Here is a 54,121-nt window from a genome sequence, read left to right as displayed (position 1 = left end):
CTAAGGGCCTGACCGCCGGAGAGCTGCGGCTCGAGGACCAGGACGCCCTGGTCCAGAAGCTGAAGGAGGCGAAGGAGGAGCTGTTCAACCTCCGCTTCCAGGCGGCGACCGGTCAGCTGGAGAGCCACGGGCGGCTGCGTGCCGTCCGCCGCGAGATCGCCCGTATCTACACCGTGATGCGCGAGCGCGAGCTCGGCATTGTCACGGTCGAGAAGGAGACGAGCGATGTCTGAGGCAACCGAGAAGACCACGCGGCACTACCGCAAGACCCGTGAGGGCCTGGTCGTCAGCGACAAGATGGACAAGACCGTCGTCGTCGCCGTCGAGGACCGCGTGAAGCACCCGCTGTACGGCAAGGTCATCCGCCGTACGACCAAGTACAAGGCGCACGACGAGGCCAACACGTGTGGTGTCGGCGACCGCGTTCTCCTCATGGAGACCAGGCCGCTGTCCGCCACCAAGCGCTGGCGTGTCGTCGAGGTGCTCGAGAAGGCCAAGTAAGGTCTTCCGCATAGATGCGCGCCTCGTGGGGGGTGGAGACACCCCCCATGACGGTGTCCAAGGACGCGAGGGCGTGAGCCCTCGCGTCGCCTGCGGTGCGGCCCCTTCGTGGGTTGTGGCCGGGGGAACAAGACAACACACAGTTCCGCCAGGCTCAGCGATGAGAACCGGCGGAGACCAACAGGAGTTGACGTGATCCAGCAGGAGTCGCGACTCAAGGTCGCCGACAACACGGGTGCCAAGGAGATTCTCTGCATCCGCGTTCTCGGTGGCTCGGGTCGGCGCTACGCGGGAATCGGCGACGTCATCGTCGCCACCGTGAAGGACGCACTTCCCGGCAGCACTGGTGTGAAGAAGGGCGACGTGGTCAAGGCCGTCGTCGTCCGTACGGTGAAGGAGCGCCGCCGTCCCGACGGCTCCTACATCCGCTTCGACGAGAACGCCGCCGTCATCATCAAGGACAGCGGTGACCCTCGTGGCACCCGCATCTTCGGCCCGGTGGGCCGTGAGCTGCGTGACAAGAAGTTCATGCGCATCATCTCGCTCGCGCCGGAGGTGCTGTGATGACGAAGCTGCACGTGAAGAAGGGTGACCTGGTTCAGGTCATCGCCGGCAAGGACAAGGGTGCCAAGGGTCGTGTGATCTCGACGAACCCGCGCGAGGACCGCGTGATCGTCGAGGGCGTCAACATGATCAAGAAGCACTCGAAGGAGAACCTCAACGGTCCTCGCGGCGCCAAGCAGGGCGGCGTCGAGACCATGGAGGCTCCCATCCACGTGAGCAACGTCAAGAAGCTCAAGGATGAAGAGAAGCCTGCCAAGAAGGCCGACAAGAAGGCCGACGAGTCGGGTGAGGACAACTGATGACTGCGACGACCACTGAGACCGAGCGTCCGACGCCGCGCCTCAAGACGAAGTACCGCGAGGAGATCATCGCGAAGCTTCGTGAGGAGTTCGGCATCGAGAACATCATGCTGGTGCCCGGCCTGACCAAGATCAAGGTCAACATGGGTGTCGGCGAGGCTGCTCGCGACTCGAAGCTCATCGAGGGCGCTGTCCGTGACCTCACCACGATCACCGGCCAGAAGCCGGCGGTCGTCAGGGCCCGCAAGTCCATCGCGCAGTTCAAGCTGCGTGAGGGCATGCCGATCGGCGCGCACGTCACGCTGCGCGGCGACCGCATGTGGGAGTTCCTCGACCGTCTGCTCTCGCTGGCGCTTCCCCGCATCAGGGACTTCCGCGGCCTGTCGCCCAAGCAGTTCGACGGCAACGGAAACTACACCTTCGGTCTCACCGAGCAGGTCATGTTCCACGAGATCGACCCGGACAAGGTCGACCGGCCGCGAGGCATGGACATCACGGTCGTGACCACGGCGAAGAACGACGATGAGGGCCGGGCGCTGCTGAAGCTTCTCGGTTTCCCGTTCAAGGAGGCCTGAGCATGGCTAAGACGTCTCTGAAGGTGAAGGCGGCGCGCAAGCCGAAGTTCGCGGTTCGCGCCTACACCCGCTGCTCGCGCTGCGGGCGTGCGCACGCTGTCTACAGGAAGTTCGGCCTGTGCCGGATCTGCTTCCGTGAGATGGCGCACCGCGGCGAGCTGCCCGGCATCACCAAGTCGAGCTGGTAGGTACTGTGAGGGGCGGCTCCTCGCGGACCGCCCCTCGGCACTGCCTGCCGTACGAAGAACTATCAACCGGGCGCTGTTGCAAGCGCCCATGACCGCGCCGAAGGTCCACCGGTAGAGCACCGCTTCACCGACTGGAAACCGCGGCGAGGAAGGCCGTTGGCCATGACGATGACCGACCCGATCGCAGACATGTTGACACGTCTGCGCAACGCGAACTCGGCATACCACGAGAGCGTGGCGATGCCGTATTCGAAGATCAAGGCGCACATCGCCGAGATCCTCCAGCAGGAGGGCTACATCCAGTCCTGGGCCGTCGAAGACGCCAAGGTCGGGAAGAGCCTCGTGGTGGAGCTCAAGTTCGGGCCGAGCCGTGAGCGTTCGCTCGCGGGGCTGCGCCGGGTTTCCAAGCCCGGGCTGCGTGTTTACGCGAAGAAGGACAATCTGCCTCGAGTTCTGGGCGGGCTGGGTGTCGCGATCATCTCGACGTCCGCCGGTCTCATGACCGACAAGCAGGCTGGCAAGCGTGGAGTGGGCGGGGAAGTCCTCGCCTACGTCTGGTAGCGGGGGGAGGAACACAGCATGTCGCGAATCGGACGGCTGCCCATCCCTGTACCGAGCGGCGTCGACATCACGATCGACGGCCAGGATGTCCAGGTCAAGGGCCCGAAGGGCACGCTTTCACACACGGTCGCTGAGCCCATCACGGTGGCTCGCGACGACGACGGCACCATCGCCGTCTCCCGGCCCAACGACGAGCAGAAGGTCCGCGCTCTGCACGGCCTCTCTCGGACGCTGATCGCCAACATGGTGGCCGGTGTCACCCAGGGGTACTCCAAGACCCTGGAGATCGTCGGTGTCGGTTACCGCGTCGCGGCCAAGGGCCCGACGCAGCTGGAGTTCGCTCTGGGCTTCAGCCACCCGGTGATCGTGGACGCCCCCGAGGGCGTCTCCTTCCGCGTCGACAAGCCGACCCTGTTCCACGTGGACGGCATCGACAAGCAGAAGGTCGGCGAGGTCGCCGCCAACATCCGCAAGTTGCGCAAGCCCGACCCCTACAAGGGCAAGGGTGTGCGTTACCAGGGCGAAGTTATCCGCCGCAAGGTCGGAAAGGCTGGTAAGTAGGCATGGCTCCCAAGACTGCGTACAGCAAGCACACGGCTGCTCGCACCGTCTCGCGGGCCCGCCGTCACGGCCGCGTCCGCAAGAAGGTTGTCGGTACGGCCGCGCGTCCGCGCCTGGTCGTCAACCGCTCGACCCGTCACCTGTTCGTGCAGATCGTGGACGACACCGTCGGCCACACGCTGGTCAGCGCCTCCACCATGGACGCCAGCCTGCGTACTGCCGAGGGCGACAAGACCGAGAAGGCCAAGAAGGTCGGCGAGCTCCTCGCTCAGCGGGCCAAGGAAGCCGGGATCACCGCTGTCGTCTTCGACCGTGGTGGTAACCGCTACGCGGGTCGCATCGCGGCTCTCGCGGACAGCGCTCGCGAAGGCGGGCTCGAGTTCTAATGGCTACTGAGAAGAGGAACCACTGATGGCTGCAGCTCCGCGTCGCGGTGGCGGCACCGGTGGCGAGCGGCGTGACCGTCGTGACGATCGCCGCGGTGGCGCCGCTGACAAGGGCGTCTCGTACATCGAGCGTGTAGTGAAGATCAACCGAGTGGCCAAGGTCGTGAAGGGTGGTCGTCGCTTCAGCTTCACCGCCCTGGTTGTCGTCGGTGACGGCAACGGCCTGGTCGGCGTCGGCTACGGCAAGGCCAAGGAAGTCCCCGCGGCCATCGCCAAGGGTGTCGAGGAGGCGAAGAAGCACTTCTTCCGCGTCCCCCGCATCCAGGGCACCATCCCGCACACCGTGCAGGGTGAGGAGGCGGCCGGCGTCGTCTTCCTGCGTCCGGCCTCCGCCGGTACCGGTGTCATCGCCGGTGGTCCGGTGCGCGCCGTTCTGGAGTGCGCCGGTATCCACGACGTTCTGTCCAAGTCGCTCGGCTCGGACAACCCGATCAACATCGTGCACGCCACGGTGGCGGCGCTGAAGGGCCTTTCCACGCCCGAGGCGATCGCCGCGCGTCGTGGTCTGGCGATCGAGGACGTCGCTCCCGCGAGGATGCTCAAGGCTCGCGCCGAGGGCCTGGCCGAGGCCGCTGCTGCGGCTAAGGCGGTGAGCTAGTCATGGCACGCCTGAAGATCACTCAGGTTCGCTCGAAGATCGGTGGCAAGCAGAACCAGCGTGACTCGCTGCGTTCGCTTGGCCTGAAGCGAATCGGCGATGTCGTCGTCAAGGAGGACCGTCCCGAGATCCGTGGGATGGTCTCCGTGGTGACGCACCTCGTCGAGGTGGAAGAGGTCGACTAGTCATGACTGACAAGGCTCCGCTGAAGATCCACGACCTGCGTCCCGCCAAGGGCGCCAACAAGGCCAAGGTCCGCAAGGGCCGTGGCGAGGCGTCCAAGGGCAAGACGGCCGGTCGCGGTACCAAGGGCACGACGTCCAGGAACACGGTTCCCCTCGGTTTCGAGGGTGGCCAGGTTCCGCTGCAGCGTCGTCTGCCGAAGCTCAAGGGCTTCTCCAACGCCCTGTTCAAGACGACCTACCAGGTCGTCAACCTGGACAAGATCGGTGAGCTGTTCCCCGAGGGTGGCGATGTCACCGTCGAGACGCTGATCTCCAAGGGCGCTGTTCGCAAGAACCAGCCGGTGAAGGTCCTCGGCACTGGCGAGATCTCCGTCGCGGTGAACGTGCAGGCTCACGCCTTCTCGGGTTCCGCGAAGGAGAAGATCGCTGCTGCCGGTGGGTCCGTTACCGAGCTGTAAGTGGCATTACTCGGCACGGGGGTTCTGACAATGGGCCCCCGTGCCTGTAGTGCGTTAGAGTTCGCGAGACGGCAGGGTTCTGTCCTGCTCGCCTGACCTTGAGACTTCAGATGGCTGATCCCCGCACCATCGCAGACCCATACCGCCATCATGGCGTGCTGGAGGGACCGTGCTGACCGCGTTTACCCGGGCGTTCCGGACGCCGGACCTGCGCAAGAAGTTGCTCTTCACACTGGGCATCATCGCGCTGTTCCGCCTCGGCTCGGTTCTTCCGACTCCGGGTGTTCACACCGAGAACATTCGCGCCTGTCTCACCCAGGCCCAGGCCGGCAGTTCCGGCAACCTCTACGGCATGGTGCAGCTGTTCAGCGGCGGCGCTCTGCTCAAGTTGTCGGTTTTCGCCCTGGGCATCATGCCCTACATCACGGCGAGCATCATTCTCCAACTGCTCGTCGTCGTCATTCCACGCCTCGAGGCCCTGAAGAAGGAGGGGCAGGCAGGCCAGACGAAGATCACGCAGTACACGCGTTATCTGACGATCGGTCTCGCCATCCTCCAGTCGACCGCCTTCATCGCGCTGGCGCGCTCGGGACAGCTGTTCCCTGAGTGCAACCAGCAGGTGCTGCTCGACCCCGACAACATCTTCAGCATCGTGACGATGGTCGTCATCATGACGGCAGGCACCTCGGTCATCATGTGGCTGGGAGAGCTCGTCACCGACCGCGGCGTCGGCAACGGCATGTCGATCCTCATCTTCACGCAGGTCGTCGCGGTCTTCCCGTCGGAGCTGCTGAACATCTACCGCGTGAACCCGTTCACCTTCGCGATCGTCATGGTCGTCGGCATCTTCATGATCGCCGCGGTGGTCTTCGTCGAGCAGGCCCAGCGCCGCATCCCCGTGCAGTACGCCAAGCGGATGGTCGGCAGGCGCATGTACGGCGGCACCTCGACCTACATCCCGCTGAAGGTGAACCAGGCCGGCATCATCCCGGTCATCTTCGCCTCCTCGCTGCTCTATCTCCCACAGCTGCTGGTCTCCCTGTTCGCCAACGCGACCGCGGAGAACATCAACCCGGTGGTCGAGTGGATCTCCCAGAACCTGGTCACGGGCGACACGCCCGTCTACATGATCACGTTCTTCCTGCTCATCGTGTTCTTCACCTACTTCTACGTGTCGATTACCTTCAACCCCGCTGAAGTCGCCGACAACATGAAGAAGTACGGTGGGTTCATCCCGGGCATCCGTCCGGGTCGGCCCACGGCCGAGTACCTGAACTTCGTTCTGACCCGTCTCACCGCTCCCGGCGCGCTCTACCTCGGCCTCATCTCGATGGTGCCGATCATCGCGCTGGCGGTCGCGGGGGCAAGCCAGAACTTCCCGTTCGGAGGGACGAGCATCCTGATCATGGTTGGTGTCGGCCTTGACACGGTGAAGCAGATCGAGAGCCAGCTTCAGCAGCGCAACTACGAAGGTTTCCTGCGGTAGTGCGTCTCGTTCTGGTCGGGCCCCCCGGAGCGGGTAAGGGGACACAGGCCCAGTTCATCGCATCGAACCTGTCCATCCCGAAGATCTCGACAGGTGACATCTTCCGTGCCAACGTCTCGGGCGGCACGGAGCTCGGCAAGCTCGCCAAGACATATATGGACCGCGGCGACCTCGTGCCCGACGAGGTGACCATCGCCATGGTCCGCGACCGCCTGTCGGAGGACGACGCGCAGGACGGTTTCCTGCTCGACGGGTTCCCCCGTAACGTCCCCCAGGCCGAGATCCTTCGCGACATGCTCAAGGAGTGGGATCAGAAGCTCGACCTGGTCCTGGAGCTCGTGGTCGACGACGAGGAGGTCGTCCGGCGCCTGGCAGGGCGGCGCACCTGCAGTCAGTGCGGCCGCATCTGGCACGTCGAGTTCGACGACAAGAAGGACGACGTCTGCGACGCCTGCGGCGGCACGCTCTTCCAGCGTGACGACGACAAGGAAGACACCGTCAGGCACCGCCTGGAGGTCTACCAGCAGCAGACCGCGCCGCTGATCCGCTTCTACGCCGACGAGGGCATCCTGGTCGGGGTCGACGCGACAGGGCCTGTCGAAGAAGTCACCCAGCGTGCGATGAAGGAAATCCGCCCGTACGCCGGTTAGCGCGAAGCGACGACGCCGACCCCGATGATCGGGGTCGGCGTTGTTGCGTGATCAGCCCCTCTATGGGGGAATTGGGCTCCGGTGTTCGCCCGTTGAACCACCCTGGGGGGTGTCGAACTTGTTCAAGAAGAACAGGCATGGAATCCAGATCAAGTCGCCCGAGCAGCTGGAGAAGATGCGCGCGGCCGGTCTGGTGGTCGGGCGCACGCTGGAACTGCTGAGGCGCTCGGTCGAGCCGGGCATGACGCCGCTCGACCTCGACGCGATCGCGGAGAAGGCGATCAGGAGCGAGGGGGCGATCCCCTCCTTCAAGGGCTACCAGGGCTTCCCCGCGACCATCTGCGCCTCGGTCAACCACGAGGTCGTGCACGGCATCCCCTCCAACGAGCGCAAGCTGCGCGAGGGCGACATCATCTCCATCGACTGCGGGGCGATCCTCGAGGGGTGGCACGGGGACTCGGCGGTGACCGTACCTGTGGGTGAGGTCTCGCCGGCGCTCACCGAGCTGATGCGGGTGACGGAGGAGTCGATGTGGCACGGCATCGCCGCGCTGACCGTCGGGCGCCACCTGTCCGACATCGGCTACGAGGTCGAGAAGTACGTCCGCTCGCAGGGGCGCTACGGCATCCCCCAGGAGTACGGCGGGCACGGCATCGGCACCGAGATGCACATGGACCCCTGGGTGGCCAACCACGGCAAGCCCGGCCGCGGCCCCGCGCTGGAGGCGGGCATGTGCCTCGCGATCGAGCCCATGGTCAACCTCGGCACGCCGCGCACCCGCGTGCTGGACGACGACTGGACCGTCGTGACGATCGACGGTAGGGCCTCCGCGCACTTCGAGCACAGCGTCGCCGTGACACATAATGGTCCTTGGGTGCTAACCGCCCTCGATGGGGGCAAAGAGCGCCTGTCGCAGCTGAACTGACGGCGGGAGTGATGGGGATGGCGCAGAGCCCCGAAATGCGTGCATCGGACGTCGACCGCGATCGGGTGGCCGCCATCCTCCGCGAGCACACGGCGCAGGGACGCATCACGGTCGACGAGTTCAACGAACGGCTGGAACAGGTCTACGCGAGCAAGACCTACGGCGAACTGGCCAGGGTGACGGCCGACCTTCCCGAGGTCGACCTGCGCGCCCAGCCCGCTCGCATTCCCGCCCCGAGCCCCGCCCCCGCGGGCCTGCACCCGGGGATGAAGGGCGCATGGGGGGCGTGGGCCTCCGCCGTCGCGGTGACGTCGGTGATCTGGCTGCTGACCGACTTCGGCGGCTACTTCTGGCCGATGTGGGTGGCGGGGCCGTGGGGCGCGCTGTTGCTGGTGAGCACCATCTTCGGGGGCAAGAAATAGGGCTATCTGTGCACTAGTGCACTGTGTGGATTTGTGCGCGGAAGGCCTGGCGCGATCTCCCTAACGTGAGTCGTACATCGCTCACAGGAGGAAGAAAATGCGCAAGTTTCTCGTAGCAGCCGCCCTCGCAGGCTCGGTCGCCACCGGCCTGGCCATCGCCCCCGCCGCCCAGGCCGCCACCGTCGAGGCGAGCGCCTCGACCGGCGGATGGGGCAAGTACTTCTCCAGCGACGGCAAGGCCTACACCTTCGGCAAGACCTTCAAATCGCACGGCAAGGTCTACACGCAGTGGCACGGCGTGGACAAGTTCGGCGGCAAGCGCGGCTACGTCTGGTTCGAGTACTACAAGGGCGGCCACTGGAACAAGTTCAGCCAGGGCTGGGACGGCAAGCACAGCGGCTCGTGGAGCGGCAAGGGGATCAAGAAGATCTACACCTACACCTGCTGGGGCTCCTCGAAGTTCGACAACTGCGGCAAGAAGTTCCGCATCTACTAACCCTGGGGTGTTTCAGGGGGGTTCTGACGTAGAAGGCCCGCCGGTGACCTGGTCACCGGCGGGCCTTCGCTGTTCCTCTGTCCTGGTACGACAGGCAATAGACGCAGTCTTTACCGCTGGTGATAGTTGGCGGTTATCGGGCCGGGTAGGTGATCTTTGACGAGGGAAACCGTCGCATTGGGGGGACGATGGGCCTGGGGCGGTACTCCGGTCTGCTGGCGCGGGTCACGCTTACGGCGGTGGCGACCGGAGCGCTGACAGCCGGCTCCCCTCCGCAGGACCAGGCGGGCAAGGACGAGGAGTACGTCTCCATGACGCCGAACCCGGCCCAGCCCGGCAGTCAGGTGACGATCACCACCAACGCCTGCACGAAGTCGGCCAACGTCACGGCGGTGTCCAGGGCCTTCCCCGGATACAGCGTGCCCCTCTCGCTCAGGAACGGCCGGATGCTCGGCACGACCACGCTGCCGAGCGGCGTGTACCCGAGCCAGTACGCGGTGGCGGTGCGGTGCGCGAACGAGGACGCGACGGGCTACTTCAGGGTGGTCCAGCGCGCCTCCCGGCACCCGACCTCCGGGCCTGACACCGGCGGCGGAGGGCTCGCCACGGGCGCGGAGTCGGCGCAGCAGGCCAGCGCGCACTCGTCTCGCGAGCCGTGGCTGGCGGGCGCGCTCGCCGTCCTCATGGCGGTGGCGGGCACCGCCGCGGCCCTCGTCAGGAGAAGGCGTCGTCCTGGACGAGACGGCGCCCCATGAACACGTGTCCACCCGGCCCCGCGTGTCGGCGGCCGATGGGGCCGGGTGGACACGTCATCGTCGCGCTCACGCTTCTGGCCTCGGCGGGCTGCATGCCCGTCGAGGCGTCGCCGCGCCCTGTGGCGGAGGCGCCGGCGCCGAGCGCGTCCACGGCGCGTGACCCCTGGCCCACGCCGCTGGCGGGGGAGCCGGAGAGGGCAGAGCCGACGCACGTCCTCATCCCGCGGCTCGGGGTCAAGGCTCCGCTCGTGGTGCTGGGCGTGGCCGACGACGGGCGGCTCGCCGTGCCCCCGCTCGACCACGCCAACATCGCCGGCTGGTACGGCGGCGGCCCCACGCCGGGCGAGAGAGGGTCGGCGGTCATCGTGGGCCATCTCGACACCAGGACGGGGCCCGCGGTCTTCGCGAGGCTGTCGGAGCTGCGCAGGGGCGACACGGTCGCCGCGGTCAGGGCGGACGGTACTGTGGCGGTGTTCTCCGTCGAGCGGCTTGAGCGCACTCCCAAGTCGAGCTTCCCCGCCGACGAGGTCTACGGGGCGACACGCGAGCGCAAGCTGGTGCTGGTGACCTGTGGCGGGGCCTTTGACCGGATTCACGGGTCGTACACCGACAATCTCATCGTGCACGCGGTCTACCGGGCGGCGTACGCAGTGTCGGACCTGAGGTAGCCTGGAGCATGGTTGTGTCAGGACACCTGGCATGCGTTTCGCATTTTGTGCCCGGGTGTCGTACACTCCTTAGTCGGCTCACTATGGCCATCCTGTGTTGGCGGTCCTGCAGACCGCCGCTCTCATTCGATGCGGATGGCCGCGGCTGCTTAGTGAACCGAAACCTCAGACGACCGATCAGTGAAACGCGAGGGACATGGCCAAGAAAGACGGCGCCATCGAGATCGAGGGCACTGTGGTTGAGTCGCTCCCGAACGCGATGTTCAGGGTGCAACTCGACAACGGCCATAAGGTCCTGGCCCACATCAGCGGACGGATGCGGATGCACTACATCCGAATCCTGCCGGACGACCGGGTAGTCGTGGAACTGAGCCCTTACGACCTCAGTCGTGGGCGGATCGTCTACCGATACAAGTAAAACGTCTGAGGAATCACGAAGGACTATGAAGGTTAAGCCGAGCGTTAAGAAGATCTGCGACAAGTGCAAGGTGATCCGCCGGCACGGTCGTGTCATGGTGATCTGCGACAACCTGCGCCACAAGCAGCGTCAGGGCTAGGTCGCGAAGGCTTTTCCGAGTCCGCCCCTCGAGGGTGCGGGCTCGACGCATGAGAAGCCTGAATCAGTAATCGCGTTTCACACCCGCCTCCGGGCGGGACACCCTCGGTCGGAGGCCGAGGCCCTCACCCCGGGCATGGGGAGGGGAGTGAGGCGCAAGACCTCCGCCACAGTGAAGGAGAATGCCCGACCATGGCTCGCCTGGTTGGCGTCGACCTCCCCCGCGAAAAGCGGCTGGAGATCGCTCTCACCTACATTTACGGAATCGGCCGCACCCGCGCTCTGGAGATCCTCCAGGCCACCGGCGTCAGCGGTGACCTTCGCGTTCACCAGCTGAGCGACGCTGAGCTCGTCCCGATGCGTGACTACATCGAGGCGAACTACAAGATCGAGGGTGACCTGCGCCGCGAGGTTCAGGCCGACATCCGCCGCAAGATCGAAATCGGTTGCTACCAGGGCATCAGGCACCGGAAGGGTCTTCCCGTCCACGGCCAGCGCACCCAGACCAACGCGCGTACCCGTAAGGGCAAGAAGAAGACCGTCGCCGGCAAGAAGAAGCCCGGTAAGAAGTAGTCCTCGCAGCCGCGGGACCGATGAACTCAGGAGTGAAGGCAAAGAATGCCTCCTAAGAGCCGCCAGGGTGCGCCCAAGAAGGTGCGCCGCAAGGAAAAGAAGAACGTCGCTCACGGGCACGCCCACATCAAGAGCACGTTCAACAACACGATCGTTTCGATCACCGACCCGAACGGGAACGTGATCTCCTGGGCCAGCGCGGGCCACGTGGGTTTCAAGGGCTCCCGTAAGTCCACCCCGTTCGCCGCGCAGATGGCTGCGGAGAACGCCGCCCGCCGCGCCATGGAGCACGGCATGCGCAAGGTCGACGTCTTCGTGAAGGGCCCCGGCTCCGGCCGTGAGACCGCGATCCGTTCGCTGCAGGCGACGGGCCTCGAGGTCGGCTCCATCCAGGACGTGACCCCGGTTCCGCACAACGGCTGCCGTCCGCCGAAGCGCCGCCGCGTCTGACACCCAGGAGATATTGAGAAATGGCTCGTTACACGGGTGCGGACTGCAAGCTCTGCCGTCGCGAGAAGACCAAGCTCTTCCTCAAGGGCAGCAAGTGTGAGTCCGCGAAGTGCCCCATCGAAATCCGTCCTTACCCCCCGGGTGAGCACGGTCGCGGTCGTCCCAAGGAGTCTGAGTACCAGCTCCAGCTTCGTGAGAAGCAGAAGACCCGCCGCATCTACGGCGTCCTCGAGAAGCAGTTCCGCAACTACTACGAGGAAGCCAACAAGAAGGGCGGCAAGACCGGCGAGAACCTTCTCCAGATCCTGGAGAGCCGTCTCGACAACGTGGTCTACCGCGCCGGTTTCGCCCAGTCGCGCGACGCCGCTCGCCAGCAGGTCCGTCACGGACACATCCTGGTGAACGGCAAGAAGGTCGACATCCCGTCGTACCGCGTGCGCGAGCACGACATCGTCGAGGTCCGCGAGAAGGCCGCCAATCTGCTGCCTTACGAGGTCGCCAAGGCGACCGCGGGCGACAAGACGGTCCCGGCCTGGCTGGGCGTCGTGCCGGAGAAGCTCCGCGTCCTGGTTCACCAGCTGCCGGTTCGCCAGCAGATCGACACCCAGGTCCAGGAGCAGCTGATCGTCGAGCTCTACTCCAAGTAAGAGCTCGCTGCGGGCGCCCGGTTCACCGGGCCTCGCGAGACCTGCCCCGGGCCGTTCAGGTCCGGGGAGCTGTCTCGAAGGCCAGGGTTCCCTGGCCCCGAGAGGGCACAAATGGGGTACGGCATGCCGTATCCCATTTAGGCTGTTCATCGGAGTGGCGTCATATAGCGGGCGCCGCACGACAAGGGGAGACCCGAAGAAATGCTGATCGCTCAGCGTCCGACTCTTCTCGAAGAGTCGATCGACGAGACCCGGTCCAAGTTCATCATCGAGCCGCTGGAGCCGGGCTTCGGCTACACCATCGGCAACTCGCTGCGTCGCACGCTGCTGTCGTCCATTCCTGGCGCGGCCGTGACGAGCATCCGCATCGAGGGCGTGCTGCACGAGTTCTCGACCGTTCCGGGTGTGAAGGAAGACGTCACCGACATCATCCTGAACCTCAAGGAGCTGGTCGTCTCCTCCGAGCACGACGAGCCGGTCGTGATGTACCTGCGCAAGCAGGGCCCGGGTGAGGTCACCGCCGCCGACATCGCGCCCCCTGCCGGTGTCGAGGTGCACAACCCCGAGCTGCGCATCGCCACGCTGAACGGCAAGGCGAAGCTGGAGATGGAGCTGACCGTCGAGCGCGGTCGCGGCTACGTCTCCGCCGCGCAGAACAAGCAGCCGGGCCAGGAGATCGGCCGCATCCCGATCGACTCGATCTACTCGCCGGTGCTCAAGGTCACCTACAAGGTCGAGGCGACCCGTGTCGAGCAGCGCACCGACTTCGACAGGCTGATCCTCGACGTCGAGACCAAGGCCGCCATGAAGCCCCGCGACGCGGTGGCCTCGGCGGGCAAGACCCTCGTCGAGCTGTTCGGCCTGGCCCGCGAGCTCAACGTCGAGGCCGAGGGCATCGACATCGGCCCGTCGCCGACGGACGCGGCGCTGGCCGCCGACCTGGCGCTGCCGATCGAGGAGCTCAACCTCACGGTCCGTTCCTACAACTGCCTCAAGCGCGAGGGCATCCACACCGTGGGTGAGCTCGTGGCCCGCAGCGAGCAGGACCTGCTCGATATAAGGAATTTCGGCGCCAAGTCGATCGAAGAGGTCAAGCAGAAGCTGCACGAGATGTCGCTGGCGCTCAAGGACTCCCCGCCCGGGTTCGACCCGAGCGCGGTGGCCGGCGGTGGCTACGACGACGACGACAGCGCGTACGTCGAGACCGAGCAGTACTAGAAGATCATCGCGGGCCTCCTCACGGGGGCCTGGCGGCCCGACTCCGGTACCTGACACGGCCGGGGCGGGTTCACTCTCAAGGAGAACGCAATGCCCAAGCCCACCAAGGGTGCACGTCTTGGCGGCAGCCCGGCTCACGAGCGGCTGATCCTGGCGAACCTCGCCACGGACCTGTTCCGCCACGGCCGCATCACCACCACCGTGACCAAGGCCAAGCGCGTCCGCCCGCTGGCGGAGCGCCTGATCACCAAGGCCAAGAAGGGCGACATCCACAACCGTCGCCAGGTGCTGACCGTCGTCAAGGACAAGGGCGTCGTCCACCACCTCTTCACCGAGATCGCGGTGACCTTCGCCGAGCGTCCCGGTGGCTACACCCGCATCACCAAGATCGGCAACCGCAAGGGCGACAACGCGCCCATGGCGGTCATCGAGCTGGTGACCGAGGCTCTGAACCAGGTCAGCGTCGCGCGCACGGCTCCGGCCGCCGCCGCTCCCGCCGAGGCGAAGGACGAGGTCGTCGAGGAGACGACCGAGGCTCCCGCCGAGGCCGAGACCGAGGAGTCCGCCGAGAAGGCGGAGGCCACCGAGGCCCCCGCCGAGGCGAAGAAGGACGAGGCCTGATCCTTCAGGCCCATGGGCCCGGCACCCCTCGGGGTGCCGGGCCTTCCCCGTTTCCAGGAGGGTGATCGTGGTACGGCTCCGCCTCGACCTCGGCTACGACGGCGCGGACTTCTCAGGATGGGCGCGCCAGCCGGGACGGCGCACGGTGCAGGGCGAGTTGGAAGACGCGCTGGGCACGATCCTGCGGCTCGGCGACGCGGTCTCGCTCACCGTGGCGGGCAGGACGGACGCGGGCGTCCACGCGCGAGGGCAGGTCGCCCACGTCGACCTGCCCGAGGCGTCGTTCGACGAGCTGGTCCGCGACCCGCAGCCCTCGAGCGTCGATGAGCGGCTCCCTGCGCTCCTGCGAAGGCTGGCGGGCGTCCTGCCGCCGGATGTGCGGGTCCATCGCGTCAGCGTGGCTCCTGAGGGCTTCGACGCCCGCTTCTCCGCGCTCTCGAGGCGCTACGTCTACCGCGTGCAGGACGCGCCTGGCGGCGTCGATCCGCTGCGGCGCGGGGAGATCGTGTGGCACCTGCGCCCCCTCGACCTCGACGCGATGATCGCCGGAGCCGCGCACCTGCTCGGCGAGCACGACTTCGCCGCCTTCTGCAAGAAGCGCGAGGGCGCCACCACGATCAGGGAGCTGCAGCGGCTCGACTGGGTGCGGACGGCCGAAGGCGTCCTCGAGGCGACCGTGGTGGCCGACGCGTTCTGCCACTCGATGGTCAGGGCGCTGGTGGGGTGCCTGCTGGCCGTGGGCGACGGCAGGCGGCCACGCGAGTGGCCCGCGCAGGTGCTGGCGGGAGCCGTACGGGACTCGGGGGTGCACGTGGCGCCCGCGCACGGCCTGTGCCTGGAGGAGGTCGGCTACCCGCCGCCCGCGGAGCTGGCCGCCAGGGCGGCCGCGACGCGGCGGGTCCGCACGCTCACTCAGTGATCCTGCGCTCCAGCACCAGTGAGGTGTGGTCGCGGAAGGCGCCGCTGACCGTGTCCAGCCCCTTCTCCTTGGCGGTCGGCGTGTGCCCGTCGGCGTAGGTGGCGTAGCTGAAGACGATGTAGCGCCCCCACAGCAGCCCCGCCGCGTAGCCGCCCGCGATGTGCACACGGTCGGCGCCGCTGGAGGCCGAGCCCGGCAGCGGACGGAACCAGAGGTTCTTGCCGAGGTCCTTCGCCTGGTCGGCCTCCGCCGCCGCCTCCTTGGTGGGCAGGACGGCGATGCCCGTGGTGATCGCGTAGCGCTTCTTGCTGTCGACGTAGGTGGCCCTCAGCACGCGGCTGCACTTCTTGTCCTGCAGCGCGGTGGCGAAGGGCCCGGTGGCCGCCGCCTTGCAGTCGTCGGCCATGTTGACCTTGACGCGCGTGTAGACGCGCCCGCCCACCTCGATCTTCTTGTCGGGGAAGGCCTCGTTGACCGACATCTTCTCCGGGTCGCTGCCCTCGGAGTCGAGCAGGGAGCTGCTCCCCGCGGCGTCACCGGGGGCGGCCGACACGGACGGCTGGGCGGTGGGGCCCACGCCCGCGTCAGCGGGCCTGTCGGCGCTCATCGACCTGTAGGCGAAGAAACCGCCGGTGGCCACCCCCGCCACGATCAGCACGCCGAGGGTGGCGAACAGGGCCTTCTTGCCGTTGCCCGCCTTGGCAGGGGGCTCGGGTTGCGGGAGGAGACCGCCGGGGGGCATCGGCGAGAAGGGGTCGAAGGGCGCCATCGGCGCGCCGTGCGGCGGCGTCGGCAGTTCGGCCACGGGCGTGCCGGGCGAGCCGGCCGACCCTGACGGGCCGCCACCCATGGGCGGCCCTATGGGCGGCCCGGCGGGCGGCCCCTGCTGCGGCCCGGACGGCGGCCCTGTGAGCGCGCCCTGCGCGGGTGATCCTTGCGCGGACGGCTCCTGCCCGGGGCTGATGGGCGCCGGCGGTTGCGCGCCGGACGCGGGGGCGGCCTGCGGGGCAGACGCGCCGTCGGGCGGGGCGGGAGCGGCCTCGCCTGGGGGCAGCGGGATGGCTCCGTGGAAGCGGGCGGGGCCTTCGGCCTCGGGCCGCGGGTCGGGGTCCTTCGCGTCTGAAGGGAAGGCGTTCTCCTCGCCGGTGACGGGCGGAGCCGGAACGTCGTCGAGGACGTCGGCTGGGGTGTCGCTGTCCTTGGGCCGCCCCCATGTCGAACTGTCGAACGGCAGGTCGGGGATGCGGTCGTCGTCTGGCTCCTCTCCCGGGGGCAGCGGAGGCCACACGGGGACGTCGCCAGGCTCGGCGCTGTGCGCGAAGGGGACCGTCATGGACGGGTCGAGCGGTTCGTCGTCGCCGTTGGCGTCGTCGATGGGCTCACCGGTGGCGGCGGGCCATGGCGGGATGGCGGGGACGTCGTCGGAGGGCGAGGGCCAGACCTTCATCCCCGCTGCGGCGGCGGTGAAGCCGGGAGGGGGCTGCCAGGGCGGCGCGCCCGGCACGACCGGTTCGAGGCCCTGCTGCCACGCCGCGGGTGAGGGAGCCCATGGCGAGTCGTCCCGCGGGCCCTCGGCGGGGCCGCCCCACTGCCCGTTCGGCTGATGCGGCGCCTGCTGGGCGGGCTGCGGCGAGGCGGGCTGTGACGCAGGTTGCTGGGATGCGGGCTGCTGCGACGCGGTTTGCTGGGAGACCGGCTGCTGGGACCCGGGCTGCTGGGGGTCGGGCCACGACGGATCGGCGTCGGGCTCGGGATCGGCGAACCAGTCGTACGGCCGGGCGTCGTCCGTGCCGTGCTCCCACGGCTGCGCGGACTTCGACCACGACTCGGCAGGCACCCCTGGGAAGGCCGGCAGCGGCCTGGCGTTCAGCGGCAGCCCCTGCCGCGCGTGCTCGGCCGTGGCGTCGTCTCCGCTCAGGGGGACCCCGCCCCCCTGCGAGGGGAGATCGGCGCCAGGCGGGGGGAAGTCGGGGATGGGCTCCGGTGAGGGAAGGTCGGGCGGCGGCCCCTGGTAGACGGGGATGGGCGGCCTCGCGCCCGCCGCGCCGGGGTCGGCGACCTGGCCGGAGAAGTCGGCGAAAGGGGGCTCGGCCAGCGCGTCGCCGTGCGACGGGTGGTAGGAGCCCCCAGGGTAGGCCGGGGAGACGTTCGGCTCGGTCCGCACCGCCGGCCTGCCGAAACTCGGCGGTGGCGTCGCCGGTGCGGCCGAGCCGTCCGTCTCGCGCTCGTGCTCAGACCCAGATTCCTGGCCACGCATAGGGGGAGCCTAACCATAGTCAGGAGATCGGCATGCCCGTATGGGCGTTCTCGCCCTGATCTGCGGGGTGCTTTGTCGGCCTTAGGTGGTGACTGACCGGTTTCAGCTCGCCCTGCGGCCGCTGAGCGAACGTGAGTCGAGCGCGCGATAGACGGTCGCCTTGGTCACGTCGGCACTGGCCTGCGAGAGCTGCCTGGCGTCCTTCTTGGTGGGCTTGTGGCCGTCCTTGAACTGGACGTACAGCATGACCGCGTAGTGGCCGTGGGTGGCCACGTGGACGCTGGCCTCGCCCGCGCCGATGAACTTGGTGACGGTGTCGGTGCCGGCCAGCGGCTTCACGAAGATCTTGCTCTCGCCCTTGGTCCGCACGGAGGCGGCCACCTTGGCCGCGGCCTTGCTGTCGACGAGGTTGGCGACGCCGACCGTGCCGACGACCTTGCCGGTCTTGTCCTTGAAGGTGGCCCGCACGAGCTGCGTGCACTTACCGGACTTGAGCGCCTTGTCGAGCTTGTCGCCCTCGGCCGCGTCGGCGCACTTCTTGTCCGTCTTGAGGATGGTGATCTCGTACGAGCGCCCCTCGGCCGTGAACTTCTTCTTCGGGAACAGCTCCTTCTGCGTGAGCGACTGCGGGTCGGTCTCGCGGGCGGAGGCGTAGCCGTACTTGTCGGCGGGCACGACGGGCGCCGCCACGGGGGGCGCGCTCGCGCGCTGCGCGGGGTCGGCCGTGGGATCGGGGCCCTTCGTGTTCCACATCATCACGAGACCGGCCACCAGCGCCGCGAGGACGGCGAGGCCACCGAGGGCGAACCACAGCGGCGTCCTTGAGCGGGGGCCCTCGTCATAGGGGCTCCACATCGCCCTGCGCGGCTGGGAGGGGGTTTCTTCGGTCTTCTTGGCGGAACCCATGCGCCGAGATTAGCCGGGCTTGACCGTGGGCGAGGTCACGAGAAGCCGAAGTCCTGTGTCCACCAGGGGCCTCCTGGGCCCGCCACGACACCGACCCCGATCGCGCGGTAGCCGCAGTGCAGGAGGTTGCGGCGGTGCTCGGGGCTGGCCATCCAGCCGCTCACCGCCTCTCTGGCGCTGACGTAGCCGCGGCCGATGTTCTCGGCGGCGCCGTCGCGGTATCCGGCGCGCTCCATGCGGTTCCACGGGGAGGCGCCGTCGGGGGAGTCGTGGGAGAAGACGCCCGACTGGGCCATCTCCAGGGAGTGAGCGCGCGCCGAACTGGTCAGCCGCCTGTCGACCCGCAGGGGACGGCAGCCCTTGCGGGCGCGGGCGGCGTTGGTGAGCTTGACGACCTGCGTGGCCATCGAGGAGGAGACCTCGATCAGCGGTGAACCGAGCACCTGGGTGGGATCGCCCGGAAGCTCTCCTGGAACCTCTGTCAGCTTCGAGGCCGTCGTGGAGGGCCTGGCCGACGGCTTGGCGGTGCGGCGCGCGCGGCTCTCGACGTGGGCGCGGGGCCGCTTGGCCGAGGGGGAGGCGGAGGGCGTGGGAGAGGTGGCCTGCGTGCTCGCGGACGGCGGCGCGGTGTTGTTCAGGTAGACCTGGTCGGACGCGTCGAGGGGGCTGACCGAGAGCCTGCCGATGAGCACGCCCGCGAACAGGACGGCAAGCAGGCAGCCCAGCAGCCCCAGGAGGTTCCGGCGCCGGGAACTCGGCTGGGTGTGCCGGGTGTGAGGGGTCTGCCACATACCGCAGTCAACGATAGGGACGTCAGATATTCCTGGAGAAGGGGATGCCGCGAACCGAAACAGAACCGTGCCGCAGGTAGACTGTGCCGAGGTGACCCCGCTCGTTTTGACCCATGTCATGGAGTGGCGGTAACCTAAGCGTTCGTTGTATGCGAGTCGGTCCGTCAGTGACCGATGCGCGGCGCGTCCGGCGTCATCTCCCATCTGCTGGAGACGGAAGGTCCGGGCTGTCGTGCGCCCGCACCGACCGACCATAGAGCTGTCGCATCCGACAGCGCCGAAGACGCTATTAAAGAAGGCTACGACCGTGCGCACGTACACACCGAAGCCCGCCGACGTCCAGCGTCAGTGGTACGTCATCGACGCTACCGACGTGGTGCTGGGCCGGCTGGCCAGCCACGTCGCGACCCTGCTCCGCGGTAAGCACAAGCCGATCTTCGCAAACCACGTCGACACCGGTGACTTCGTCATCGTCATCAACGCCGACAAGATTGCGCTGAGCGGCAACAAGCTCGAGCAGAAGAAGGCCTACCGCCACTCGGGCTACCCGGGCGGTCTGCGTTCCGTGACCTACGGCGAGCTGATGGAGAAGCGGCCCGACCGCGCCGTCGAGAAGGCCGTCAAGGGCATGCTCCCCAAGAACGCTCTTGGCCGGAAGATGGCCAAGAAGCTGAAGGTCTACGCCGGGTCCGAGCACCCGCACTCGGCCCAGCAGCCCGTGCCGTTCGAGATCACCCAGATCGCCCAGTAGTAGTTCGCGAAAGATTTAGAGGAGAACCGTGGCTGAGCCCACCGGTGTCGAGACGGCCGTGATCGAGGCCGAGCAGGAGGACTTCTCCCCTGAGGAGTTCCCGTCCGAGTACACCACCGAGTCCGCTGCCAGCGCTGACGCTCCCGTGCGCAAGCCCGTCACCACGGGCAACTCGTACGGCACCGGCCGCCGCAAGGAGGCGATCGCCCGCGTGCGCATCGTCCCCGGCACCGGCAAGTGGACGATCAACGGTCGTTCGCTTGACACCTACTTCCCGAACAAGGTCCACCAGCAGATCGTCAACGAGCCCTTCGTGGTGCTCGGTGCCGAGGAGGCCTTCGACATCATCGCCCGCATCGACGGCGGCGGCGTCACCGGCCAGGCCGGTGCCCTGCGCATGGGCCTGTCCCGCGCGCTGGCCGTTCTCGACGTCGAGAACAACCGTCCGCCGCTGAAGAAGGCCGGCTTCCTCACCCGTGACGCTCGCGCCACGGAGCGGAAGAAGTACGGCCTCAAGAAGGCCCGCAAGGCTCCGCAGTACAGCAAGCGCTAAATTGGGGCGCCTTTTCGGCACCGACGGGGTACGTGGGGTCGCTGGTCGCGACCTCACGGCCGAGCTCGCCATGGACCTTTCGGTCGCGGCGGCTCATGTCCTCGGCGATGCAGGCGCTTTCACCGCCACAGGCCACAAGAGGCCTGTGGCGGTCGTAGGCCGGGACCCCCGCGCTTCAGGTGAATTCCTGGAGGCCGCGGTGGTCGCCGGCCTCGCGTCGTCCGGGGTGGATGTGCTGCGCCTCGGCGTGCTGCCCACCCCAGCCGTCGCCCATCTCACGGCCGCGCTCGGCGCCGATCTCGGCGTCATGCTGTCGGCCTCCCACAACCCCGCGCCCGACAACGGCATCAAGTTCCTGGCCCGCGGCGGCTTCAAGCTGTCCGACACGGTCGAGGACGAGATCGAGCGCCGGCTCGGCGAGCGGTGGGACCGTCCCGTGGGTTCGGGGGTCGGCCGGGTGCGCGAGGCGTACGGCGAGGCCGACCGCTACATCTCGCACCTGCTCGACACCGTCGACGGCAGGCTCGACGGGCTCAACATCGTCGTCGACTGCGCCAACGGCGCGGCCAGCGTGGTGGCGCCCGAAGCGCTGCTGCGCGCGGGCGCGCAGGTCGAGGCCATCGGCGCGCGTCCCGACGGGCTCAACATCAACGCGGGCTGCGGCTCCACCCACCTGGACAAGCTGCAGCAGGTCGTCATCTCGCGCGGCGCCGACCTCGGCATCGCCTACGACGGCGACGCCGACCGCTGCCTCGCGGTCGACCACAAGGGCGCGGTGATCGACGGCGACCAGATCATGGCCATCCTGGCGCTGGCCATGCACGCCGAAGGTCGCCTGACCCGCGACACCGTGGTCGCGACCGTGATGTCGAACCTGGGCTTCAAGCTGGCCATGCGTGAGGCCGGCATCAACGTCATCCAGACCGCGGTCGGCGACCGCTACGTGCTGGAGGCGATGAAGGCCGAGGGCTACAACCTGGGTGGCGAGCAGTCGGGTCACGTGATCCTGCTCGACCACGCGACCACGGGCGACGGCCTGCTGACCTCGCTGCACCTGCTGTCAGTGGTGGCGAGGACGGGCAGGTCGCTGCGCGATCTCGCCTCGGTGATGACGGCGCTGCCGCAGATCCTGATCAACGTCAAGGACGTCGACAGGGGCAAGGCGGCGGCTCCGCAGCTGTCCGAGGCCGTCGCCGCGGCCGAGGCGGAGCTGGGCGAGACGGGCCGCGTGCTCATCAGGCCCAGCGGCACCGAGCCGATGATCAGGGTGATGGTCGAGGCCTCGTCGGAGGAGCAGGCCAGCAGGGTCGCCGGTCAGCTCGCCGACGTGGTCCGCACGGCCTGCGTCTGAGGGTTCTGCACGAAGAGAGGTACGGCACGCCGGTGCCGTACCTCTCTTTTCTTTCTGGGCACGCGGCCTATTCGTCGCCGGTCAGGGAGTAGGCGCGCAGGCGCTGGCCCGCCCACAGCACCCCGCCGACCGTGACGACGATCAGCGCGGGCACGGCGAAGCTCAGCTTCACGTCGGTCGCCAGGAACGGCGAGGAGCTGAGCTGGTCGGCGATCGAGCGAGCCCACTGCTGGACGGAGAACTGCCTGGCCCCCGGCACGAAGTTGCCGATCAGGCCCTCCCACACCAGCGCGTAGATGATCCCGATGGTGACCGCGTGCCTGGTGACGACGCCCAGCAGCAGGAAGAGCGCCGCGTAGGCGATCCCCCCGCACAGCGCGCCGACGGTGAAGCCGGTGGCGATGCCCGACTCTCCTCCGACCAGCAGCCAGGCCGCCACGAAGGTCGGCAGGGCGGCGAAGAGGGCCAGCAGCGAGGCGGCGACCGCGAACTTGGTCTGGGCGATGACGGGCCGAGAGATCGGCTTGGACAGCAGGTGCAGCACGGTGCCGTCGTCGATCTCCGGCGCGATGACCCCGGTGCCTGCTATCAGTCCGAGCAGCGGCAGCATGGTGCCGATGGCGAAGCTCTGCATGAGCGTGACGGCCGAGCGCTCGTCCGCGCTGCCGACCAGCCGCAGCAGCACCGCCAGGCCCACGAGGCCGAGCGGGAGCAGGATGAGCAGCAGGATGCGGCGGCGGCCGAGGACCGCGCGGTAGGTGATGCCCGCTACGACGCCGTTCACTACGAGCTCCTCGTGATCAGGTAGGCGAAGACGCTCTCCAGGTCCTCGTCGGCGGGGGAGACCTGGTGCAGGTGGACGCCCTCGTGACGGGCGACGCGCGGCAGCAGCCAGGCGAAGCGGCGGAACTCCGTCGCCTGGACCTCGAGGCCGTTGGGCGTGAGGGTGACGCCGCCCGCCGACCGGTCCACGATCAGTGCGGCGGCCAGCTTCCTGTCGTCGCTGGAGCGGATCCTGAACAGGTGCGGCCTGTCGGTCATCAGGCGGCGGATCTCGCGGAAGTCGCCGGAGGCGGCGTGCCGTCCCGCCACCACGACCTCGATGTGCTGGGCGACGCGCTCGACCTCCTCCAGGATGTGCGAGCTGAACAGGATGGTCTTGCCCGCGGTGCCCATGGACTTGATGAGGTCCATGAGGTGCATCCGCTGGCGTGGGTCCATGCCGTTGAAGGGCTCGTCGAGCAGGAGCACCTGGGGGTCGTGGACGAGGGCGGCGGCAACCTTGACGCGCTGCTTCATGCCCTTGGAGTAGGTCTCGACGCGGCGGTCGCGCGCGGGCTCCATCTCGACCATGGCCAGCGCCTTGGTGGCGGCGTCCTCGGGTGAGGGCAGGCCGTGGAGCTTGGCCGCCGACAGCACGAACTGCCAGCCGGTCAGGAAGCCGTAGACGCCCTCGCGCTCGGGCACCAGCCCGATGTGGCGGTAGATCTGGTGGTTCTTCCAGGTCGGCGTGCCGTCGAGGGTGACCGTGCCGCCCGAGGCGGCCAGGAAGCCCGCCATCATGTGCAGCAGCGTCGACTTGCCCGCGCCGTTGGGCCCGAGCAGCCCTGTGACGCCGGGGCCGATGGTCATGGAGATGTCGTTGACGGCCACGACGTTGCCGTACCAGCGTGAGACCTGGGATAGCTCGATCTTCACCGGGAGGCCGCCTTCCGGTAGCGGAGGATGAACGCCGTCAGGCTCAGGCCGAGCAGCGCGGCGAGCAGGAGCGCGGAGAAGACGCCCGCCGGGTAGGTGTAGCCGTTGGCGGGGGTGGTGCCGAACAGCCACGACTGCACCGAGTCGACCAGGAAGAACGGGTTGACCAGCCACGCCCACTGGGCCACGTCGGCGCGTCCCATCGACTCGAAGGTCGCGAACAGCACGGTCGAGACGGCGGAGGCGAGCAGGTAGACCGCGATGACCGAGGCGACGCCCAGGCCGCGGCGCGGGGTGAAGGAGGCCAGCGCGAGGCCGAAGGTCGACAGCAGCAGCGCCAGCAGCAGCGCGGTGACGAGCCCCGCGACGTACTCCTTGGTGTGCGGAGGGCCCGGCGGGTCGACCAGCAGCTCGCCCGCGTACATCACCGTCAGCGGCAGGGCGACCAGCGCGAACAGCGCGGTGGTCATCGCCACCACCTTGGCGGCGACGTAGTCGAGCGTCGAGACCGGCCGCGACAGGTACAGCGGGAGCACCTTGAAGCGCAGGTCGGGCGCGGTGATCGTGGGCGACTGCGACGCCAGGAAGATCGCGATCACGGCCTGCATGATGACCGGGTAGTTGGTGTAGCCGATGTCGTTGCGCCCGAGCATCGCCATCATCGCGATCGACACGACGGGCAGCAGCAGCATGGAGGCGGCCAGCAGGAACGGCATCAGCTTGCTGCGGGCCCTGCGGCCCAGGCCGAAGATGCTGCGCAGGTTCTGGGTGATCAGCGCGCGCACGGCGTGGGCGCGGCCCAGCCGAGGCCCCTCGTAGTGGCGGTAGCCGATGTCGTAGATCTCAGACACGGAACACGTCCTCGATTCGCTGCCTGCCCTGCTCGAGGCGGATGAGGCACAGGTCCAGGTCGCACACGGCGTCGCGGATGGTGTCGTAGGTCTCGGGGCCGTCGACCTGCACCAGCAGGCCGCGGCCGTGGGCGGTGACGGACTGCCCGAGCTCGGCCAGCCTGGCCGCCAGCGGCTCGGCGCCCTCCTCGACCTCGACGGTGAGGATCTGGGTGCTCTGGGTGAACTCGGTGATGGCGCTGGAGCGCAGCAGACGGCCGCCGTCGATGACGATGACGTGGTCGCAGACGCGTTCGAGCTCGCCGAGCAGGTGGGAGGTGACCAGGACGCTGATGCCGAACTCGGTGCCGATGCGCCTGATCAGCGTGAGCATCTCGTCGCGGCCCTGCGGGTCGAGGCCGTTGGTCGGCTCGTCGAGGAAGACCAGCTGCGGGTCGTGGACGAGCGCCTGCGCGAGCTTGACGCGCTGCTTCATGCCGGTGGAGTAGCCGCCGATGGCGCGGTAGCGCTCCTCGTACAGGCCGACGTGGCGCAGCACGTCGGCGGCGCGCTCGCGGGCGGCGGTGCGCGGCAGCCCGGAGATCTGCGCGAGGTGGACGACCAGCTCGGTCGCGGACACGTCGGGCGGCAGGCAGTCGTGCTCGGGCATGTAGCCGACGAGAGCGCGGATCTGCGGGCCCTGGGTGACGACGTCGAGGCCGAACACCTCAGCCCTGCCCGCGGTCTGGGGCAGGAGGCCGAGCAGGATCTTGATCAGCGTGGACTTGCCCGCTCCGTTGGCGCCCACGAGGCCGGTGACGCCCGCTTCGACCGTGACGGAGAGCTGGTCCAGCGCGGTCACCGTGGGGAAGCGTTGGGTCAGCCCCTCGGTCGCGAGGATGTGCATGATCCGGACACTACCCGCGAAGCCCGCCCTGCGGCCTCGTTCGAGCGGACGAACCGCGGCTCATCCCCTGGGGCCAGATCGTGCGCTGGAGGTACAGCACGGCCGTGCCGGAGATGACCATGCCCGCGATGTTGACGAACAGTTGCAGCGCCGACCCGCCCACCTCCGGCCAGTCGCCGAGGGCCATCGCGACGGCGGCGTATCCGGCGGCGGGGATGGTGGTGACCGAGATGAAGACGCCGACCAGGGCGGAGGACTTGCCCGCGGTGACGGACAGCACGCCGGCCGCGCCCGCGAGCAGCGCGACGATGAAGGACCACCTGTCGGGCTTGACGATGAACTGGACCTCTTCGTGGCCGATGTCGAGGGAGTCGTGGTCGATCCAGCCGAAGCCCCTCGAGACCAGCGCGCACGCGAAGGTGATCGCGATCCCCACGGCGAAACCGATCGCGAGGATCCTGAGCGCCCTGCCGACCAGACGGAAGCGGCCGGTCAGCAGGCCGAAGCAGGCGGCCGCGATCGCGCCGAACTCGGGCCCGAGGACCATCGCGCCGACGATCAGCACCAGGGAGTTGGTGACGACGCCGATGCCGGCGAGCTGGGTGGCGATGGCGATGAAGGCGAGGTAGGCCCAGGTGAGGCGCAGGTCGTCATCGACGCGCTGGGCCAGCTCGGCCCACACCACGGCGTCGTCGCCGTCGCCGGGGGCCTGCTCCTCCGCCTCGGCGGCGGCCTGCGAGATCGACAGGTCGATGTGCTCGACCGCGATCGAGCCCTCGTGCTCCAGCCACCTGACCCTGTCGATGACCTCGTTGGCGGCCTCGCGCGCCATGTCGCAGAAGATCAGGTCGCCGCGCGGCTCGCGCGCCGCGCCCTCGACGACGGCGATGTTGGTCACGCCTGTGCAGTCCTCGAGGACACTGACGACTTCGTCCGTGCGGGCCGAGGGACTGATGAGTCGCAGATGGAGCACGCCGCCCATTGTCGTCTATTCGTTTTTGACCGCGCGTTGACGGGGGCCCTGCAGGCTGCCCTCCATGACGATCTGCTGTCACGAGGAGGGCGAGCCGTGCTGGTTCGCCGACATCGACGATCTCGGGTGCCACGGCCGGTTCGCGGCCTTCGTGGCGGAGGAGCTGGAGCTGGTCAGGTACGGCGCAGCCGTACCCGCCTGATGGCGTGGTCGGGGCCCTTCTGCAGCACGAGGCCCGCGCGTCCCCTGGTGGGCAGGATGTTGTCGACGAGGTTGCGCTCGTTGATGTCGCGCCAGACGTTCTTGGCGAAGGCGGTGGCCTGCTCCTCAGAGAGTTCGGCGATGTGCTTGAAGTACGACTTGGGGTCCTCGAAGGCGGTACGGCGCAGCTGGTGGAAGCGGTGGACGTACCAGTTGCGGATGTCCTCCACCTTGGCGTCCACGTAAATGGAGAAGTCGAAGTAGTCGTTGACCGCGAGGGCGGTGGGCGGGGCGGGCTGCAGGACGTTCAGCCCCTCGATGATGAGGATGTCGGGCTTCTTCACGACCTGGGTCGCGCCGGGGACGATGTCGTACTCCAGGTGGGAGTAGATGGGCGCGTGCACCTCGGCGCCGCCCGCCTTGACCTCGGCCACGAACCGCACCAGCGCCCGCCTGTCGTAGCTCTCGGGGAAGCCCTTGCGGTGCATGATGCCCTTGGCCTCCAGCACCTCGTTGGGGTAGAGGAAGCTGTCGGTGGTGATCAGCGCGACGTTCGGGTGCTCGGGCCACCTGGTCAGCAGGGTCCTGAGCAGTCGCGCCGTGGTCGACTTGCCGACCGCGACGCTGCCCGCGATGCCCAGGATGTACGGCACGCGCTCCCCGTCGTTGCCGAGGAAGGCGCTCAGCACGCTGCTGCGCTGCTTGGACCCGGTGAAGTGGAGGTTCAGCAATCGGGTCAACGGGAGGTAGATGTCGGTGACCTCGGCCAGGTCGATCGGATCGTCGACGCCACGGAGGTCTTCCAGCTCGTCTGCGGTGAGAGTCAAGGGCGTGTTCTTGCGGAGCTCGCTCCACTGCTCCCTGCTCAGTTCCACGTAGCCGTTGTTCACCCTGAAAGCCTATTGACCGCGCAAGAGTGCATGGAGGCGGGGCATGCTCTCGGCCATGACCCGGTCATGCACAGCCTGTGGATAAACACATGGGATTACCGATGCGAGGAAGTGGGTACCCCTCTGCGCCCTCCCCGCCTTGGCGATTTCTGACATATGGCCATTTGGTGGCATGGGATTAACGTGACGTGAACGTCGCCAGGGAGGGCTGATGGATCGTCGCCGTTTTCTCGCAGGAGCCGTTGCCGCAGGCGTGGCGGGGCCGTTCACCGGGGCCGCCAGCGCCGCGGTCAACGGAGGGCCGCGGCCGGGGGCGGGCTACGGCCCGCTCAAGCCGGTGCAGGACCACAGGGACGGACAGGTCAGGCTCCACCTGCCCGACGGGTTCGGCTACCGCTCGTTCAACCCGGCGGGAGAGGCGTTCACCGACGGATCGCCGACGCCGGGACGCCACGACGGGATGGCCGCCTTCCGCGGTCCGGGAGGGACGACCATCCTGGTGCGCAACCACGAGGTCAACGGGCCCGTGGGGGCGTTCGGCGACCCGTCCACGGCCTACGATCCCGCGGCGGGGGGCGGTACGGCGACGCTCCAGGTCACCAAGGACGGCCGGGTGCTGCGCAGCGGCCCCTCGCTCAACGGCACGCAGATGAACTGCTCGGGCGGCCCGATGCCGTGGGGTTCATGGGTGACGTGCGAGGAGACCGTCAACGGGCCCGACGTGGGCAACGACTTCTCCGGCGGGGACAACACCAAGCTGCGCGAGAAGCACGGCTACATCTTCGAGGTCCCGATCGACGCGGCCGCGAGCGCGCGCCCCATCAGGTCGGCGGGCAGGTTCGCACACGAGTCGGCGGCCTTCGACCCGCTGAGCGGGGCCATCTACCTGACCGAGGACAACTTCGCGTTCGCGTCGGGCTTCTACAGGTACCTGCCGCCGAGCAACCCGCTCAGGAGCGGCAGGATCGACGACGGCGGGCGGCTGCAGATGCTGGCGGTCAGGGGAGCGCCGAACAAGGACCTGTCCGCCGGCCAGCCCGCGGGAGCCTCGTACGACGTGACGTGGGTGGACATCGACGACCCCGACCCGGCCTTCACCGGCACGCCCTCCAACGAGGTGGCCATCCAGGCCGTCGGCAAGCAGGGGCGCGACCAGGGAGCGGCGCTCTTCTCCAGGCTGGAGGGCGCGGTCCACCACCACGGGGTGATCTACTTCGTCTCCACCCAGGGCGGGGCCACGGCCACGGGGGACACCCCGCCGGCGGGGTTCGGCAAGGGCCGCGGGCAGGTGTGGGCGTACGAGACGTGGAGCAAGCGGCTGCGGCTGGTCTACGAGTCGCCAGGCTCGATGGTGCTCGACCTGCCCGACAACATCACCACCAGCCCGAAGGGCGCGCTGGTGCTGTGCGAGGACGGCGGAGACGGCAACTACCTGCGCGGACTGACCAGGCGAGGGGAGATCTTCGACTTCGCGCGGCTCGAACCGGTGGCGGGCGACTCGGGCGCGGAGTTCGCGGGCTCCACCTTCGGCCCCGGCGGGCGCACGCTGTACGTCAACATCCAGTCCGGCAAGGGCCTGTCGTTCGCCATCTGGGGGCCGTGGCACCGAGGCGGCTTCTAGCCCTGGCTACGCTGGGTGGATGATTCTGGGCATCGGGGTGGACGTGGTCGATGTGGCCAGGTTCGAGGCGACCATGGCGCGCACGCCGGGGCTCCGCTCGCGGCTGTTCACCGAGGGCGAGCGGACGCTCGGCACCCAGTCGCTCGCGGCCAGGTTCGCGGCCAAGGAGGCGGTCGCCAAGGCGCTCGGCGCGCCGCCCGGTCTCAGCCACCTCGACGCCGAGGTCCGCACAGGCGAGCACGGCAAACCCGAGCTGCACATCAGCGGCCAGGCCGCCGAGGTGGCCTACGGGCTCGGGGTGAAGCGCTGGCACCTCTCGCTCAGCCACGACGGGGGCATCGCGCTGGCCTACGTGATCGCCGAAGGTTAGTTTCGGATCATGCGCACCGCCTACACCGCCGACCAGATCAGGGCCGCCGAGCTGACGCTGATGGCCACGCTGCCCGAGGGCGCGCTCATGCAGCGCGCCGCCACCGGCCTGGCCGTCGTCTGCGCGGGCCTGCTCGGCAGGGTGTACGGCTCGCGCGTGCTCGTCCTCGTCGGCAGCGGCGACAACGGCGGCGACGCCCTCCACGCGGGCGCATGGCTCGCCAGGAGGGGCGCGCGGGTCGAGGCGCTGCTCGCGGGCTCCAAGACGCACGAGGAGGGACTGGCGGCCTTCCTGCGGGCGGGAGGGCGCGTCGCCGAGGACATGGGCGAGGCCGACCTCATCGTCGACGGGCTGGTGGGCATCGGCGCCACGGGGGCGCTGCGCGAGCCGTACGCGTCGCTGGCGAACAGGGCGAACGCCGCGCAGGCGCTGGTCGTCGCGGTGGACGTGCCCAGCGGCGTGGACGCGAGCACGGGCCGCGTCGCGGGGACGGCCGTGCAGGCGCATCTGACGGTGACGATGGGCGCGGTCAAGACCGGCCTGCTCGTCGATCCAGGCGCCTCGTACGTCGGCGCGCTCGAACTCGTCGACATCGGCCTCGGCCCCCACCTGCCCGACCCCGACGTGGCGGCGATGACCGCCGAGGACGTCGACGACCTGCTGCCTCGGCCCGGCGCGGAGTCGGACAAGTACCGCAGGGGCGTGGTCGGCGTCGCGGCGGGCAGCGACCGCTACACCGGCGCGGCCGTCCTCGCGGTCGGCGGAGCGCTGCGGGCGGGCGCGGGGATGGTCCGCTACGTGGGTACGGCGCCGCCCGTGCACCAGGTGCGGGCCAGCTGGCCCGAGGCGGTGATCACGCAGCTGGAGACCCCCTCGCTCGAGAGCGTCGGACGGGTCCAGGCGTGGGTGGTCGGTCCGGGGCTCGGCACCGACGACTGGGCGCACGAGCTGGTCGCCAGGGTGCTGGCCACCGACGTGCCGGTGCTGGTGGACGCCGACGCGCTGACGATCGTGGCGAGGGAGAAGGGGCTGCTGCGCCGTACCGCGCCGGTGCTCATCACCCCGCACGCGGGCGAGCTCTCGCGGCTGCTCGGGGTGCCCGCCGACAGGGTGGCGGGGGCGCGGCTCGAGCACGCCCGCAGGGCGGTGGCGGAGCTGGGCGTGACGGTGCTGCTCAAGGGGTCGACGACGGTGGTCGCCGAGCAGGACAGGCCGGTCAGGGTCAACCCGACGGGCACGCCGTGGCTGGCCACGGGCGGCACGGGCGACGTGCTGTCGGGCGTGGGAGGAACGTTGCTGGCGGGAGGGCTCGGCGCCTGCGACGCCGGGGCCTGCGCCGCCTTCCTGCACGGACTGGCGGGCCGCATGGCGGCCGACGGCGCGCCGCTGACCGCCGCCGACGTCGCGGCCGCGATCCCCCTCGCGATGCGGTCACTGAGAGGCGAATCACGCTCAGGCGGTCGGCGGAGCTGACAAACTGGAAACATGAGCTTCCGTGAGGCGACGCCCGCGCAGGCGCGGGTCGACCTGAGCGCCATCAGGCACAACGTCGGGCTGCTCAAGGAGCGGGCGGACGGCGCCGAGCTGATGGGCGCGGTCAAGGCCGACGCCTACGGACACGGCCTGGTCGCCACCTCCATGGCGGTCGTGCAGGGCGGGGCGAGCAGGCTCGGCACCGCCTACATCAGGGAAGGGCTGGCGCTGCGCGCGGCGGGCGTGACCGTCCCGATCCTGTCGTGGATCCTGACGCCGGGCGAGCCCCTCGACGAGGCGCTCGAGGCGGGCATCGAGCTGTCGGCCTCCGACGAGGGCAGGCTGGTGGAGATCGCCGCCGCGGCCCGCCGTACGGGCAAGACGGCCATGGTCCACCTCGAGGCCGACACGGGCATGAGCAGGGGCGGCGCGCCCCTGGCCGCATGGCCTGGGCTGCTGCGCGAGGCGGCGCGGCTGCAGGCCGAGGGCGCGGTCGAGGTCGTCGGCCTGTGGTCCCACCTCGCCTGCGCGGACCTGCCCGGGCACACCTCCATCGACCTGCAGATCGACGCCTACGAGAGCGCGCTGAAGCTGGCCGAGCAGGCGGGTGTCGCGGGCTCCCAGGTGATCAGGCACCTCGCCAACTCCGCGGCGATCCTGACCCTGCCACGCACCCACTACGACCTCGTACGGCCAGGCATCGCCATGTACGGCCTGAGCCCCATCCCCGAGCAGGGCGACTTCGGCCTGCGCCCCGCGATGACGCTGGCCGCCAGGATCGCGCTGGCCAAGCGGGTGCCCGAGGGCGTGGGCGTCTCCTACGGCCACCTCTACACCACGACCGAGGAGACCACGCTCGGCCTGGTCCCTCTCGGCTACGCCGACGGCATCTTCAGGAGCGCCACGGGACGGGTCGAGGTCATGGCCGGAGGCCGGCGCCTACCCGTCGTCGGCAGGATCTGCATGGACCAGTTCATGATCGACGTGGGTGGCGCCCCCCTGGCCGACGGCGACGAGGTCGTCCTGTTCGGTCCTGGAACGGGCGGCGAACCGACCTGTCAGGAGTGGGCCGACATCCTCGGCACCATCACGCATGAGATCGTGACGAGGCTCGGCGCGCGCGTGCCGAGGGTGTACCAGGGGGTGGAGGCATGACGACCACGACACGGCGGAAGGTCGGCATCGCGAGCGCGATCGTCGGCGCCGCCTCGGCGGGTGTCGCGGCGGCCGCGCTGGCCAAGCGCTACGCGGTCGGCCGCATCAGGCTGCGGCCCGATCCCGAGGCCGACGAGCCCTTCGGCGAGCTGAGGGGCAGGGAGCGCACGCTCATCACCTCCGACGAGGTGGCGCTGCACATCGAGATCGACGGCCCCGAAGACGCCCCCGTCACGATCGTCTTCTGCCACGGCTACACGCACACCCTCGACTCCTGGCACTACCAGCGGCGCGACCTGCGCGAGGACTACCGCATCCTGCTGTGGGACCAGCGCTCCCACGGCCTTTCGCAGCGCGGAGGCGAGCAGGACAGCTCGATAGAACGGCTGGGCGAGGACCTCTACGAGGTGCTGGAGACCTTCGTGCAGGGTCCGTGCGTGCTGGTCGGCCACTCGATGGGCGGCATGACCATCATGGCGCTGGCCGACAGCCATCCCGAGCTGTTCGGCGACAGGATCCGCGGCGTCGCGCTCATCGCGACCAGCGCGGGCAAGCTCGCCGAGATCACCCTCGGCCTGCCCGCGCTGGTGGCCAAGGGGCTGCACAAGGTGGCCCCCGCCACGGTCTCCGTGCTCGGCAGGGGCGGCTCCCTGGTCGACAAGACCCGCCACGTGGGCAACGACGTGGCCTTCCTGGTGCTGCGCCACTTCGGCTTCGGCGACTCCAGGAACGTCAGCCCGACCGTGGTCGACTTCGTGGAGTCCATGATCCGCTCCACGCCGACCGAGGTGATCGCCGACTTCTACCCCGCGCTGATGAACCACGACAAGCTGTCCGCGCTCGGGGTCCTCGACGGGGTGCCGACCGCGATCATGGTCGGGGAGAAAGACTGGCTGACGCCGCCCGAGCACAGCAGGGCGATCGCGGCGGCGCTGCCGAAGGCTCAACTCACCGAGGTGCCCGAGACCTCGCACCTGATCCAGCTCGAACGTCCAGGCGTGGTCAACGAGGCCCTGCGCGACCTGGTGAAGAGGGTGGAACTGTGACTGCCGCCGCCACGACCGAGGACATGCGCGCGCTGGGCGTACGGCTGGCCGCCAGGCTCAGGGGCGGCGACCTGGTCATCCTGTCGGGCCCGCTGGGCGCGGGGAAGACCACGCTGGTCCAGGGCATCGCCGAGGGGCTCAAGGTGCGGGGCCCCATCACCTCGCCCACCTTCGTCATCGCCCGCGTCCACCCGTCGCTGGTCGACGGGCCTGCGCTGGTGCACGTCGACGCCTACAGACTCGGCGGCGACCTCGAGGTCGACGATCTCGACCTCGACGCCTCGCTTGAGGAGTCGGTGACGGTCGTCGAGTGGGGCGAGGGTCTGGTGGAGGGCCTGTCGGACGAAAGACTCGAGATTCACATCACCCGGTCGGGCGGCGACGACGACGAGGCGCGCTCGGTCACCCTGCGCGGAGTGGGTCCTCGTTGGGCCGACACGCCGTCTGATCCCGTCTAACGCCAAAACTCCGGCAACCCCAGGACAAGACTGAGATCATTTGGTCATGGGTTCACCCAGATTTTCTGGGTATCAGGTGGGGTGCAGCATCCAATTCGGGTGGATGCTGATGGATATCGGCGAAGTGGGGTGCGGCGGTGCTCACGGTCAGGCGAGTCGCGTACGCGGGGGCCTTCCTCTTGTTAGGAGTGGCGGGGTGCTCGGCGCAGGCGCAGACCGGCACGCCGTCCGGCACAGCGACCACGACGGCGACGGCGACGGGCACGGCGACGGCCACCGCGACGGCGACGGCGACCGCTACGACGACGACCAGGCAGAACATCGATGTCAGGCTCAACCCCGACAGGGTGACGGCCGGTGACAACTCCACGGTGTGGATCCTGGCCAACTGCCCCGTGCCGACCGGTGGCCCCGAGCACAGCGGCACCGCCACCTCCAAGGCCTTCCTCGCGGCGGTCACGCTGGACCCCGTGCCGCCGCCCACCCCGACCGCCACCCCCACCACGACCGCCACGCCGGCCCCCGTTCCATGGGTGCGCGGTGACGCCCAGGTCTCCAGCACCATGAAGCGCGGCAACTACGCGGTGAGCGTCAAGTGCGACGGCACCAACGACACGGGCAGGGCCACCCTGCGCGTCGTCGCGGCAGGGCCCACGGCCACGCCCACCTCGACCAGGACCGTCGTGCCCACCAAGGCGCCGGGAGCCGGCGGCGGTGGCACGTTCGCCAAGGGCGCCGAGGACGAGTCGGGCGTTCCGTTCGGCCCCGCGGGGGTGCTGCTGGGCCTGGCCCTGGCCGGGGGGATCGGCCTGGCGCTGCGGCGCCGCCGTAGCTAGACATGGCTCGGATGTCACGGGTGGTCCTCGCGGGGGCCGCCACAGGTCTCGTGCTCGTCGCCTTCGGCAGGACGCTGCAGGTGCGGGAGGAGGCCACGCCGGCCTCCGTCGTGCCGGAGAGCATCGACATCCCCGCCATCGACCTCGACGCGCCGCTGATGAAGCTCGGGCTGACCAAGAACGGGGAGGTGGAGCTCCCGCCGTACGAGAAGCCCAAGCTGGCGGGGTGGTTCAAGCACAGCGCGGTGCCGGGGGAGAAGGGCGCCTCGGTGATCATCGGGCACGTCGACACCAAGACGGCGCCCGCGGTCTTCTACAAGCTGAGGCAGCTGCGCAGAGGGCAGGTCGTCAAAGTGACGCGCAGCGACGGCAAAGTGGCCGAGTACCGGGTCGAGTCGGTGGAGCAGGTCAACAAGGAGCGCTTCCCCGCCCAGCGGGTCTACACCGAGTCGGGACTGCGGCTCGTGACCTGCGGAGGGATCTTCGACTACGCCAGGCACGAGTACCAGGACAACGTCATCGTCTACGCGTCGCCTATCAAGCTGGCCTGAGAGCCGCCATGATGGGCGGATGGACGACGAGATCAATCCGCCCGCCGCAGGGGTGCGCCTCCCCTGGCAGGACGTACCAGAGGCCCTGCGCCTCCAGATCGCCGGCTTCCTCGGCGGTCGCGTGGTCGAGGCGGTCACCCAGACGGGCGGTTTCTCTCCCGCGGCGGCCGTACGGCTGCGCACCGAGCACGGCAGACGCGCCTTCGTGAAGGCGTGCGGCAGCTCGCCCAACCCCGACTCCATCAGGGCCTACCGATGGGAGGCCGCGATCGCCGCGAGCCTGCCCGCCGACGTGCCCGCGCCGAGGCTGCTCACCTCCTTCGACACCGGCGACTGGGTGGCGCTGGTCTTCGAGGACATCGAGGGGCGTCCGCCCGCGATGCCGTGGCGCGACGACGAGCTGCGACGCGTAGTCGACGCGGTCGGCAAACTGTCGGCCAGGCTCACCCCCTCGCCCGTCGAGGCGCCGATGTTCGCCGAGAGACACAAGGACGCCTTCACCGGATGGCGGCGGCTGCTCAAGGAGGACACGACCGGCCTCGACCCGTGGGCGCTGCGCCACCTGGACGCGCTGGCCGAGCTGGAGTCGGGCTGGGCGGAGGCGGCCGAGGGCGACACGCTCGTGCACGCCGACCTCAGGGCCGACAACCTCCTGCTCACCGAGGACCAGGTGTACGTCGTGGACTGGCCGTGGGCGTGCGTCGGAGCCCCGTGGATCGACATCATGGCCATGCTGCCCTCGGTGCGCATGCAGGGAGGGCCGCCGCCGCAGGACCTCTTCGACTCTCCCGACCCCGCCGTGACCGCCGTGCTCGCCGGGCTGACCGGCTTCTTCGTCTGGAACGGCCGTCAGCCCGACCCGCCGGGGCTGCCCACGGTCAGGGCCTTCCAGCGGGCGCAGGGCGTGGTCGCGCTGGAGTGGTTGCGCCACCGAACGGGTTGGTCGTAGTCAGGCAGCACCCGCCGCGACGCACTAGGCTAAATATTCGTGCTGGTCCTGGCCTTTGATACCGCAACCCCCGCCGTCACCGCCGCGCTGCACGACGGCGCCTCGGTGCTCGCAGAGTCGACGGTGCTCGACGCCCGCCGCCACGGTGAGCTGCTCATTCCCACCATCGAGAAGGTCCTGAGCGAGGCGGGCGCCGCACTGCGCGACGTCACCGCGATCGTGGCGGGCTCAGGCCCCGGCCCCTACACGGGGCTGCGGGTCGGCCTGATGACCGCGCAGGCGCTGTCGACCGCCGTGGGCGCGCCCGCGTACGGCATCTGCAGTCTCGACGCCGTCGCCTACGGCAGCGGGCTCACGCAGGAGTTCCTCGTGGCCACCGACGCCAGGCGCAAGGAGGTCTTCTGGGCCCGCTACGCCGACCTGCGCAACAGGCTGGCGGGGCCGTTCGTCGACAGGCCCGCCGACGTGCCCGTGGAGGGGCTGGCGGTCGTCGGGGCGGGGGCGGGGCTCTACCCCGACTTCCTCGGCGAGACGGACGCGCCGCCGTACCCCTATGGCGGGTTCATGGCCGCGCTGGCCGCCGAGCGGCTGGCGGCGGGCGTCGCGCTGGACGAGCCCAGGCCGATCTACCTGCGCAGGCCCGACGCGGTGGTGCCGAAGCCACCGAAAAAGGTGACGGCGTGAAGCTCAGGCAGATGACCGAGGCCGACCTGCCCGCGGTCATGGCGATCGAGCGGGCGACCTTCCCCCTCGACGCGTGGAGCGAGGGCATGCTCCGCGGAGAGCTGGCCGACCAGCCGCGCACCAGGCACTACGTCGTCGCGGTCGAGGACGAGCAGATCATCGGTTACGCGGGGCTGGCCGTGGCCGCCGACCAGGCCGACGTGCAGACGATCGCGGTGCTGGCCGATCGCCAGAGCAAGGGCACCGGCAGCGCGTTGCTCACCGATCTGCTGGCGGAGGCGCGAAGGAGGGGAGCCGTGGAGATCTTCCTCGAGGTCCGCTCCGACAACCCGCGGGCCAGGTCGGTCTACGAACGGTTCGGATTCGAGGAGATCGGGGTGCGCCGCCGCTACTACGACGACGGCACCGACGCGATCATGATGAAGAGGAAGCTGGATGGCTGACGAACCCCTGGTCCTTGGCATCGAGACGTCCTGTGACGAGACCGGCATCGGCATCGTCAGAGGTCACACGCTGCTGGCCAACACCATCGCCTCCAGCATGGAAGAGCACGCCAGGTTCGGCGGCGTGGTCCCCGAGGTCGCCTCGAGGGCGCACCTCGAGGCGATGACGCCGACCATCGAGGCCGCGCTGGCCGGCGCGGGGGTGAAGTTCTCCGACGTCGACGCGATCGCCGTCACCGCGGGCCCAGGCCTGGCGGGCGCGCTGCTGGTGGGCGTCGCCGCGGCGAAGGCCTACTCGCTGGGGCTCGGGGTGCCGCTCTACGGCGTCAACCACCTGGCCGCGCACGTCGCCGTCGACCAGCTCGAACACGGCCCGCTGCCCAGGCCCTGCATCGCGCTGCTGGTCTCGGGCGGTCACTCCTCGCTGCTGCTGGTGCCCGACGTGGCCGAGGAGGTCATCTCGCTCGGCTCCACGGTCGACGACGCGGCGGGCGAGGCCTTCGACAAGGTGGCCAGGGTCCTCGGGCTGCCCTTCCCCGGCGGTCCGTACATCGACAAAGCCGCCGTCTCCGGCAACGGCACGGCGATCGCCTTCCCGCGCGGCAAGATCGACGACGGCACCTTCGACTTCTCCTTCTCCGGGCTCAAGACGGCCGTGGCGCGCTGGGTGGAGGCGCGGGAGGCGTCGGGCGAGTCGATCCACGTCCCCGACGTCGCCGCCTCCTTCCAGGAGGCCGTCGTGGACGTCCTGACCCGCAAGGCGCTGCAGGCGTGCAAGCGATACGACGTGCACGACCTGCTCATCGGCGGAGGCGTGGCGGCCAACTCGCGGCTGCGGGCGCTGGCGCAGGAGCGCTGCGACAAGGCGGGGGTACGGCTGCGCGTGCCGCGCCCTGGGCTGTGCACCGACAACGGCGCGATGGTGGCGACGCTCGGCTCCGACCTGGTCGCGGCGGGCGTGGCCCCCTCGTCACTGGAGATCCCCGCCGACTCCTCGTTGCCGATCACCACGGTGCACGTCTGAGGCGGCTCGCCAGGCGGCGTCGGGCGACAGGCCCTGACCCGGTGGCCGCGGAGGAACCGGAGAGCGGACTGCGGTGGCGCTCTAGAGGGTGACCACCGTGCCCGACAGGCGGGCACGCTCCGCGGCCCAGACGACGCGATGCGTGGCCAGGCTCGACGCGGCGTCGGAGCGCAGCAGGCTCGGGTCGCCGGTGGAGACGGCGGCGAGGAAGGCGTCGGTGAGACCCGCGTCGCCGCCGCCGTGCCCCTCGGCAGCCGAAGGGCCGGCGATCACGTGGGTGTCGACGAGCTCCTCGCTGCCGTCTCTGAAGTCGACCACGCGCAGCACGCGGCCGTCTCCCTCGATGTGCCCGTGCGTGCCGAACAGGCGGGTCCTGCGGTGGTCCATGGGGGTGAACGCGCTCATCGTGAACGAGCAGGTCGCGCCGTCCGCGAACTCCATCGTGACCTCCTGGTGGTCGACGACGTCGTTGTCGGTGGCGTAGACGCAGCGTCCGTAGGGCCCGGTGCGCAACGCCTCCAGGACCTCCTCCTCGGTACGGCCCGCGGTGACCGCCGACAGCGGCCAGAACTCCCGAGCGGGATCACCCAGGCAGCCGAGATAGAGGCGGGGAGCCGAGTACGGGCAGCTGGGCTCGAGCGGGCAGTCGAGGCAGCGGTCCGCCGCGTGCTCGGGCCTCTCCTCGGCCCTGAAATGGCTGAGGCCGCCGAACGAGGCGACCCTGGAGGGCCCTGCGCCGAAGAGATAGATCAGCCAGTCGATGTCGTGGCACGACTTGGCCAGCAGCATCGGCGCCGAGGTGTCCTCGCGCCGCCAGTTGCCGCGCACGAAGGAGTGGGCCTGGTGCCACCAGCCGACGGGCTCGAGGTGCTGGACGTTGACCAGCCGCCCGATGCGCCCCTCGTCGAGGAGGTCCTTCAGCGTCTGCGTGTAGGGCGTGTAGCGCAGGACGTGGCAGACGGCCAGCATGATCCCGTTACGGTCGGCGGCGTCGGCGATCATGACGGACTCGCGCTCGCTGGCCGCCATCGGTTTCTCCAGGAGAACGTGATAACCCTGGTCCGCCAGCGCCACGGCGGGCTCGGCGTGCAGCTGGTCCTGGGTCGTGATGAAGGCCGCGTCGGCGCGCCTCCCCGCGGCCGCCAGGTCCTTCCAGTCGGCGTGGACGAGGTCGGGAGAGATCCCGAACTCCGTCGCGAAGGCGGCCCTGCGCTGCGGATCCGGCTCGGCCACCGCCACCACGCGCCCCGCGCCCGTGGCGTGCGCCCTGCGGGCGTAGGTGAGCCCTCGCAGCCCCGCGCCGACGACGGCGAGCGTCACTCCAGCCATGTGACCTTCCCTTGGGATGATTACCATGGAATCCATCATTATTCTGCGAGGAGGCGGAGGCAAGATGGATCTGCTGCGCCTGCGCCAGCTCAACGCCCTCGCCGTGATCGGTGTGCTGCGCGGTGAGCAGCCGCTCACGCTCACCGACGTGGCCGGGCGGACCGGCCTGTCGAGGGCGTCCGCCGAGGACGTCGTACGGGAGCTGATGGGCAAGGGCTGGGTGGCCGAGGCCGCGCCCGTCGCGGGCGGCGTGGGCAGACCGGCCCGCCGCTACAGGTTCAGGGCCGACGCGGGCAGGGTCGTGGGCGTCGACATCGGCGGTCACAAGGTGCTCGCGATGCTCGCCGACCTCGACGGGAGCGTGGAGCGCCGCGTCAGGGTCTCCGTCACGCCGGAGATGGGCAGGACCGAGCGCCTGGCCGCCGTGGCCGAGGCGATCACGGCCTGCCTCCAGGGCGCGCCCGAGGTGTGGGCCGCGGGCGTGGCCACCACCGGCCTGGTCGACGGCGCGGGGCGGGTCATGTTCTCCGACGCGCTGCCCGAGTGGACGGGGCTCGACCTGGCCGCGCACGTCGGCGGCCTGCTGCCGTGCCCCGTGCGGGTGGAGAACGACAGCAAGCTCGCCGCCCTCGCCGAGTGCTGGACGGGCGTGGCCAGGCACGCCAGGGACATGGTCTTCCTGCTGGCAGGGCTGCGCACGGGTACGGGCCTGATCATCGACGGCAAGCTGCACAAGGGGTTCGGCAACGCGGCGGGGTCGATCGGCTCGCTGCCGGCGGTGGGCTGGATCCGGGCGCAGGAGCACCTGCGCTCGGTGGAGGGCGAGGCCCGCGACGTCTTCGCCGCGGCGCGCAGGGGTGAGAGGGACGCGGTCGCGGCCGTCAGGCGCTACGTGAAGGACCTCGCGCTCGGCGCCTCCGCGCTGGTGCTGACGCTCGACCCCGAGGTGGTCGTGGTCGGCGGCGGCTTCTCCCGCTCGGCCGACGTGCTGGTCGAGCCGTTGCGCAGGGAGCTCGACAGGTGGTGCCTGCGTACCCCCGAGGTCAGGATGTCGACGCTGGGCGACGAGGGCGTGGCCCTCGGGGCGGTACGGCTGGCCCTCGATCACGTGGAGGAGCACGTGCTCGACGTGCGCGGCTCCCCGGCCGGCGCAGGCCGCTCGGCGGGATCGCCGTAGCGTCCCCGCCGAGCGTCGCGGCTAGTCCTTCGTGTTGCGGCTCGGGCGCAGGAGCGCCTCGGCCAGGGCGAGCATGGTCTCCTCCAACGCGCCGAGGCGCTTGGTGAGGTCGGTGGTGGCGGGCTCGACGATGCCGGTGACGCTCTCGGCCAGCTCGGCGCGGTCGGGGCGGGCCGTGACGGCGTCGGTGAGCGCGGCCGCCGCGGCGGTCAGGCGCTCGTCGATGGCGTCGAGGCGCTTGACGTGCTCGATCGTCTGGGTGTCGAGCAGCTCTCCGACGCGCTCGCTGATGCTCAGCGTGACGGGCAGCTGGCCGACGCGCTGGTTGACGGCCTCCACCCGGTCGTCGATGGCCTCGAGGTGCTCGCTGGCCTTGTCGGCGGTGGTGGACATGCCGGTGAGCGTGGCGTCGAGGCCGTCGAAACGGGTGACGACGCGCTCCTCGACCTCCGACAGGCGCTCGTCGATCGTGTCGAGGTGGATGCCCAGGTCGTTGAAGCGGCCCTCGACCCTGGTGGCGGTCTCGCCGAGCTGGTTGCCCGTGCCGGCCATGCGCTCGTCGAGCGCGGTGAAGCGGCCGTCGATGCGCCCGTCGAGCCCGTCGAAGCGGTCGTCGTGCCGGCCGAGGTGGCCGTCGACGGCGCCGAGCCGCTGGTCGACGCCTGCCAGGCGGGAGTCGAGCCCGCCGAGGCGGCCGTCGACGCCGTCGAGACGGGTGTCGATGTCGGCCAGGCACCCGTCGGCCGTCTCGATGCGGCCGTCGACGCTGGTGAGCCTGGTGTCGACGGCGATGAGGCGGCCGTCGACCCTGTCGACCCTGCCGTCGAGGCCGTCGATCCTGCCCGCCAGGCGGCTCTCGGCGTCGTCGACCTTGGCGCCGACCTCCTCGATCGAGGCCGACAGCAGCTCGGTGGAGGCGGTCATGGCCTCGTCGACCGTCTTGAACTTGGCCTCGACGGCACCGGGCAGGGCGCTCAGCCCTGCCTCGATGCGCTCGGTGCGCGTGGTCAGGTCGGCCATCGACTTGTCGAGCCTGGTGAAGCGGTTGGCCGCGGCCTCCATGCTGGCGTTGAGCTGGCCGAGCTTGCCCGCGAAGTCGCCCAGGCGCTGGGAGATGCCCTCGCTGCTCTCGACGACCGACTGAAGGCGGCTGAGCGCCTCGTCCAGGCTCTCGCTCACGGCGCCGACGTCGGCCCACAGGCTCGGCAGCTCGATCACCGGCTTGACCCGCTCGCTGACCGACTCGACGCGCGCGTCGACGTTGCCCACCTGCTCGCCGACGGCGTCGACGTGGTCGCGCACCGCCTCGACGTGCTGGGCCAGCCCCTCGGCCCATGACGGCGGCCTGGTCGTGATGTCGTCCAGGCGGCCGCTCACGGTCTCGAGCGCGCCGCTGAGGCCGCCGAGCTCCCGCTCGCGCACCTCGCGCAGCAGCCACTCCATGCCCTCAAGCCGCTGCCGGATCTCGTCGAGCACGGCGCCCTGGGTGCGCTGTTCGTAGACGTGGTCCTGGGCGGCGCGCGCTAGCAGCTCGCGCATCCTGTCGGAGATGGCGGTCTGGCTGCCTGCCTGGAGAAGGGTGGTGTGGTTGGAGTGATCCACCGAAAGCTCCTTCACTCGCCGACGGTATGCCGCGCAGCGGTGTGGTTTTCAGATTCGTTAGGGGAGAACTCCCGCCCGGCCACCCTAGTAGCTGGATCAAGATCCTTCGGGGCTGACTTTAAAAGATCGCGATTATCAATGTATCGCCCCGATTTGTCATTTACGCAGGTCGAGAGGGGGTACAGATGAGCGCCGAAGGGCGGTCCATAATCCTGGTCAGAATGACGACCGCGGATTTGTCACCGGAAAGGCGCAGGTCGCGCCGCAAACGCTCGATGTCGACCGCCGACGCGCGTTTCTTGATAGTCGCATTTCCGACCTGGCGTGCACGGAGGGCGGCTCGCAGGCGTTTGACGGAAAACGGCATGGCTTCGTGCACCTCGTACCTGGAGGCCCATTCGGTGTCGACCGGATCGTCGCCGGTGATGTAGGCGATCATGGGGTCGGCGAGGCGGCCGCCGACCCTTTCGGCCACCTCGGCCACCAGGTGCGCGCGGATGGCCGCGCCGTCGGGCTCGTAGACGAAGCGCCCCATCGGGCCGACCTCGGCCTCGGCGCCGGTGGCGGTGAGCGTGCTCCCGCCGGGCAGCAGCGTCGCCCTCCTGACGCCCGCGCCGCCCGAGAGGCGGCCGGTCCAGAGGACGGCCTCCTTGACCTCGCCCCTGTGCGAGACCCACTCCGCCTCCGCCCCCTCGGGGACGAACTCGTAAGGGATGCCGGGCGCCACCTTCAGGCAGGCGGCGGGCGCCCTGCCGAGCAGGTCGAGGACCACGGGCCACGGCGGCGAGTAGGCGTGGGGGTCGAAGGTCCTGCCCCTGGCCGTACGGCGGGCGGGGTCGGCGAACAGCACGTCGTATCCGGAGGGGTCCACGGTCGCGGCGTCGGCCGTACGGACCGTGGCCAGCTCCGACAGCCCGAGCGCGTCGATGTTGGCGCGCGCGACGGCCACGGTCAGCGGGTCGGTGTCGACGGCGTCGACCTCGCAGCCGGCTCTGGCCAGCGCGATCAGGTCGCCGCCGATGCCGCAGCACACGTCGACGACGCGCTGCCCGGGACGGAAGCGGGCGGCGCGGTGCTCGGCGACCTCGCGGCGGGTGGCCTGCTCGACGCCGTGAGGGGTGAAGTACATCGACGCCGCGTCGTCGCCGAACTTCGCCACGGCCCGCTGGCGGAGCGTGGCCTGGATGAGGGCGGCGGAGGTGAGGTCGGCGTCGTGGGTCCTGCGCATCCTGGTGGCGGCCACGACGGGATCGGCGCCCATCAGCTCGACGGCTTCGGCGAGTGCTCGCTGCCCGCGAGGCGTCAGAAGGGAGAGGAAGGCGTCGTGGTCCACGCCGTACGACGTTAGTGCAGGCACCCGAAGCCGAGGCCGAGGGGCAACGTGCGAGATGTCGCCCGATGGGTGATTCGGGAGGCAGTGGCGTCACGCTCTAAGCGGAGCGGGGCGGTTCGTGTTGACGGGCAGAGCCTGCTTGCATATGTTTCGTGTTGGCACTCTCATACCGAGAGTGCCAACGTGCGACGAGGCAGGTCTGACACCCGCGACGGCAGGCCCAGCTGGTCGCCTCTTCTAGATCATTCAAATCTGAAGGGGAGGTCCGATCGTGACGACCGCCACTAAGGTTCCCGTTAAGCCGCTCGGCGACCGCATTGTGGTCCAGCCGCTTGAGGCCGAGCAGACCACCGCTTCCGGCCTGGTCATCCCGGACACCGCCAAGGAGAAGCCGCAGGAGGGCAAGGTTCTTGCGGTGGGCCCCGGCAACTGGGACGAGGACGGCGACAAGCGGATTCCGCTCGACGTCAGCGAGGGCGACATCGTCCTCTACAGCAAGTACGGCGGCACCGAGGTCAAGTACGGCGGCGAGGAGTACCTCGTGCTCTCCGCCCGTGACGTTCTCGCCATCATCGAGAAGTAAGCCGTGAGAAAGCCCCGGGCCCGCAAGTGCCCGGGGCTTTCTACGCTGAGAGGACTTTTCCCATGCCGAAGATCCTGGAGTTCGAAGAGGACGCACGGCGCGCTCTCGAGCGTGGCGTCAACGCCCTCGCGGACGCAGTCAAGGTGACCCTGGGCCCGCGCGGCCGCAACGTGGTCATCGACAAGAAGTTCGGTGCGCCGACGATCACCAACGACGGTGTCACCATCGCCCGTGAGATCGAGCTCGAGGCGCCTTACGAGAACCTCGGCGCCCAGCTCGCCAAGGAAGTGGCGACCAAGACCAACGACATCGCGGGTGACGGCACCACCACCGCGACCGTCCTGGCCCAGGCCATGGTCCGCGAGGGCCTGCGCAACGTGGCGGCCGGCGCCTCCCCGCTGTCGCTCAAGCGCGGCATCGACCTGGCCGCCAAGGCCGTCAGCGAGAAGCTGCTGGCCACCGCGAGGCCGGTCGAGGACAAGAAGGAGATCGCAAATGTCGCGACGATCTCCGCTCAGGACGCCAAGATCGGCGAGCTGATCGCCGAGGCGTTCGACAAGGTGGGCAAGGACGGTGTCATCACCGTCGAAGAGTCCAACGCCATGGGCATGGAGCTCGAGTTCACCGAGGGCCTGCAGTTCGACAAGGGTTACCTGTCGGCCTACATGGTCACCGACCCCGAGAGGATGGAGTCGGTCCTCGAGGACCCCTACATCCTGATCCACCAGGGCAAGATCGCCTCCATCGCCGACTTCCTGCCGCTGCTCGAGAAGGTCGCCCAGACCAAGAAGCAGCTGCTGGTCATCGCCGAGGACGTCGAGGGCGAGGCCCTGGCCGTCCTGGTGACCAACAAGATCCGCGGCACCTTCACCTCCGTCGCCGTCAAGGCGCCCGGCTTCGGTGACCGCCGCAAGGCCATGCTGCAGGACATCGCGATCCTGACCAACGGCCAGGTCGTCAGCGAGGAGATCGGCCTCAAGCTCGACCAGGTCGGCCTCGAGGTGCTCGGCAGCGCCCGCCGCGTCGTCGTCACCAAGGACGCCACCACGATCGTGGACGGCGCCGGTGAGGCGCAGGCGATCGAGGACCGCGTCAAGGAGATCAAGCTCGCCATCGAGCAGTCCGACTCCGACTGGGACCGCGAGAAGCTCCAGGAGCGTCTGGCGAAGCTGTCGGGCGGCGTCTGCGTGCTGCGCGTCGGCGCGGCCACCGAGGTGGAGCTCAAGGAGAAGAAGCACCGCCTCGAGGACGCGATCTCCGCGACCCGCGCCGCGATCGAGGAGGGCATCGTCTCCGGCGGTGGCTCCGCGCTGATCCACGTCTCCAAGGACCTCGACGACCTCGGTCTGTCCGGCGACGAGGCCACTGGCGTGGGCGTCGTCCGCCGCGCGCTGGCCGAGCCCGCCCGCTGGATCGCGGAGAACGCCGGCCTCGAGGGCTACGTCGTCACCCACAAGGTCTCCGAGCTGCCCGTCGGTCACGGCCTCAACGCCGCGACCGGTGAGTACGGCGACCTGGTGGCGCAGGGCGTCATCGACCCGGTCAAGGTCACCCGCTCGGCCGTGCAGAACGCCGCGTCCATCGCCGGCATGCTGCTCACGACCGAGGTGCTCGTGGTGGACAAGCCCGAGGATGAGGCCCCGGCCGCCGGTGGTCACGGCCACGGTCACGGCCACGGTCACTAGATCGGTCTGTGTGGAAGGGCCCGTGCCTTGCTGCGCGGGCCCTTTCGCTTTGCCCGGGACCCGTTCTGCCCGGGACCCGTTCTGCCCGGGACCGTTCTGCCCGGGACTCGTTCTGCCCGGGACTCGCTTCGCCCGGGCGGCTCTGCCCCGGCAGGGCGGGCTGGCTCTGCCAGGGCGGGGGGCTCCCGCCACGACGGGGTCACGAGAGCGAGGTCCTGAACCGGGCGCGGTAGGCCGAGGGGGTGACCCCCAGGTGGCGGAGGAAGGCCCTGCGCAGGGACTCGTCGCTGCCCATCCCCGAACGCACGGCGGCCGCCGTGACCGTCTCGCCCGAGTCGAGGAGCGACTGGGCGGCCTCCAGCCGTACGGACTCCACGTAGGCGGCGGGCGTGCGGCCCACGCGCTCGTGGAACAGCCGCGTCAGGTGGCGGACGCTGACGCCCGCCCTCGCGGCCATCGCCTGCAGCGAGTGGTCGGCCCCGGGGTCGGCCGCCACCTGGTCCAGCAGCCCGCGCAGCGGGTCGTGCCTGGGGCGCGGCGTGCGCGAGGCCACCGAGAACTGCGACTGCCCACCCGGCCGTTGCAGGAACACCACCAGATCGCGGGCCACCTCCCTGGCCAGGTCGGCGCCCATGTCCTGCTCGACCATCGCCAGCGACAGGTCGATGCCCGCGCTCACCCCCGCCGAGGTGAGCACCTCGCCCGACCGCACGTAGATCGCGTCGGGCTCCACCTCGATCGCGGGATAGCGGGAGGCCAGCGTCGCGGCGTGCCGCCAGTGGGTGGTGGCCCGCCTGCCGTCCAGGAGCCCCGCCTCCGCCAGCACGAACGCGCCCGTGCACACAGAGGCCACCCGCCGCGCGCTGACCGCTGAGACCGCCTCCAGCAGTTCCTCGCGGACACCGTGGGCCGGCAGGCCGGGCGAGCCTGGCACCACCAGCGTGTGGGCGCTCGTCACGGGCGGCTCGGCCAGCAGGCTGACGCCGGTCGAGGTGGTCACGGGCCCGCCCCCTGGAGAGCAGAGCCGCACCCTGTACGGCGCGCCGAACCCGGCCGCGGTGCCGAACACCTCCAGCGGCGCGGTCACGTCCATCAGCCGGACGCCGGGGTAGGCCAGGATCACGATGTCCATATCTGAGGGATTCTAGTCACGATGGACATGGCAGCGGCGTGGCCGCCGCTGGAAGCCTGGACACATGACAGGGCGCGCCGCCCCGTCATTCTCGCTGGCCCTCGTAGCTGGAGGTTTGTCATGTCCCGTCCGCCTGTTCCGCCTTTCACGGAGACCGACGCGCTGGCCAAGGTCCAGGCCGCCGAAGACGCGTGGAACACCCGCGACCCCGCGCGGGTCGCCCTGGCCTACACGCCCGACTCCGTCTGGCGCAACCGCGACGTCTTCCTCACGGGCAGGGAGGAGATCGAGAGCTTCCTGGCGGGGAAGTGGGCCAAGGAGCTGGACTACGCCCTGCGCAAGGAGCTCTGGGCCTTCGGCGACGACAGGATCGCGGTGCGCTTCCAGTACGAGTGGCGCGACGCCTCTGGGCGGTGGTGGCGCAGCTACGGCAACGAGCTGTGGGAGTTCGACGCCGAGGGGCTGATGAGGCGGCGCGAGGCCAGCATCAACGACGTGTCGATCACCGAGGAGGAGCGGCGCATCCACGGCGCCAGGCCGGAGGCTGAGCGCGGGGTGCCGTTCCCTCTCGCCTAGATGCGCATGAGCCGCAAAGAACAGCGAGTTGCCCGAAAATGACCCTTATTCCGGTAAACCGAACGCGTTCGTAAAGCGTCCACGAGTCTGACAAGTGTCGCGCATTTCCGCTAATCGCGTGAAATATTGTCTCACACTGAAAGGCTTAGTGTCGTCACTCGATTACGGCCCGTTATCGTCGCCTCAATGTGACCAATCCGTAGCCGTTCGCTATGACGACAGGCAGGATGAGTGCGGGCATCATGCCTAACGTGAGCGAGGGAAGCGTCGCCGACGCCAAAATTGGGGTAAGGCTAGCGTCGAGACTTCCGGCACGATCGGATGAGTCCGACCTTCGGGAACTGACGAGCCTCGCCGTCCAGGGGGATCGCAGTGCGATCGAATCTCTGCTCGGGGAGCTCCGCCCGATGGTGGTGCGCTATTGCCGGGCGCGCCTTGGAAGGGTTTCAGGGCAATATCACATTGCAGATGATGTGGCGCAGGAAGTGTGCATCGCCGTTCTGTCCGCACTGCCGCGCTACCGCGACATGGGGCGTCCGTTCGCCTCGTTCGTCTTCGGGATCGCCTCGCACAAGGTGGCCGACGCACTGCGCAGTTCGGTGCGCTCGGCCGTCCCGACCCAGGACCTGCCCGACGGTCCCGACGAGGGGCCGGGGCCCGAGGAGACGGTGGTCCGCTACATCGAGGTCGAGCAGGCCCGCAGGCTGCTGTCCAGGCTGCCCGACAACCAGCGCGAGTTGCTGCTGCTACGGGTGGTGTCAGGGCTGTCGGCCGAGGAGACCGGTAATGTACTCGGCATGTCACCAGGAGCGGTTCGGGTCGCCCAGCACAGGGCGCTGGCCCGGTTGCGGCAGATGGCCGAGCTGGAGTCGATCGCTTGACCGAGGAGGAGAGCGACGCGCTTCTCGACGCGTTGTCACGGGGTGAGCCGCCGCCCGGGTGGGATCAGGCCGCCAGGCTGTTGGCGGCGCTGGTCGAGGACGTCGGTCAGTGCCGTTCCTCGGTGTCGATGACACCGTCGACGTAGCCCCTGGCGTACTCCCAGCTCACGTAGTCGGACGGGTCGGGGTGGAAGGCGGGCTCGTGCACCTGCGGCTGGCCGTTCTCGATCATCTGGCGGAGGTTGCCGCGCAGCAGCTCCCAGTCGAAGAAGTGCTGCTCGGAGCATTCGGGACAGTCGAGGACGAGGCCGAGCACCCCCTGCGGCTCGAGCAGCGAGCGGAAGACCTCGACGTCGGCGAGGTCGGTGATGGCCTCGTCGCGTTCGGCCGCGGTCAGCGGCTCGGCGTCGTCGAGGTCGCCCAACGCCGAGCTTGGATCGTTCGGGTCGTCCGCGAACGGGTCCGGTGGCACGTCTTCCAGCACCTTCCCACCATATGACTGATGGGCGGCTCTACGTGAGCCATCCTCTGCGCGCGGCCTCGACGCCCGCGTGGAAGCGCGACTGGGCCCCGAGTTCGGCCATCGCGTCGGCGAACCTGGCGCGGACCGTGCGCACGGACACCCCGAGATGGCGCGCGATGGAGTCGTCGCACATGCCCTGCGCGGCCAGCCTGAGCACCTGCACGACGCCGTCGGCCTTGCGGCCCCACGGCAGCGGCATCGCCCTCGCCCACAGCTCCTCGAACAGCGAGCGCAGCACGCCGACCACGATCGGCGCCCGCACGACGTAGAAGTTGTAGGCGTGGTCGGGCAGGTTGCCTCCCCAGGTGGCGGGCAGGCCGGCCACGCCCGCGCCGGCGGTCATGAACCAGCTGGGCACCCTGTCGAGGGTGCGCACCTGCCCGCCGGTCTCGATCAGGCGGCCGAGCTGGTCGCGCACGCCGGGCAGCGGAAGCGTCGCCACGGGGATGATCGCGCGCAGCCTCAGCAGGCCGCGCCGCTGCGCGTCGACCCACGGGTCGGCGAACTTCCTCGCGAAGTCGATCATGGTTCGTTCGTCGGGGATGGCGGTGAGCAGCTCCATGGGCGTGGGCGACTGGACGGCGATGCCGACGACGCTCTCGTAGAGGATGTCGGCGCCGCTGACCTGCTCGACGGTGAAGGGGCCGCTCTGGTAGTCGCGCCCGGCGTCGTAGTCGCGGATCAGGTGGCGGATGGAGCCGAGCGCGGAGTCGATGCGGCGGCTCTCCTCGGCCAGCAGGTCGAGGCGCTCGGCGATCAGCCTGCCGAGCGCGGCGGCGGGGTGGCGGGCGAGGTAGTGACCGGACTGCTCGTCGATGACGCCCAGCCGCACGAGATCGTTCAGTTGCCTCCCGACGGTCTCGACAGGGCCGTCCATGGCTGCCGCGAGCTCGCTCAAGGTGGCCCTGTGCAGTCTCAGCACCGCCGTGTACAGCGCGGTCTGTGCCGGATCGAGGCCGAGGGTCTCGAGGGGGTCGGGCATGGTGCTGGAGTCATTGCGCATGTGCTGTGCTCCGTAGAGGGGACACGGGCGTGCCGCGAGGATAACCCGGAGACAGGGCCCTGTCCCGCCCTTGCGACGACTCCTCCACGACAGGTGCAACTTCGTGCAATTGCACGTTTGCACATTGCGGTGTGCCACGGCGTAACGCAGCATTAACCCAGCGTCGGCACTCTGACAGCGAGCAGCGCCGCCACTTGGACGCGGAGGGGGGTTCGGTGGCATCCAGCGCCTCGCCTGAGGCTGCCGGTGGCCGGGGAACCGGGACGGATCACCGACCGTCCCGGTTCCTCGGCACTTCGATGCTTGGAGGACGACGGACCGTGGGGGTCATCGTCCTCCAGACCCGCCCAGATCCTTTTGGCCGCACCCACTAAACTTGCTGCGTACAAGCAGGGATGGCGGCTGGAGGGGTCACGGCATGTCCAAATTCACTGAAACGGGGCTCACGTTCGACGACGTGTTGCTCGTTCCCGCATATTCGGACATGGCGCCGGGAGACGCGAACACCACCACCAGGCTCTCGCGTGGCATCAGCCTGTCCATCCCGCTGGTCTCCGCCGCGATGGACACCGTGACCGAGGCCCGCATGGCGGTGGCGATGGCCCGTCAGGGCGGCATCGGCATCCTGCACCGCAACCTGTCCATCGAGGAGCAGGCCCAGCAGGCCGACCTGGTCAAGCGCTCCGAGGCGGGGATGGTCACCAATCCGGTGACCTGCTCGCCCGACGACACCCTCGCCGACGTCGAGCGGCTGTGCGCCACCTATCGCATCTCCGGCGCCCCTGTCACCGACGACGCCGGTGTGCTCGTCGGCATCGTCACCAACCGCGACATGCGCTACGAGAGCGACCAGAGCCGCACGGTGCGCGAGGTCATGACCGCGATGCCGCTGGTCACCGCGCCCGTCGGGGTCTCGCGCGACGACGCGTTCTCGCTGCTCAAGGCCAACAAGATCGAGAAGCTGCCGCTCGTCGACGGTCAGGGCAGGCTGCGCGGCCTCATCACCATCAAGGACTTCACCAAGAGCGAGCAGTACCCGCTCTCCACCAAGGACGCCGACGGCCGCCTCGTGGTCGGCGCGGCGATCGGTGTCGCGGGCGACGCCGAGCAGCGCGCGCAGGCCCTGCTCGACGCGGGGATCGACGTCATCATCGTCGACACCGCCCACGGCGACTCCAAGGGCGTCGGCGACATGATCGCCAAGATCAAGGCCAACAGCCACGGCATCGACGTGATCGGCGGCAACGTCGCCACCCGCGCGGGCGCGCAGCTGCTGATCGACGCGGGCGCCGACGCCGTCAAGGTCGGGGTCGGCCCCGGCTCCATCTGCACCACCCGCGTGGTCGCGGGCGTGGGCGCTCCGCAGATCACCGCCATCCACCAGGCGGCGCTGGCCTGCGGCCCCGCGGGCGTCCCGCTGATCGGCGACGGCGGCCTGCAGTACTCGGGCGACATCGTCAAGGCGATCGCGGCGGGGGCCGACACGGTCATGCTCGGCTCGCTGCTGGCCGGCTGCGAGGAGTCGCCGGGCGACCTGATCTTCATCAACGGCAAGCAGTTCAAGTCCTACAGGGGCATGGGCTCGCTCGGCGCGGTCCGCAACCGCGAGCGCGGCGGCACCTCCTTCAGCAAGGACCGCTACGGTCAGGACGAGGTCAGCTCCGAGGACAAGTACATCCCCGAGGGCATCGAGGGGCAGGTCCCCTACCGCGGCCCCGTCTCCGCCGTCACCTACCAGCTCGTCGGTGGCCTCCACCAGGGCATGTGGTACGCCGGATGCCGCACGATCCCCGAAATGCACAAGCGCAGCCAGCTCATGCCGATCACGTCGGCCGGCCTCAAGGAAAGCCACCCGCACGACATCCAGATGACGGTCGAAGCTCCGAACTATCACAGAAGGTAATTTTTTTGATGACTCAGGTGGAGATCGGCCGCGGCAAGACCGGCCGCCGTGCCTACGCGCTCGACGAGATCGGCCTGGTGCCGTCGCGGCGCACCCGCGACCCGGAGGAGGTCTCGATCGCCTGGCAGATCGACGCCTACCGGTTCGAGCTGCCCGTCGTGGTCGCGCCCATGGACAGCGTGGTCTCGCCCGCCACGGCGATCGCGATCGGCAGGCTCGGCGGTCTCGCGCCGCTCGACCTGGAGGGCCTCTGGACGCGCTACGAGGACCCCAGCCCGCTGCTTGAGGAGTGCGCCTCCCTCGACATCGAGGCGGCCACGCGCAGGCTCCAGGAGATCTACACGGCTCCGATCAAGGAGGAGCTGATCGGGCGCAGGATCCAGGAGATCCGCGACGCGGGCGTGACCACCGCGGTCCGGCTGTCGCCCCAGCGCACCGTGCAGTTCCACAAGACGGTCATCGACGCGGGCGTCGACATCTTCGTCATCCGCGGCACGACGGTCTCGGCCGAGCACGTGTCGAGCAAGGCCGAGCCGCTCAACCTCAAGCAGTTCATCTACGAGCTCGACGTGCCGGTGATCGTCGGCGGGTGCGCCACCTACACCGCCGCGCTGCACCTGATGCGCACGGGCGCGGCGGGCGTGCTGGTCGGCTTCGGCGGCGGGGCCTCGCACACCACGCGCAACGTGCTCGGCGTCGCCGTGCCGATGGCCACGGCGATCTCCGACGTGGCGGCGGCGCGCCGCGACTACCTCGACGAGTCGGGCGGCCGCTACGTCCACGTGATCGCCGACGGCGGCATGGGCACCTCGGGCGACATCGCCAAGGCCATCGCCTGCGGCGCCGACGCGGTGATGGTGGGCTCGCCGCTGGCCAGGGCCTCCGAGGCCCCCGGGCACGGCTTCCACTGGGGTTCGGAGGCGCACCACCCCGACCTGCCGCGCGGGCGCCGCGTGGAGTTCGGCACGGTCGGCACCCTGGAGCAGATCCTGCACGGGCCCTCCAGCGTGGCCGACGGCTCGATGAACCTCATGGGCGCGCTCAAGCGGACCATGGCCTCCACGGGCTACTCCGACATCAAGGAGTTCCAGCGCGTCGAGGTGGTCGTGGCGCCCGTCCAGCGCTGACCCGCCCGTACCCAGCGAGACCCGCACCGCCGTACGCGGTGCGGGTCTCGTCGTCTGACGGGAGGATGCGCCGTCGTCCCATGACGGGCCCCGTCCGTCATGCCGTTCGCGCCGTGGCGGCGGGGCGCGAGCGGCGCGTCCGGTCTCATGCCCTGCCGTACCAGGTGACCCTGGCACCGGGTCTCGGACGTGGTCGGCGTGAACAGCGTGGGCCTGAACTCGCCGGAGAAGGCGGGGACGCCCGGCTCCTAGAATCCCTCGCCATGGATCTTCAGAACACGCATGCGGTCTCGGTGGTGGGCGAGGCGGTCACCAAGCGGTTCACCGACGGGGCGCAGGGCGCGGCGGAGCGCGAGTGGCTGGCGCTGACCCTGCTGGCCGAACACGCGCCGGGCCTCGCGCCCGAGCCGATCGCCCTGGAGCCCGGCGTGGTGGTGATGTCGAGGCTGGAGGGGACGCCGTTGCGGGGTCTGACGCTCGGGCAGGCGCAGCTGAAAGGTCTGGCCGAGGCGCTCGGGGCGATGCACGAGGCGGTGCCCGCCCGGGTCCTCGACGGCCTGCCCGAGCGGCCATGGCAGGTCGTTGCGCTGGCCGCGCAGGTGCGCGAGTGGTGCGCCCGGTGGCGGCCCAGGGGCTCGCGGGCCGATCTGGCGGTGAGCGAGGGCGCCCGCTGGCTGGACGGCTGGCGGCCAGGCACCGCGGGCGCGCGACCCGCCTTCGGCGCGGGAGACGGCAACCTGGCCAACTTCCTCTGGGACGGCACGCGCGTCCGGATCGTGGACTTCGAGGACTCAGGCAGGAGCGACAGGGCCTTCGAGCTGGCGGAGCTGGCCGAGCACGTGTCGGCGTGGGTCGACGGCGAGGTGGACGTCCTGGCCTGCGTCGAGCTCGACCGCGAAGAGGCGGCACGGGTGCGCGAGTGCCGCAGGCTGCAGGCGTTGATGTGGCTGTTCCTGCTGTCGGGCGAGGGCCCGCGCAACCCGCCGGGCACATTCGGACGGCAGGTCGAGCGGGTGCTGCGAGCGCTGGACTCCTGACAGGGCGCAGGTCAGCGGGTGCTGACAGGGCGCAGGTCAGCGGGTGCGCCTTCGCCTCGCCGTCACTCTCGCCGAGAGCCACGCCACCGCCGCGGCCCCCGCCAGCAGGGCCGCGCCGCTCATGACCGGCCCCCAGACCTGGCCGCCCTCCCGCCCGGCCTCCGCCGCCGCCGGAGACACCGCGGGAGAC

General features: G+C 69.5%; 66 protein-coding genes (1 of these 66 cut by a window edge). 51 read left to right on the top strand and 15 right to left on the bottom strand.

What is annotated here, in order from left to right; genetic code table 11:
* From rpmC to truA, 27 genes are all read left to right on the top strand, one after another.
* On the top strand, window positions 1-233 hold the 3' portion of the coding sequence (gene rpmC, locus ABFX55_RS31465; protein WP_183650883.1) for a 50S ribosomal protein L29. 4 nt of this gene lie to the left of the window's left edge; the window shows 233 of its 237 coding nt (coding positions 5-237); its start codon lies off the left edge, out of view; the stop codon is at window positions 231-233.
* The gene (rpsQ, locus tag ABFX55_RS31460; protein WP_183650880.1) at window positions 226-501 is read left to right on the top strand and encodes a 30S ribosomal protein S17; all 276 of its coding nucleotides are present in this window, start codon (window positions 226-228) and stop codon (window positions 499-501) included. The genes rpmC and rpsQ overlap by 8 nt, the downstream gene beginning before the upstream one ends.
* Before the next feature lie 192 nt (window positions 502-693).
* Window positions 694-1,065 (top strand): 50S ribosomal protein L14, encoded by a 372-nt coding sequence (rplN, locus tag ABFX55_RS31455; protein ID WP_043623452.1) that lies wholly within the window; start codon window positions 694-696, stop codon window positions 1,063-1,065.
* Between the two features lie 8 nt (window positions 1,066-1,073).
* Window positions 1,074-1,364, top strand: a complete 291-nt coding sequence (gene rplX, locus ABFX55_RS31450; protein ID WP_221241980.1) for a 50S ribosomal protein L24 — start codon at window positions 1,074-1,076, stop codon at window positions 1,362-1,364.
* The gene (gene rplE / locus ABFX55_RS31445; RefSeq protein WP_183650874.1) at window positions 1,364-1,939 is read left to right on the top strand and encodes a 50S ribosomal protein L5; all 576 of its coding nucleotides are present in this window, start codon (window positions 1,364-1,366) and stop codon (window positions 1,937-1,939) included. The genes rplX and rplE overlap by 1 nt, the downstream gene beginning before the upstream one ends.
* Window positions 1,940-1,941: 2 nt before the next feature.
* The gene (locus tag ABFX55_RS31440; RefSeq protein ID WP_183650871.1) at window positions 1,942-2,127 is read left to right on the top strand and encodes a type Z 30S ribosomal protein S14; all 186 of its coding nucleotides are present in this window, start codon (window positions 1,942-1,944) and stop codon (window positions 2,125-2,127) included.
* 162 nt (window positions 2,128-2,289) lie between these two features.
* Complete coding sequence (gene rpsH, locus ABFX55_RS31435; protein ID WP_183650868.1) at window positions 2,290-2,688, top strand: 30S ribosomal protein S8; 399 nt, start codon at window positions 2,290-2,292, stop codon at window positions 2,686-2,688.
* A gap of 18 nt (window positions 2,689-2,706) precedes the next feature.
* Window positions 2,707-3,249 (top strand): 50S ribosomal protein L6, encoded by a 543-nt coding sequence (gene rplF, locus ABFX55_RS31430; protein WP_346126315.1) that lies wholly within the window; start codon window positions 2,707-2,709, stop codon window positions 3,247-3,249.
* 2 nt (window positions 3,250-3,251) lie between these two features.
* On the top strand, window positions 3,252-3,635 hold the full coding sequence (rplR, locus tag ABFX55_RS31425; protein ID WP_183650860.1) for a 50S ribosomal protein L18: 384 nt from the start codon (window positions 3,252-3,254) through the stop codon (window positions 3,633-3,635).
* 25 nt (window positions 3,636-3,660) lie between these two features.
* Window positions 3,661-4,293, top strand: a complete 633-nt coding sequence (gene rpsE / locus ABFX55_RS31420; protein ID WP_183650857.1) for a 30S ribosomal protein S5 — start codon at window positions 3,661-3,663, stop codon at window positions 4,291-4,293.
* Between the two features lie 2 nt (window positions 4,294-4,295).
* Window positions 4,296-4,478: a 50S ribosomal protein L30 gene (gene rpmD / locus ABFX55_RS31415; protein WP_080043226.1), complete on the top strand. Its 183-nt coding sequence runs from the start codon at window positions 4,296-4,298 to the stop codon at window positions 4,476-4,478.
* Between the two features lie 2 nt (window positions 4,479-4,480).
* The gene (gene rplO, locus ABFX55_RS31410) at window positions 4,481-4,936 is read left to right on the top strand and encodes a 50S ribosomal protein L15 (protein ID WP_346126314.1); all 456 of its coding nucleotides are present in this window, start codon (window positions 4,481-4,483) and stop codon (window positions 4,934-4,936) included.
* Between the two features lie 169 nt (window positions 4,937-5,105).
* A complete protein-coding gene (secY, locus tag ABFX55_RS31405; RefSeq protein WP_346126313.1) occupies window positions 5,106-6,422 on the top strand; it encodes a preprotein translocase subunit SecY in 1,317 nt (438 codons plus the stop codon).
* The gene (locus tag ABFX55_RS31400) at window positions 6,422-7,072 is read left to right on the top strand and encodes an adenylate kinase (protein ID WP_183650850.1); all 651 of its coding nucleotides are present in this window, start codon (window positions 6,422-6,424) and stop codon (window positions 7,070-7,072) included. Before secY ends, ABFX55_RS31400 begins: the two co-directional genes overlap by 1 nt.
* Before the next feature lie 118 nt (window positions 7,073-7,190).
* On the top strand, window positions 7,191-7,997 hold the full coding sequence (map, locus tag ABFX55_RS31395; RefSeq protein ID WP_346126312.1) for a type I methionyl aminopeptidase: 807 nt from the start codon (window positions 7,191-7,193) through the stop codon (window positions 7,995-7,997).
* Between the two features lie 35 nt (window positions 7,998-8,032).
* Window positions 8,033-8,419: a DUF1707 SHOCT-like domain-containing protein gene (locus tag ABFX55_RS31390; protein WP_246452036.1), complete on the top strand. Its 387-nt coding sequence runs from the start codon at window positions 8,033-8,035 to the stop codon at window positions 8,417-8,419.
* Window positions 8,420-8,516: 97 nt separating this feature from the next.
* Window positions 8,517-8,915 (top strand): hypothetical protein, encoded by a 399-nt coding sequence (locus tag ABFX55_RS31385; RefSeq protein ID WP_346126311.1) that lies wholly within the window; start codon window positions 8,517-8,519, stop codon window positions 8,913-8,915.
* A gap of 188 nt (window positions 8,916-9,103) precedes the next feature.
* On the top strand, window positions 9,104-9,670 hold the full coding sequence (locus ABFX55_RS31380; protein WP_346126310.1) for a hypothetical protein: 567 nt from the start codon (window positions 9,104-9,106) through the stop codon (window positions 9,668-9,670).
* 35 nt (window positions 9,671-9,705) lie between these two features.
* On the top strand, window positions 9,706-10,338 hold the full coding sequence (locus ABFX55_RS31375; RefSeq protein WP_346126309.1) for a class F sortase: 633 nt from the start codon (window positions 9,706-9,708) through the stop codon (window positions 10,336-10,338).
* Between the two features lie 196 nt (window positions 10,339-10,534).
* Complete coding sequence (gene infA / locus ABFX55_RS31370; protein WP_012887858.1) at window positions 10,535-10,756, top strand: translation initiation factor IF-1; 222 nt, start codon at window positions 10,535-10,537, stop codon at window positions 10,754-10,756.
* A 25-nt stretch (window positions 10,757-10,781) separates the two neighbouring features.
* Entirely contained in the window at window positions 10,782-10,895 is a 114-nt protein-coding gene (rpmJ, locus tag ABFX55_RS31365; protein ID WP_003956441.1) for a 50S ribosomal protein L36, read from the top strand.
* Between the two features lie 191 nt (window positions 10,896-11,086).
* Window positions 11,087-11,467: a 30S ribosomal protein S13 gene (gene rpsM, locus ABFX55_RS31360; protein WP_183650839.1), complete on the top strand. Its 381-nt coding sequence runs from the start codon at window positions 11,087-11,089 to the stop codon at window positions 11,465-11,467.
* A 45-nt stretch (window positions 11,468-11,512) separates the two neighbouring features.
* Complete coding sequence (gene rpsK / locus ABFX55_RS31355; RefSeq protein ID WP_020542285.1) at window positions 11,513-11,917, top strand: 30S ribosomal protein S11; 405 nt, start codon at window positions 11,513-11,515, stop codon at window positions 11,915-11,917.
* 20 nt (window positions 11,918-11,937) lie between these two features.
* Window positions 11,938-12,564 carry a 30S ribosomal protein S4 gene (gene rpsD, locus ABFX55_RS31350; RefSeq protein ID WP_183650836.1) on the top strand — a complete coding sequence of 209 codons (627 nt, stop codon included), beginning with the start codon at window positions 11,938-11,940 and terminating at the stop codon, window positions 12,562-12,564.
* Window positions 12,565-12,765: 201 nt separating this feature from the next.
* On the top strand, window positions 12,766-13,782 hold the full coding sequence (locus tag ABFX55_RS31345) for a DNA-directed RNA polymerase subunit alpha (RefSeq protein ID WP_183650833.1): 1,017 nt from the start codon (window positions 12,766-12,768) through the stop codon (window positions 13,780-13,782).
* A 90-nt stretch (window positions 13,783-13,872) separates the two neighbouring features.
* Window positions 13,873-14,403, top strand: a complete 531-nt coding sequence (gene rplQ, locus ABFX55_RS31340) for a 50S ribosomal protein L17 (protein WP_183650830.1) — start codon at window positions 13,873-13,875, stop codon at window positions 14,401-14,403.
* 67 nt (window positions 14,404-14,470) lie between these two features.
* Window positions 14,471-15,322 carry a tRNA pseudouridine(38-40) synthase TruA gene (gene truA, locus ABFX55_RS31335; protein WP_346126308.1) on the top strand — a complete coding sequence of 284 codons (852 nt, stop codon included), beginning with the start codon at window positions 14,471-14,473 and terminating at the stop codon, window positions 15,320-15,322.
* On the opposite strand, the gene ABFX55_RS31330 is transcribed toward truA, so the two are convergent.
* The 3 genes from ABFX55_RS31330 to ABFX55_RS31320 form a co-directional block, all read right to left on the bottom strand.
* Entirely contained in the window at window positions 15,312-17,579 is a 2,268-nt protein-coding gene (locus ABFX55_RS31330; RefSeq protein WP_346126307.1) for a hypothetical protein, read from the bottom strand. The two genes, truA and ABFX55_RS31330, sit on opposite strands and share 11 nt — an antisense overlap.
* 102 nt (window positions 17,580-17,681) lie before the next feature.
* On the bottom strand, window positions 17,682-18,485 hold the full coding sequence (locus ABFX55_RS31325) for a hypothetical protein (RefSeq protein ID WP_346126306.1): 804 nt from the start codon (window positions 18,483-18,485) through the stop codon (window positions 17,682-17,684).
* A gap of 35 nt (window positions 18,486-18,520) precedes the next feature.
* A complete protein-coding gene (locus tag ABFX55_RS31320) occupies window positions 18,521-19,276 on the bottom strand; it encodes a CAP domain-containing protein (protein WP_346126305.1) in 756 nt (251 codons plus the stop codon).
* 307 nt (window positions 19,277-19,583) lie between these two features.
* Here ABFX55_RS31320 and rplM point away from each other — a divergent pair, with 307 nt between their 5' ends.
* From rplM to glmM, 3 genes are read left to right on the top strand one after another with little or no spacing between them, the layout of a single operon-like run.
* Entirely contained in the window at window positions 19,584-20,027 is a 444-nt protein-coding gene (gene rplM / locus ABFX55_RS31315) for a 50S ribosomal protein L13 (protein WP_183650817.1), read from the top strand.
* A 28-nt stretch (window positions 20,028-20,055) separates the two neighbouring features.
* A complete protein-coding gene (rpsI, locus tag ABFX55_RS31310; RefSeq protein WP_346126304.1) occupies window positions 20,056-20,580 on the top strand; it encodes a 30S ribosomal protein S9 in 525 nt (174 codons plus the stop codon).
* Window position 20,581: 1 nt separating this feature from the next.
* Window positions 20,582-21,931 carry a phosphoglucosamine mutase gene (glmM, locus tag ABFX55_RS31305; RefSeq protein WP_346126303.1) on the top strand — a complete coding sequence of 450 codons (1,350 nt, stop codon included), beginning with the start codon at window positions 20,582-20,584 and terminating at the stop codon, window positions 21,929-21,931.
* 67 nt (window positions 21,932-21,998) lie between these two features.
* On the opposite strand, the gene ABFX55_RS31300 is transcribed toward glmM, so the two are convergent.
* Genes ABFX55_RS31300 through ABFX55_RS31280 form a run of 5 tightly spaced genes read right to left on the bottom strand, consistent with a single transcriptional unit; the run spans window position 21,999 to window position 26,339 of the window.
* On the bottom strand, window positions 21,999-22,715 hold the full coding sequence (locus tag ABFX55_RS31300) for an ABC transporter permease (protein ID WP_183650808.1): 717 nt from the start codon (window positions 22,713-22,715) through the stop codon (window positions 21,999-22,001).
* The gene (locus ABFX55_RS31295; protein ID WP_346126302.1) at window positions 22,715-23,629 is read right to left on the bottom strand and encodes an ABC transporter ATP-binding protein; all 915 of its coding nucleotides are present in this window, start codon (window positions 23,627-23,629) and stop codon (window positions 22,715-22,717) included. The genes ABFX55_RS31300 and ABFX55_RS31295 overlap by 1 nt, the downstream gene beginning before the upstream one ends.
* Window positions 23,626-24,480, bottom strand: a complete 855-nt coding sequence (locus ABFX55_RS31290) for an ABC transporter permease (protein WP_346126301.1) — start codon at window positions 24,478-24,480, stop codon at window positions 23,626-23,628. Before ABFX55_RS31290 ends, ABFX55_RS31295 begins: the two co-directional genes overlap by 4 nt.
* A complete protein-coding gene (locus tag ABFX55_RS31285; RefSeq protein WP_346126300.1) occupies window positions 24,473-25,366 on the bottom strand; it encodes an ABC transporter ATP-binding protein in 894 nt (297 codons plus the stop codon). The genes ABFX55_RS31290 and ABFX55_RS31285 overlap by 8 nt, the downstream gene beginning before the upstream one ends.
* Before the next feature lie 10 nt (window positions 25,367-25,376).
* Window positions 25,377-26,339, bottom strand: a complete 963-nt coding sequence (locus ABFX55_RS31280; RefSeq protein ID WP_346126299.1) for a DUF389 domain-containing protein — start codon at window positions 26,337-26,339, stop codon at window positions 25,377-25,379.
* A 64-nt stretch (window positions 26,340-26,403) separates the two neighbouring features.
* On the opposite strand from ABFX55_RS31280, the gene ABFX55_RS31275 reads away from it, so the two are divergent.
* Complete coding sequence (locus ABFX55_RS31275; protein ID WP_346126298.1) at window positions 26,404-26,541, top strand: hypothetical protein; 138 nt, start codon at window positions 26,404-26,406, stop codon at window positions 26,539-26,541.
* Here the strand turns inward: ABFX55_RS31275 and coaA are convergent.
* On the bottom strand, window positions 26,513-27,415 hold the full coding sequence (gene coaA / locus ABFX55_RS31270; RefSeq protein ID WP_346131325.1) for a type I pantothenate kinase: 903 nt from the start codon (window positions 27,413-27,415) through the stop codon (window positions 26,513-26,515). The two genes, ABFX55_RS31275 and coaA, sit on opposite strands and share 29 nt — an antisense overlap.
* Before the next feature lie 226 nt (window positions 27,416-27,641).
* Between coaA and ABFX55_RS31265 the strand changes: the two genes are divergently transcribed.
* The 12 genes from ABFX55_RS31265 (at window position 27,642) to tsaD (ending at window position 38,040) form a co-directional block, all read left to right on the top strand.
* Window positions 27,642-29,051, top strand: coding sequence for an alkaline phosphatase PhoX (locus ABFX55_RS31265; RefSeq protein WP_346126297.1), 1,410 nt, complete (start codon window positions 27,642-27,644; stop codon window positions 29,049-29,051).
* A gap of 19 nt (window positions 29,052-29,070) precedes the next feature.
* Entirely contained in the window at window positions 29,071-29,421 is a 351-nt protein-coding gene (locus tag ABFX55_RS31260) for a holo-ACP synthase (protein WP_346126296.1), read from the top strand.
* A 9-nt stretch (window positions 29,422-29,430) separates the two neighbouring features.
* Entirely contained in the window at window positions 29,431-30,894 is a 1,464-nt protein-coding gene (locus ABFX55_RS31255; protein WP_346126295.1) for an NAD(P)H-hydrate dehydratase, read from the top strand.
* Window positions 30,895-30,906: 12 nt separating this feature from the next.
* A complete protein-coding gene (gene alr / locus ABFX55_RS31250) occupies window positions 30,907-32,049 on the top strand; it encodes an alanine racemase (protein ID WP_346126294.1) in 1,143 nt (380 codons plus the stop codon).
* Window positions 32,046-33,095 (top strand): alpha/beta fold hydrolase, encoded by a 1,050-nt coding sequence (locus ABFX55_RS31245; RefSeq protein ID WP_346126293.1) that lies wholly within the window; start codon window positions 32,046-32,048, stop codon window positions 33,093-33,095. The genes alr and ABFX55_RS31245 overlap by 4 nt, the downstream gene beginning before the upstream one ends.
* 23 nt (window positions 33,096-33,118) lie before the next feature.
* Entirely contained in the window at window positions 33,119-33,553 is a 435-nt protein-coding gene (tsaE, locus tag ABFX55_RS31240; RefSeq protein WP_346131323.1) for a tRNA (adenosine(37)-N6)-threonylcarbamoyltransferase complex ATPase subunit type 1 TsaE, read from the top strand.
* A 137-nt stretch (window positions 33,554-33,690) separates the two neighbouring features.
* Complete coding sequence (locus ABFX55_RS31235; RefSeq protein ID WP_346126292.1) at window positions 33,691-34,389, top strand: hypothetical protein; 699 nt, start codon at window positions 33,691-33,693, stop codon at window positions 34,387-34,389.
* A gap of 11 nt (window positions 34,390-34,400) precedes the next feature.
* A complete protein-coding gene (locus ABFX55_RS31230; RefSeq protein ID WP_346126291.1) occupies window positions 34,401-34,940 on the top strand; it encodes a class F sortase in 540 nt (179 codons plus the stop codon).
* A gap of 19 nt (window positions 34,941-34,959) precedes the next feature.
* Window positions 34,960-35,889 carry a phosphotransferase family protein gene (locus tag ABFX55_RS31225; RefSeq protein ID WP_346126290.1) on the top strand — a complete coding sequence of 310 codons (930 nt, stop codon included), beginning with the start codon at window positions 34,960-34,962 and terminating at the stop codon, window positions 35,887-35,889.
* Between the two features lie 39 nt (window positions 35,890-35,928).
* Window positions 35,929-36,573, top strand: a complete 645-nt coding sequence (gene tsaB, locus ABFX55_RS31220; protein WP_346126289.1) for a tRNA (adenosine(37)-N6)-threonylcarbamoyltransferase complex dimerization subunit type 1 TsaB — start codon at window positions 35,929-35,931, stop codon at window positions 36,571-36,573.
* 11 nt (window positions 36,574-36,584) lie between these two features.
* A complete protein-coding gene (gene rimI / locus ABFX55_RS31215) occupies window positions 36,585-37,016 on the top strand; it encodes a ribosomal protein S18-alanine N-acetyltransferase (protein ID WP_346131321.1) in 432 nt (143 codons plus the stop codon).
* Window positions 37,009-38,040 (top strand): tRNA (adenosine(37)-N6)-threonylcarbamoyltransferase complex transferase subunit TsaD, encoded by a 1,032-nt coding sequence (gene tsaD / locus ABFX55_RS31210; protein WP_346126288.1) that lies wholly within the window; start codon window positions 37,009-37,011, stop codon window positions 38,038-38,040. The genes rimI and tsaD overlap by 8 nt, the downstream gene beginning before the upstream one ends.
* Window positions 38,041-38,121: 81 nt before the next feature.
* Here tsaD and ABFX55_RS31205 read toward each other — a convergent pair whose 3' ends face one another.
* On the bottom strand, window positions 38,122-39,369 hold the full coding sequence (locus ABFX55_RS31205) for a Gfo/Idh/MocA family protein (RefSeq protein ID WP_346126287.1): 1,248 nt from the start codon (window positions 39,367-39,369) through the stop codon (window positions 38,122-38,124).
* 64 nt (window positions 39,370-39,433) lie between these two features.
* Here ABFX55_RS31205 and ABFX55_RS31200 point away from each other — a divergent pair, with 64 nt between their 5' ends.
* Window positions 39,434-40,546, top strand: coding sequence for an ROK family transcriptional regulator (locus ABFX55_RS31200; protein WP_346126286.1), 1,113 nt, complete (start codon window positions 39,434-39,436; stop codon window positions 40,544-40,546).
* Between the two features lie 21 nt (window positions 40,547-40,567).
* Here the strand turns inward: ABFX55_RS31200 and ABFX55_RS31195 are convergent, their stop codons facing one another.
* Both ABFX55_RS31195 and ABFX55_RS31190 read right to left on the bottom strand, forming a co-directional pair.
* Window positions 40,568-42,148: a hypothetical protein gene (locus tag ABFX55_RS31195; protein WP_346126285.1), complete on the bottom strand. Its 1,581-nt coding sequence runs from the start codon at window positions 42,146-42,148 to the stop codon at window positions 40,568-40,570.
* A gap of 160 nt (window positions 42,149-42,308) precedes the next feature.
* Complete coding sequence (locus tag ABFX55_RS31190) at window positions 42,309-43,481, bottom strand: class I SAM-dependent methyltransferase (protein ID WP_346126284.1); 1,173 nt, start codon at window positions 43,479-43,481, stop codon at window positions 42,309-42,311.
* 271 nt (window positions 43,482-43,752) lie between these two features.
* Here ABFX55_RS31190 and groES point away from each other — a divergent pair, with 271 nt between their 5' ends.
* Entirely contained in the window at window positions 43,753-44,064 is a 312-nt protein-coding gene (groES, locus tag ABFX55_RS31185) for a co-chaperone GroES (protein ID WP_043623565.1), read from the top strand.
* A gap of 62 nt (window positions 44,065-44,126) precedes the next feature.
* Window positions 44,127-45,749 (top strand): chaperonin GroEL, encoded by a 1,623-nt coding sequence (groL, locus tag ABFX55_RS31180; RefSeq protein WP_346126283.1) that lies wholly within the window; start codon window positions 44,127-44,129, stop codon window positions 45,747-45,749.
* A gap of 199 nt (window positions 45,750-45,948) precedes the next feature.
* Here groL and ABFX55_RS31175 read toward each other — a convergent pair whose 3' ends face one another.
* Window positions 45,949-46,881 carry a GlxA family transcriptional regulator gene (locus tag ABFX55_RS31175; protein WP_346126282.1) on the bottom strand — a complete coding sequence of 311 codons (933 nt, stop codon included), beginning with the start codon at window positions 46,879-46,881 and terminating at the stop codon, window positions 45,949-45,951.
* 120 nt (window positions 46,882-47,001) lie between these two features.
* On the opposite strand from ABFX55_RS31175, the gene ABFX55_RS31170 reads away from it, so the two are divergent.
* Both ABFX55_RS31170 and ABFX55_RS31165 read left to right on the top strand, forming a co-directional pair.
* Complete coding sequence (locus ABFX55_RS31170) at window positions 47,002-47,457, top strand: nuclear transport factor 2 family protein (protein ID WP_346126281.1); 456 nt, start codon at window positions 47,002-47,004, stop codon at window positions 47,455-47,457.
* Between the two features lie 242 nt (window positions 47,458-47,699).
* Complete coding sequence (locus ABFX55_RS31165) at window positions 47,700-48,338, top strand: sigma-70 family RNA polymerase sigma factor (RefSeq protein WP_346131320.1); 639 nt, start codon at window positions 47,700-47,702, stop codon at window positions 48,336-48,338.
* Window positions 48,339-48,444: 106 nt separating this feature from the next.
* On the opposite strand, the gene ABFX55_RS31160 is transcribed toward ABFX55_RS31165, so the two are convergent.
* Together ABFX55_RS31160 and ABFX55_RS31155 are read right to left on the bottom strand one after the other, a co-directional pair.
* Window positions 48,445-48,822, bottom strand: a complete 378-nt coding sequence (locus tag ABFX55_RS31160; RefSeq protein WP_183650746.1) for a DUF5319 domain-containing protein — start codon at window positions 48,820-48,822, stop codon at window positions 48,445-48,447.
* A 28-nt stretch (window positions 48,823-48,850) separates the two neighbouring features.
* Window positions 48,851-49,864, bottom strand: coding sequence for a helix-turn-helix transcriptional regulator (locus tag ABFX55_RS31155; protein ID WP_183650744.1), 1,014 nt, complete (start codon window positions 49,862-49,864; stop codon window positions 48,851-48,853).
* A gap of 418 nt (window positions 49,865-50,282) precedes the next feature.
* On the opposite strand from ABFX55_RS31155, the gene guaB reads away from it, so the two are divergent.
* The 3 genes from guaB to ABFX55_RS31140 all read left to right on the top strand — a co-directional run bounded on the left by guaB (window position 50,283) and on the right by ABFX55_RS31140 (window position 53,931).
* Window positions 50,283-51,767: an IMP dehydrogenase gene (gene guaB, locus ABFX55_RS31150; protein ID WP_346126280.1), complete on the top strand. Its 1,485-nt coding sequence runs from the start codon at window positions 50,283-50,285 to the stop codon at window positions 51,765-51,767.
* A gap of 8 nt (window positions 51,768-51,775) precedes the next feature.
* On the top strand, window positions 51,776-52,894 hold the full coding sequence (locus ABFX55_RS31145; RefSeq protein WP_183660218.1) for a GuaB3 family IMP dehydrogenase-related protein: 1,119 nt from the start codon (window positions 51,776-51,778) through the stop codon (window positions 52,892-52,894).
* Window positions 52,895-53,157: 263 nt separating this feature from the next.
* Window positions 53,158-53,931, top strand: coding sequence for a phosphotransferase (locus tag ABFX55_RS31140; protein ID WP_346126279.1), 774 nt, complete (start codon window positions 53,158-53,160; stop codon window positions 53,929-53,931).
* The last annotated feature ends 190 nt before the right edge of the window (window positions 53,932-54,121 follow it).

Origin of the sequence: Nonomuraea roseola, from assembly GCF_039535395.1 — a bacterium.
Classification (GTDB): Bacteria; Actinomycetota; Actinomycetes; order Streptosporangiales; family Streptosporangiaceae; genus Nonomuraea; species Nonomuraea roseola.
The sequence above is the reverse complement of the archived record's forward strand: the minus strand, read 5'-3'. Positions and strand labels throughout refer to the sequence as shown.

Coding starts and splice junctions, on each gene's coding strand:
- rplO (WP_346126314.1), top strand. CDS start 4,481: ATGACTGACAAGGCTCCGCTGAAGATCCACGACCTGCGTCCCGCCAAG.
- guaB (WP_346126280.1), top strand. CDS start 50,283: ATGTCCAAATTCACTGAAACGGGGCTCACGTTCGACGACGTGTTGCTC.
- ABFX55_RS31265 (WP_346126297.1), top strand. CDS start 27,642: ATGGATCGTCGCCGTTTTCTCGCAGGAGCCGTTGCCGCAGGCGTGGCG.
- ABFX55_RS31165 (WP_346131320.1), top strand. CDS start 47,700: ATGCCTAACGTGAGCGAGGGAAGCGTCGCCGACGCCAAAATTGGGGTA.
- ABFX55_RS31330 (WP_346126307.1), bottom strand. CDS start 17,579: ATGCGTGGCCAGGAATCTGGGTCTGAGCACGAGCGCGAGACGGACGGC.
- ABFX55_RS31175 (WP_346126282.1), bottom strand. CDS start 46,881: ATGGACATCGTGATCCTGGCCTACCCCGGCGTCCGGCTGATGGACGTG.
- ABFX55_RS31380 (WP_346126310.1), top strand. CDS start 9,104: ATGGGCCTGGGGCGGTACTCCGGTCTGCTGGCGCGGGTCACGCTTACG.
- ABFX55_RS31385 (WP_346126311.1), top strand. CDS start 8,517: ATGCGCAAGTTTCTCGTAGCAGCCGCCCTCGCAGGCTCGGTCGCCACC.
- ABFX55_RS31285 (WP_346126300.1), bottom strand. CDS start 25,366: ATGCACATCCTCGCGACCGAGGGGCTGACCCAACGCTTCCCCACGGTG.
- rpsQ (WP_183650880.1), top strand. CDS start 226: ATGTCTGAGGCAACCGAGAAGACCACGCGGCACTACCGCAAGACCCGT.
- groL (WP_346126283.1), top strand. CDS start 44,127: ATGCCGAAGATCCTGGAGTTCGAAGAGGACGCACGGCGCGCTCTCGAG.
- rpsD (WP_183650836.1), top strand. CDS start 11,938: ATGGCTCGTTACACGGGTGCGGACTGCAAGCTCTGCCGTCGCGAGAAG.
- rplQ (WP_183650830.1), top strand. CDS start 13,873: ATGCCCAAGCCCACCAAGGGTGCACGTCTTGGCGGCAGCCCGGCTCAC.
- ABFX55_RS31255 (WP_346126295.1), top strand. CDS start 29,431: ATGCGCACCGCCTACACCGCCGACCAGATCAGGGCCGCCGAGCTGACG.
- rimI (WP_346131321.1), top strand. CDS start 36,585: ATGACCGAGGCCGACCTGCCCGCGGTCATGGCGATCGAGCGGGCGACC.
- ABFX55_RS31325 (WP_346126306.1), bottom strand. CDS start 18,485: ATGGGTTCCGCCAAGAAGACCGAAGAAACCCCCTCCCAGCCGCGCAGG.
- rpsE (WP_183650857.1), top strand. CDS start 3,661: ATGGCTGCAGCTCCGCGTCGCGGTGGCGGCACCGGTGGCGAGCGGCGT.
- rplR (WP_183650860.1), top strand. CDS start 3,252: ATGGCTCCCAAGACTGCGTACAGCAAGCACACGGCTGCTCGCACCGTC.
- tsaD (WP_346126288.1), top strand. CDS start 37,009: ATGGCTGACGAACCCCTGGTCCTTGGCATCGAGACGTCCTGTGACGAG.
- rpsM (WP_183650839.1), top strand. CDS start 11,087: ATGGCTCGCCTGGTTGGCGTCGACCTCCCCCGCGAAAAGCGGCTGGAG.
- tsaE (WP_346131323.1), top strand. CDS start 33,119: ATGCGCGCGCTGGGCGTACGGCTGGCCGCCAGGCTCAGGGGCGGCGAC.
- ABFX55_RS31245 (WP_346126293.1), top strand. CDS start 32,046: ATGACGACCACGACACGGCGGAAGGTCGGCATCGCGAGCGCGATCGTC.
- ABFX55_RS31440 (WP_183650871.1), top strand. CDS start 1,942: ATGGCTAAGACGTCTCTGAAGGTGAAGGCGGCGCGCAAGCCGAAGTTC.
- rpsK (WP_020542285.1), top strand. CDS start 11,513: ATGCCTCCTAAGAGCCGCCAGGGTGCGCCCAAGAAGGTGCGCCGCAAG.
- ABFX55_RS31345 (WP_183650833.1), top strand. CDS start 12,766: ATGCTGATCGCTCAGCGTCCGACTCTTCTCGAAGAGTCGATCGACGAG.
- ABFX55_RS31155 (WP_183650744.1), bottom strand. CDS start 49,864: ATGCGCAATGACTCCAGCACCATGCCCGACCCCCTCGAGACCCTCGGC.
- ABFX55_RS31320 (WP_346126305.1), bottom strand. CDS start 19,276: ATGTGGCAGACCCCTCACACCCGGCACACCCAGCCGAGTTCCCGGCGC.
- ABFX55_RS31200 (WP_346126286.1), top strand. CDS start 39,434: ATGGATCTGCTGCGCCTGCGCCAGCTCAACGCCCTCGCCGTGATCGGT.
- ABFX55_RS31225 (WP_346126290.1), top strand. CDS start 34,960: ATGGACGACGAGATCAATCCGCCCGCCGCAGGGGTGCGCCTCCCCTGG.
- ABFX55_RS31205 (WP_346126287.1), bottom strand. CDS start 39,369: ATGGCTGGAGTGACGCTCGCCGTCGTCGGCGCGGGGCTGCGAGGGCTC.
- rplE (WP_183650874.1), top strand. CDS start 1,364: ATGACTGCGACGACCACTGAGACCGAGCGTCCGACGCCGCGCCTCAAG.
- ABFX55_RS31140 (WP_346126279.1), top strand. CDS start 53,158: ATGGATCTTCAGAACACGCATGCGGTCTCGGTGGTGGGCGAGGCGGTC.
- ABFX55_RS31145 (WP_183660218.1), top strand. CDS start 51,776: ATGACTCAGGTGGAGATCGGCCGCGGCAAGACCGGCCGCCGTGCCTAC.
- ABFX55_RS31275 (WP_346126298.1), top strand. CDS start 26,404: ATGACGATCTGCTGTCACGAGGAGGGCGAGCCGTGCTGGTTCGCCGAC.
- rpmJ (WP_003956441.1), top strand. CDS start 10,782: ATGAAGGTTAAGCCGAGCGTTAAGAAGATCTGCGACAAGTGCAAGGTG.
- alr (WP_346126294.1), top strand. CDS start 30,907: ATGAGCTTCCGTGAGGCGACGCCCGCGCAGGCGCGGGTCGACCTGAGC.
- ABFX55_RS31390 (WP_246452036.1), top strand. CDS start 8,033: ATGCGTGCATCGGACGTCGACCGCGATCGGGTGGCCGCCATCCTCCGC.
- ABFX55_RS31230 (WP_346126291.1), top strand. CDS start 34,401: ATGTCACGGGTGGTCCTCGCGGGGGCCGCCACAGGTCTCGTGCTCGTC.
- ABFX55_RS31375 (WP_346126309.1), top strand. CDS start 9,706: ATGGGGCCGGGTGGACACGTCATCGTCGCGCTCACGCTTCTGGCCTCG.
- rpmD (WP_080043226.1), top strand. CDS start 4,296: ATGGCACGCCTGAAGATCACTCAGGTTCGCTCGAAGATCGGTGGCAAG.
- rplF (WP_346126315.1), top strand. CDS start 2,707: ATGTCGCGAATCGGACGGCTGCCCATCCCTGTACCGAGCGGCGTCGAC.
- ABFX55_RS31260 (WP_346126296.1), top strand. CDS start 29,071: ATGATTCTGGGCATCGGGGTGGACGTGGTCGATGTGGCCAGGTTCGAG.
- ABFX55_RS31170 (WP_346126281.1), top strand. CDS start 47,002: ATGTCCCGTCCGCCTGTTCCGCCTTTCACGGAGACCGACGCGCTGGCC.
- rpsH (WP_183650868.1), top strand. CDS start 2,290: ATGACGATGACCGACCCGATCGCAGACATGTTGACACGTCTGCGCAAC.
- infA (WP_012887858.1), top strand. CDS start 10,535: ATGGCCAAGAAAGACGGCGCCATCGAGATCGAGGGCACTGTGGTTGAG.